Annotated in this window: 52 protein-coding genes, 1 tRNA gene and 3 pseudogenes (1 of these 56 running past the window's edge); 29 read left to right on the top strand and 27 right to left on the bottom strand. The window is 60.1% G+C overall.

Annotated features, from left to right (window positions below):
• The 4 genes in view from MB02_RS11680 to MB02_RS11665 are tightly spaced (at most 50 nt apart) and all read right to left on the bottom strand, a layout consistent with a single transcriptional unit that may run on beyond the window.
• Positions 1-249 carry the beginning of an MFS transporter gene (locus MB02_RS11680; RefSeq protein WP_170304718.1) on the bottom strand. 918 nt of this gene lie to the left of the window's left edge, so the window shows 249 of its 1,167 coding nt (coding positions 1-249); it begins with the start codon at positions 247-249; its stop codon lies off the left edge, out of view.
• Between the two features lie 50 nt (positions 250-299).
• The gene (locus MB02_RS11675) at positions 300-1,760 is read right to left on the bottom strand and encodes a hypothetical protein (protein WP_067537501.1); all 1,461 of its coding nucleotides are present in this window, start codon (positions 1,758-1,760) and stop codon (positions 300-302) included.
• A complete protein-coding gene (locus MB02_RS11670; protein ID WP_156495503.1) occupies positions 1,757-3,541 on the bottom strand; it encodes an AMP-binding protein in 1,785 nt (594 codons plus the stop codon). The genes MB02_RS11675 and MB02_RS11670 overlap by 4 nt, the downstream gene beginning before the upstream one ends.
• Before the next feature lie 15 nt (positions 3,542-3,556).
• The gene (locus tag MB02_RS11665) at positions 3,557-5,914 is read right to left on the bottom strand and encodes a TonB-dependent receptor (RefSeq protein ID WP_067537991.1); all 2,358 of its coding nucleotides are present in this window, start codon (positions 5,912-5,914) and stop codon (positions 3,557-3,559) included.
• A 169-nt stretch (positions 5,915-6,083) separates the two neighbouring features.
• Here MB02_RS11665 and MB02_RS11660 point away from each other — a divergent pair, with 169 nt between their 5' ends.
• Complete coding sequence (locus MB02_RS11660; RefSeq protein WP_067537495.1) at positions 6,084-6,941, top strand: LysR family transcriptional regulator; 858 nt, start codon at positions 6,084-6,086, stop codon at positions 6,939-6,941.
• Between the two features lie 210 nt (positions 6,942-7,151).
• On the opposite strand, the gene MB02_RS11655 is transcribed toward MB02_RS11660, so the two are convergent.
• Positions 7,152-8,015, bottom strand: coding sequence for a LysR family transcriptional regulator (locus tag MB02_RS11655; protein WP_067537493.1), 864 nt, complete (start codon positions 8,013-8,015; stop codon positions 7,152-7,154).
• Between the two features lie 209 nt (positions 8,016-8,224).
• On the opposite strand from MB02_RS11655, the gene MB02_RS11650 reads away from it, so the two are divergent.
• The 5 genes from MB02_RS11650 to MB02_RS11630 all read left to right on the top strand — a co-directional run bounded on the left by MB02_RS11650 (position 8,225) and on the right by MB02_RS11630 (position 15,888).
• The gene (locus MB02_RS11650) at positions 8,225-9,397 is read left to right on the top strand and encodes a sulfotransferase family protein (protein WP_082826144.1); all 1,173 of its coding nucleotides are present in this window, start codon (positions 8,225-8,227) and stop codon (positions 9,395-9,397) included.
• Entirely contained in the window at positions 9,394-10,584 is a 1,191-nt protein-coding gene (locus MB02_RS11645) for a DUF1214 domain-containing protein (RefSeq protein WP_067537490.1), read from the top strand. Before MB02_RS11650 ends, MB02_RS11645 begins: the two co-directional genes overlap by 4 nt.
• Before the next feature lie 125 nt (positions 10,585-10,709).
• Positions 10,710-12,884 (top strand): TonB-dependent receptor, encoded by a 2,175-nt coding sequence (locus MB02_RS11640; RefSeq protein ID WP_067537488.1) that lies wholly within the window; start codon positions 10,710-10,712, stop codon positions 12,882-12,884.
• Between the two features lie 2 nt (positions 12,885-12,886).
• Positions 12,887-13,465, top strand: coding sequence for a nuclear transport factor 2 family protein (locus tag MB02_RS11635; protein WP_067537485.1), 579 nt, complete (start codon positions 12,887-12,889; stop codon positions 13,463-13,465).
• Between the two features lie 26 nt (positions 13,466-13,491).
• A complete protein-coding gene (locus tag MB02_RS11630; protein ID WP_082826142.1) occupies positions 13,492-15,888 on the top strand; it encodes a membrane-bound PQQ-dependent dehydrogenase, glucose/quinate/shikimate family in 2,397 nt (798 codons plus the stop codon).
• Between the two features lie 82 nt (positions 15,889-15,970).
• Here MB02_RS11630 and MB02_RS11625 read toward each other — a convergent pair whose 3' ends face one another.
• Positions 15,971-16,579 carry a TetR/AcrR family transcriptional regulator gene (locus MB02_RS11625; protein WP_067537481.1) on the bottom strand — a complete coding sequence of 203 codons (609 nt, stop codon included), beginning with the start codon at positions 16,577-16,579 and terminating at the stop codon, positions 15,971-15,973.
• Between the two features lie 117 nt (positions 16,580-16,696).
• On the opposite strand from MB02_RS11625, the gene MB02_RS11620 reads away from it, so the two are divergent.
• The 6 genes and pseudogenes from MB02_RS11620 to MB02_RS11600 all read left to right on the top strand — a co-directional run bounded on the left by MB02_RS11620 (position 16,697) and on the right by MB02_RS11600 (position 24,505).
• Positions 16,697-18,085 (top strand): MFS transporter, encoded by a 1,389-nt coding sequence (locus tag MB02_RS11620; RefSeq protein WP_067537980.1) that lies wholly within the window; start codon positions 16,697-16,699, stop codon positions 18,083-18,085.
• A gap of 54 nt (positions 18,086-18,139) precedes the next feature.
• A pseudogene (locus tag MB02_RS18005) lies at positions 18,140-18,314 on the top strand (integrase); the annotation flags it as partial.
• Between the two features lie 121 nt (positions 18,315-18,435).
• Entirely contained in the window at positions 18,436-18,774 is a 339-nt protein-coding gene (locus MB02_RS11615) for a hypothetical protein (protein WP_067537478.1), read from the top strand.
• Between the two features lie 64 nt (positions 18,775-18,838).
• Positions 18,839-20,092 carry a TolC family protein gene (locus MB02_RS11610; RefSeq protein ID WP_067537476.1) on the top strand — a complete coding sequence of 418 codons (1,254 nt, stop codon included), beginning with the start codon at positions 18,839-18,841 and terminating at the stop codon, positions 20,090-20,092.
• An 11-nt stretch (positions 20,093-20,103) separates the two neighbouring features.
• Entirely contained in the window at positions 20,104-21,246 is a 1,143-nt protein-coding gene (locus MB02_RS11605; protein WP_067537977.1) for an efflux RND transporter periplasmic adaptor subunit, read from the top strand.
• A gap of 58 nt (positions 21,247-21,304) precedes the next feature.
• On the top strand, positions 21,305-24,505 hold the full coding sequence (locus MB02_RS11600; RefSeq protein WP_156495514.1) for an efflux RND transporter permease subunit: 3,201 nt from the start codon (positions 21,305-21,307) through the stop codon (positions 24,503-24,505).
• A 225-nt stretch (positions 24,506-24,730) separates the two neighbouring features.
• On the opposite strand, the gene MB02_RS11595 is transcribed toward MB02_RS11600, so the two are convergent.
• Entirely contained in the window at positions 24,731-25,477 is a 747-nt protein-coding gene (locus tag MB02_RS11595; protein WP_067537470.1) for an SDR family oxidoreductase, read from the bottom strand.
• Between the two features lie 97 nt (positions 25,478-25,574).
• Here MB02_RS11595 and MB02_RS11590 point away from each other — a divergent pair, with 97 nt between their 5' ends.
• On the top strand, positions 25,575-26,492 hold the full coding sequence (locus tag MB02_RS11590; protein ID WP_067537466.1) for an AraC family transcriptional regulator: 918 nt from the start codon (positions 25,575-25,577) through the stop codon (positions 26,490-26,492).
• 43 nt (positions 26,493-26,535) lie between these two features.
• On the opposite strand, the gene MB02_RS11585 is transcribed toward MB02_RS11590, so the two are convergent.
• From MB02_RS11585 to MB02_RS11565, 5 genes are all read right to left on the bottom strand, one after another.
• Entirely contained in the window at positions 26,536-26,979 is a 444-nt protein-coding gene (locus MB02_RS11585; protein ID WP_067537464.1) for a VOC family protein, read from the bottom strand.
• A gap of 12 nt (positions 26,980-26,991) precedes the next feature.
• Positions 26,992-27,759, bottom strand: a complete 768-nt coding sequence (locus MB02_RS11580) for an SDR family NAD(P)-dependent oxidoreductase (protein WP_067537461.1) — start codon at positions 27,757-27,759, stop codon at positions 26,992-26,994.
• A gap of 9 nt (positions 27,760-27,768) precedes the next feature.
• Positions 27,769-30,051, bottom strand: coding sequence for a TonB-dependent receptor (locus MB02_RS11575; RefSeq protein ID WP_170304717.1), 2,283 nt, complete (start codon positions 30,049-30,051; stop codon positions 27,769-27,771).
• A gap of 627 nt (positions 30,052-30,678) precedes the next feature.
• Complete coding sequence (locus tag MB02_RS17460) at positions 30,679-31,860, bottom strand: amidohydrolase family protein (RefSeq protein WP_170304716.1); 1,182 nt, start codon at positions 31,858-31,860, stop codon at positions 30,679-30,681.
• A 22-nt stretch (positions 31,861-31,882) separates the two neighbouring features.
• Positions 31,883-33,562 carry an N-acyl-D-amino-acid deacylase family protein gene (locus MB02_RS11565; RefSeq protein WP_067537455.1) on the bottom strand — a complete coding sequence of 560 codons (1,680 nt, stop codon included), beginning with the start codon at positions 33,560-33,562 and terminating at the stop codon, positions 31,883-31,885.
• 86 nt (positions 33,563-33,648) lie between these two features.
• Here MB02_RS11565 and MB02_RS11560 point away from each other — a divergent pair, with 86 nt between their 5' ends.
• Positions 33,649-34,149 (top strand): MarR family winged helix-turn-helix transcriptional regulator, encoded by a 501-nt coding sequence (locus MB02_RS11560; RefSeq protein WP_170304715.1) that lies wholly within the window; start codon positions 33,649-33,651, stop codon positions 34,147-34,149.
• A 78-nt stretch (positions 34,150-34,227) separates the two neighbouring features.
• A pseudogene (locus MB02_RS18000) lies at positions 34,228-34,383 on the top strand (IS6 family transposase); the annotation flags it as partial.
• A gap of 141 nt (positions 34,384-34,524) precedes the next feature.
• On the opposite strand, the pseudogene MB02_RS17455 reads toward MB02_RS18000, so the two are convergent.
• Positions 34,525-34,698, bottom strand: a pseudogene (locus MB02_RS17455) (Arm DNA-binding domain-containing protein); the annotation flags it as partial.
• 146 nt (positions 34,699-34,844) lie between these two features.
• Positions 34,845-34,934: transfer RNA gene (locus tag MB02_RS11545), tRNA-Ser, on the bottom strand.
• Between the two features lie 160 nt (positions 34,935-35,094).
• On the opposite strand from MB02_RS11545, the gene hspQ reads away from it, so the two are divergent.
• On the top strand, positions 35,095-35,475 hold the full coding sequence (gene hspQ, locus MB02_RS11540; RefSeq protein ID WP_067537445.1) for a heat shock protein HspQ: 381 nt from the start codon (positions 35,095-35,097) through the stop codon (positions 35,473-35,475).
• Positions 35,476-35,525: 50 nt separating this feature from the next.
• Here hspQ and MB02_RS11535 read toward each other — a convergent pair whose 3' ends face one another.
• Positions 35,526-36,404, bottom strand: a complete 879-nt coding sequence (locus MB02_RS11535) for an ABC transporter permease (RefSeq protein WP_067537442.1) — start codon at positions 36,402-36,404, stop codon at positions 35,526-35,528.
• Positions 36,405-36,497: 93 nt separating this feature from the next.
• Here MB02_RS11535 and MB02_RS11530 point away from each other — a divergent pair, with 93 nt between their 5' ends.
• From MB02_RS11530 to MB02_RS11515, 4 genes are all read left to right on the top strand, one after another.
• Positions 36,498-37,199, top strand: a complete 702-nt coding sequence (locus tag MB02_RS11530; RefSeq protein WP_067537440.1) for a GcrA family cell cycle regulator — start codon at positions 36,498-36,500, stop codon at positions 37,197-37,199.
• A gap of 127 nt (positions 37,200-37,326) precedes the next feature.
• Positions 37,327-37,851: a DUF1993 domain-containing protein gene (locus tag MB02_RS11525; protein WP_067537437.1), complete on the top strand. Its 525-nt coding sequence runs from the start codon at positions 37,327-37,329 to the stop codon at positions 37,849-37,851.
• A gap of 147 nt (positions 37,852-37,998) precedes the next feature.
• A complete protein-coding gene (locus MB02_RS11520) occupies positions 37,999-39,237 on the top strand; it encodes a DUF3419 family protein (protein WP_067537434.1) in 1,239 nt (412 codons plus the stop codon).
• 13 nt (positions 39,238-39,250) lie between these two features.
• Positions 39,251-39,910 (top strand): class I SAM-dependent methyltransferase, encoded by a 660-nt coding sequence (locus tag MB02_RS11515; RefSeq protein WP_067537970.1) that lies wholly within the window; start codon positions 39,251-39,253, stop codon positions 39,908-39,910.
• Here the strand turns inward: MB02_RS11515 and MB02_RS11510 are convergent.
• From MB02_RS11510 to rimP, 12 genes are all read right to left on the bottom strand, one after another.
• A complete protein-coding gene (locus MB02_RS11510; RefSeq protein WP_067537431.1) occupies positions 39,874-40,512 on the bottom strand; it encodes a hypothetical protein in 639 nt (212 codons plus the stop codon). The two genes, MB02_RS11515 and MB02_RS11510, sit on opposite strands and share 37 nt — an antisense overlap.
• A gap of 123 nt (positions 40,513-40,635) precedes the next feature.
• Positions 40,636-42,915: a polyribonucleotide nucleotidyltransferase gene (pnp, locus tag MB02_RS11505; RefSeq protein ID WP_067537430.1), complete on the bottom strand. Its 2,280-nt coding sequence runs from the start codon at positions 42,913-42,915 to the stop codon at positions 40,636-40,638.
• Positions 42,916-43,077: 162 nt separating this feature from the next.
• Positions 43,078-43,347, bottom strand: coding sequence for a 30S ribosomal protein S15 (rpsO, locus tag MB02_RS11500; RefSeq protein ID WP_067537428.1), 270 nt, complete (start codon positions 43,345-43,347; stop codon positions 43,078-43,080).
• Between the two features lie 5 nt (positions 43,348-43,352).
• On the bottom strand, positions 43,353-44,357 hold the full coding sequence (gene truB / locus MB02_RS11495; protein WP_067537426.1) for a tRNA pseudouridine(55) synthase TruB: 1,005 nt from the start codon (positions 44,355-44,357) through the stop codon (positions 43,353-43,355).
• A 42-nt stretch (positions 44,358-44,399) separates the two neighbouring features.
• Complete coding sequence (locus MB02_RS11490; protein WP_067537425.1) at positions 44,400-44,822, bottom strand: DUF6491 family protein; 423 nt, start codon at positions 44,820-44,822, stop codon at positions 44,400-44,402.
• 97 nt (positions 44,823-44,919) lie between these two features.
• The gene (locus tag MB02_RS11485) at positions 44,920-45,606 is read right to left on the bottom strand and encodes a site-2 protease family protein (protein WP_067537422.1); all 687 of its coding nucleotides are present in this window, start codon (positions 45,604-45,606) and stop codon (positions 44,920-44,922) included.
• A 43-nt stretch (positions 45,607-45,649) separates the two neighbouring features.
• Positions 45,650-46,066: a 30S ribosome-binding factor RbfA gene (rbfA, locus tag MB02_RS11480; protein ID WP_067537419.1), complete on the bottom strand. Its 417-nt coding sequence runs from the start codon at positions 46,064-46,066 to the stop codon at positions 45,650-45,652.
• Complete coding sequence (locus MB02_RS11475) at positions 46,066-46,473, bottom strand: PaaI family thioesterase (protein ID WP_328585422.1); 408 nt, start codon at positions 46,471-46,473, stop codon at positions 46,066-46,068. Before MB02_RS11475 ends, rbfA begins: the two co-directional genes overlap by 1 nt.
• The gene (gene infB, locus MB02_RS11470) at positions 46,470-49,091 is read right to left on the bottom strand and encodes a translation initiation factor IF-2 (RefSeq protein WP_067537416.1); all 2,622 of its coding nucleotides are present in this window, start codon (positions 49,089-49,091) and stop codon (positions 46,470-46,472) included. Before infB ends, MB02_RS11475 begins: the two co-directional genes overlap by 4 nt.
• A gap of 46 nt (positions 49,092-49,137) precedes the next feature.
• Positions 49,138-49,854, bottom strand: a complete 717-nt coding sequence (locus MB02_RS11465; protein ID WP_067537413.1) for a DUF448 domain-containing protein — start codon at positions 49,852-49,854, stop codon at positions 49,138-49,140.
• Positions 49,835-51,496 carry a transcription termination factor NusA gene (gene nusA, locus MB02_RS11460; protein WP_067537410.1) on the bottom strand — a complete coding sequence of 554 codons (1,662 nt, stop codon included), beginning with the start codon at positions 51,494-51,496 and terminating at the stop codon, positions 49,835-49,837. Before nusA ends, MB02_RS11465 begins: the two co-directional genes overlap by 20 nt.
• Before the next feature lie 6 nt (positions 51,497-51,502).
• On the bottom strand, positions 51,503-52,054 hold the full coding sequence (gene rimP, locus MB02_RS11455; RefSeq protein WP_067537964.1) for a ribosome maturation protein RimP: 552 nt from the start codon (positions 52,052-52,054) through the stop codon (positions 51,503-51,505).
• A gap of 182 nt (positions 52,055-52,236) precedes the next feature.
• On the opposite strand from rimP, the gene MB02_RS11450 reads away from it, so the two are divergent.
• The 9 genes from MB02_RS11450 (at position 52,237) to MB02_RS11410 (ending at position 57,534) form a co-directional block, all read left to right on the top strand.
• Positions 52,237-52,647: a SufE family protein gene (locus tag MB02_RS11450; protein ID WP_067537407.1), complete on the top strand. Its 411-nt coding sequence runs from the start codon at positions 52,237-52,239 to the stop codon at positions 52,645-52,647.
• A 177-nt stretch (positions 52,648-52,824) separates the two neighbouring features.
• Positions 52,825-53,163 carry a hypothetical protein gene (locus tag MB02_RS11445; protein WP_067537404.1) on the top strand — a complete coding sequence of 113 codons (339 nt, stop codon included), beginning with the start codon at positions 52,825-52,827 and terminating at the stop codon, positions 53,161-53,163.
• A 70-nt stretch (positions 53,164-53,233) separates the two neighbouring features.
• A complete protein-coding gene (leuC, locus tag MB02_RS11440; protein ID WP_067537401.1) occupies positions 53,234-54,667 on the top strand; it encodes a 3-isopropylmalate dehydratase large subunit in 1,434 nt (477 codons plus the stop codon).
• Between the two features lie 4 nt (positions 54,668-54,671).
• Entirely contained in the window at positions 54,672-54,851 is a 180-nt protein-coding gene (locus tag MB02_RS11435) for a hypothetical protein (RefSeq protein WP_067537399.1), read from the top strand.
• Entirely contained in the window at positions 54,851-55,453 is a 603-nt protein-coding gene (gene leuD, locus MB02_RS11430; RefSeq protein WP_067537396.1) for a 3-isopropylmalate dehydratase small subunit, read from the top strand. Before MB02_RS11435 ends, leuD begins: the two co-directional genes overlap by 1 nt.
• Before the next feature lie 60 nt (positions 55,454-55,513).
• Positions 55,514-55,837 (top strand): DUF1476 domain-containing protein, encoded by a 324-nt coding sequence (locus MB02_RS11425; protein WP_067537393.1) that lies wholly within the window; start codon positions 55,514-55,516, stop codon positions 55,835-55,837.
• Positions 55,838-55,840: 3 nt separating this feature from the next.
• Complete coding sequence (locus MB02_RS11420; protein ID WP_067537391.1) at positions 55,841-56,074, top strand: BolA/IbaG family iron-sulfur metabolism protein; 234 nt, start codon at positions 55,841-55,843, stop codon at positions 56,072-56,074.
• A 45-nt stretch (positions 56,075-56,119) separates the two neighbouring features.
• A complete protein-coding gene (grxD, locus tag MB02_RS11415) occupies positions 56,120-56,443 on the top strand; it encodes a Grx4 family monothiol glutaredoxin (protein WP_067537388.1) in 324 nt (107 codons plus the stop codon).
• A gap of 308 nt (positions 56,444-56,751) precedes the next feature.
• On the top strand, positions 56,752-57,534 hold the full coding sequence (locus tag MB02_RS11410) for an NUDIX hydrolase (RefSeq protein WP_067537385.1): 783 nt from the start codon (positions 56,752-56,754) through the stop codon (positions 57,532-57,534).
• The last annotated feature ends 137 nt before the right edge of the window (positions 57,535-57,671 follow it).

Genomic DNA, 57,671 nt, shown 5'->3' with positions numbered 1-57,671 from the left:
TGCCCCGGCAAAGGCCGTGAACGACACAATCAGGACAGTGCCGCAGCGGAAGCGCCGTCCTATCACCTCCGACAACGGAGCCGCTAGCATGATCGAGAGACCGACGATCGCGACGATCATCTTGACCAGATAGCTGCCCGTTTCCGCGCCTGGTGTGCCAAGTTCTGCTTCGATATGCGGCAGGACCGGAGTAAGGCCCGTCATCGACAGGCCGGTCAACATGCCTGAAGTCACGATCAGGATATCCACGGAGCGCCTGGGACGGCCGGCAGCGGGGGCCTGGCAAGATCGGCCAACCATCACGGGCGTAACTCGGCCTGCCCGTTGTGGAAATGCACCGATGCGCCCGGCTGTTCGAGCGAAAGCAGCGCATCAAGCGTGGCCCGGTCGTCGAACCGCGCCCAGGCCCGGGCCCCGGCAGCCGTGCGCGCAGCCAGGAACGCCTCCTGAGGACGATTCGCACGGTCATGCATGACCGAAAATGCCTCGATGCAGGCACTCCCTTCCGGTGCGGTATCGATCGGGCAGATTTCCTCCGCCTGTCGTGCAAAAGGCTGGTCGAGCTGACGATAGGCCTGCTCGGGCGGGGCTGCGGAATAGACGGCGGCGCAAAAACGGCTCGCCAGGCCCCCGTTTGCGCTCGTCACTGCCCAGCCACCCGCCGTTTCGCGCAAGCGATCGACCACATTGGCAATCATGTGCAAGGCATAGCTGTTCCACGGCCCGCCCGCGAAGCGCATCCCACCGGTGAGAGTAAGCGCGGCATCGAACGGCAAGCCCAGTGCTTCCGCCTGGATTTCGACGGCGGAGGGGAAGCATGCGTAGAGATCCGCCAGCGGCGCTTCAGCCAGCGGGCACCCCAGGTGTGCCTCGATCGCCCTGCCCGCCCGCGCCAAGGCCGGGGCCCCCGCGAGCGAAGAACGATGCGAAACGAAGCCGTTGGTCGCCTGCGCCGTGACAAGCGGATAGACGCGACGGTCGCGAGGAATCCCGGCCGCGTCCGCCGCCGCATTTGAACAGATCACCAACGCAGCCGCCTGATCGACGAACTGATCGGAATTCATCAGCTTGGTATAGGGGTAGCCGACGAAGCGGCTGCTCTCGCTCGCAGGAAACAGTTCCTCAGCGCCGCGAATTCGCCGATCTACCGCATGGGGATTGGCAGCCGCAGCTTCGGAAAACCGCGACCACAACCGCGCGACATCCCGCATATGCGCCGACAGCGATTGCCCCTTTTCCCATGCGCGCGCCACTTCCAGCAGCGGATAGACCTGTATCGGCATCGTCAATCCGAGGGTGGTTTCCGGTCCGTTCGAGATCCATTCGCCGATGTCGTCCCCGATCATTCGCCATGGCGGCCCGGGCTCGTCGCAAACAGGCGAAGGCGGTTCGGGCATCCTCAGGGCCGAGCCCATCTCCATACCGCCGACGATGGCAACTTCGCAATCCCCCCGAGTGATAGCCGCAGCCACGTCGGCGACCAACACCTGACCCATGTGGCCGCCGAAATCCGCCATCATCGTCCGTGCGCGATCCAGCCCGCGCCGACGGGCGAGAGTGGCGGCGGCGTTACGGTAGGCAACGGTGCCGGTGCGGACGAGCGCCACGAGGTCAGCCCGTTCCAGCAGGGGTGCGCCCCTGCAGTCGGCTACGGCACGGTCAAGCGCGAGATCGAGCAAGTCCATCGGCTCATGCACGCCGGAGAGCCCATGGCCGACCTGGCCGGCCCCGACAATGACAGGCGTTCGCGGATCGATCACGGGCGCGGCTCGAACGGAGGAATGCGGGCGTCGGCCAGCGACTGATCGTTCATGGGAACATAGACTTTCTGCTTGCGGTCGAAGAGATAGAGCGGCCCGTCCGCGGCGGTCGGATCGTAGCCCTGCTTCTTGAGGTCCACGGTACGAACCTTGTAGGTCTGGGTGAGCTTCCCGATCGCCCCGATGCGGATGAAGAGAGGCATGGCCGCCGGGCGAAGCCGTCCTGCCATTTCGCTGCCCAGCCGTTCGATGTCGGGCATGCCGCCATCGGCAGGCTCGACCAGCGCCATGCCCGCGCGTCCTTCCGCGCCCGGCACCTCGACACCATAGACCACGGCATTGCACACACCGGAACAGGCACGGATCGCCTCGGCCACTTCCTGGGTTGAAATGTTCTCGCCGTTCCAACGGTAGCTTTCGCCCATGCGATCCACGAAGAAATGGTTTCCGGCCCGGTCGCGGCGGAACAGATCGCCGGTGCGGTACCAAGTCCGCCCGTCATTTCCCTCCGCCACCAGCCGCCCGGCAGTCGCACGTTCCGAGGAGTAACCTTCGAAAACGTGGTTCGCGTCCACTTGCCCGATCAGTTCGCCGACTTCATCCGCCGCGCAATCACAGAAGTTGCCGTCGGGTCCGGCCAGGATGTCTTCCGTCCCTTCGCGCAGCCGCACGATCCGGTGCGCATTCGATCCGGGCAGCGGGCGCCCGACCGACCCCACGATCCCGTCGAGGTTGATAAGGCTGCATACGCCCTCGGACGAACCATAGCATTCGAAGATATCTGTCACGCCAAACCGGTCGTTGAACACACGCCAGACATCGGCCTGCATCCCAGCCCCGATCATCGCCCTCAGGCCATGGTCGCGGTCATCGGGCGCAGGCCCGAGTGCCGCGACATAGCGGGCGATTTCCCCCAAGTACTGCAAGGCCGTGACATCGTATTCGCGAATGTCCTGCCAGAACCGGCTGGCACTGAACCGGTCCCGCAAGAGGAAGCTGGCGCCGACGGACATGGCCGCCCCCATCGCGCTGAGCGCGGCGATATGGAACATCGGAAGCACGACGTAGATCCGGTCCTCCGCCCCAAGCCCCAGGATCGATGCCTCGCTGACGGCCGAGGCGATATAACGTGCATGGCCGAGGCGCGCAGCCTTGGGCAAGCCGGTCGTGCCCGATGTGAACACGCTGAACAGAGTAGAATCCGGCGCGATTGTGGCCCGTTCACGAGGATCGGGGGGAGTGTCCACGCATCCCTCGATCCACAAGGACAGTGATCGGAATGTGGCCGTATCCCCCTTTGCGCCCACGACCACGGTAGGCAGATCGATACCCTCCGCCGCCATCCGCTCTTGCCCCGCTTCGTTCACGAAGATCATCCTGGGCGGAACAGCAGCGAGCGCATGGACCAGCGCCGCCCCCCGCAAGTCCGGGTCGATCAGAGAAAAGGCGACGCCGATCTTGGCCAGTCCGATCATGATCGCCAGCGAATGGACCGAATTGCCGAGCATGACGGTGACTGTGTCGCCCGCATGCAGCCCTTCCCCATCCGGTCCCCGGGTCTGGCCAGCGTGTGCGATCCGGTTGGCCAGCCGGTCGAGATCGCCATAGGTCCATGTCCCTCCGTTCCAGAGCGCGACGGTGGCTTCGCAATACCGTGCTGCGAGCGCTTCGAACCAATCCGCCAAGTTGAGCGGGCTAGCCTGCATGCGCTCCGCAATCCGGGCCACGAGGTGCGCGCGCCGGCCATCGGTCTCTTCCGCCTGTGAGGATGTCACTGTCATCAAGCCTTGCCCGGATCAGAATTCGGCACGCAGCTCGAAACCATAAGTCCGGCTCTGATCATAGAAGACCGGCTGCTTGGTAACAGTTGGTGCGAACGTGTAGGCATCCTTGTCGAACAGGTTCTGGACATAGAACGAAGCATTCAGGCGCATTTCGCCAACGGCGATGTCGGCCAGCCCCGCACGGGCATCCACCAGCCAGTACGGGCGCTGCTTGGTTCCGGCCTCGGTTATCGGATCGTTTGCCGGCAACAGGGTGAGGTAGGTCGTCGAGCGGTAGCGGGCATCGGCAGAAACGAACGGCCTGCCGGCATCGCCGAGATCGGCGAATTCGTAGCGCCCAGCCAGCCGCGCGGTGAACTTCGGCGAATAGAGCGGCCGCGCACTGCCCGCGACGTCGACCCCGCTGAGTACGTATTGCCGATAGTCGAAATGCTGATAGCCAAGGCTGGCGGAGAGGTTGAGGCCATCGACCGGCGCGGTTTCCAGTTCCAGTTCACCGCCGTAGATCGCCGCCTTTCCGGCATTGGTGAAGATCTGGCGGCCGTTCAGGAACTGCTGGATCTGCAGCCCGCGATAATCCGAATAAAACGCGGCCACATTCAGGCGTACCCGCCTGTCGAACATCTCTGTCTTCACGCCCAGTTCGTAGCTCGTCAGCTTTTCGGGGCCGTAGGGTTCGGCTCCCGCTATGCCGCCGGCAACGTAACCGGTGGAAACCTTGGCATAGCCCTTCGTATCGGGATTGAATTCGTAGGCCGCGATCACCGAATAGTCGAGCCTGCGGAAGGTCTTCCCGTAACGGCCGATGCCAAGCCCGCCACCAGCCGCGGCCCCGCCGATCCGTTCCACATTGGTCATGCGCTTGTCGATCGTATAGCGCAGCCCCAGCGTCAGATCGAACTTCGGCGTCACATGGTAGGTGAACTGACCATAGGCCGCGTAAGCCTTGTTCGTGGCTTCGTTTTCATTGACACCGCTGCCGAACAGGGGGTCCAACACCGTGGGAGTCACAACCCCGTCGGCTACCGGCTGGAAGATGCCGAGAATGTTGGTCTCCTCACCGTGTTCGTAGAAATAGAACAGCCCCATGGTCAGGTCGAAGGCATCCTTGCTGATGAGCGCCTGGAATTCCTGGCTGAACTGGTACTGCTTCGATTCACGCGCCGTCAGCAGGGCGAACAGGGAATCTTCGGGGCCCGGCTGGGCGGCCGGATCGGTGATCCCTGCGACGTTCCCTGCCAGCAGCGCATTCAACTGCGCCAGAGTGAAGCGGTTGCCACCGGTGGCGGCAAGATCGTAGATGCTCAACCCCTGGTTCAATCGGCGATAGGCCGAAATGCTCTTGAGCGTCAGATCGCCCAGATCGACGCCAACGGTGAAGCTGTGCCCTTCCACAGTCAGCGGTTGGACACTGGTCGCGTTGGCAACCGCTTTCAGGCGCTTTCCGGGAGAATAATTGTCCGTCCCGCCGGTCAGGCCCTGGAACGACGCGATGCCGGCGGCGATCGATCCGCCCGCGTCCGAGTAATAACCGGCGGTCTGCGCCGGACGGCCCACGGTGCGGGAATCCGTATAGTCGAAGCGGTAATCCAGCGTCACATTGTCCGCCGGTTCCGCGCGAACCGCGACCTGGACCGCATCGACGTTCTTGGCGCCAAGACGGTCCGCATAGCGTAGCACGCCCGCACCCGGTTCGCGAAGATCGAGATCGATGGTTCGTCCGCCGATCAGGTTGCGAGTATCCCCCGCACTCTCGTCGTGAAGATATGAAATCCGCGCACTGAAAATCCCCAGTGCCGGAAGGTCGACCGAAAGGCGCCCCCGGAAGCTGTCATAGTTGCCCACTGAACCGAGAGCCCTGACACCGAATTCCCCCGAAGGAGCCGGTGTCACAATGCTGATCGCGCCGCCAGTGGCGTTCCTGCCGAACAACGTACCCTGCGGCCCACGCAGCGTTTCCACGCGCTCGATATCCGCAAGGTCGAAGATCGCCCCGACCGAGCGGCCGATATAGACGCCATCGAGATAGATGCCGATCTTCGGATCTACGGCGCTGCTCGAAACGCCCGACTGGATGCCGCGAATGGAAATGGTGGGGATCGAACTGATGCCCTGCGCAGTCACCAGAACATTGGGCGACATCCCCGAAAGATTGCGCACGTCAGTGATACGCGCATTGTCCAGCGCATCGCTGCCAAATGCCGTGATGGCGAGGGGAACGTCTTGCAGGTTCTCCGTCTTGCGTTGCGCGGTGACGACGATTTCTCCCACACCGCCAGCGGCCCCACCCTCTGGCGGCACCGCCTGTGCCCATGCGGGGCTTGCGCACGAAACGAGCAAAAGGGCCAGCAGCCTGCGATGATAGGTCATGAATCCTCCCGGGGGCAGGCGCTCTGCTGGCGCCCATCGCCTGATCTGTGAATGCGCGATTGCGCCTTGGTCGGCACGGTGCCTGGACGGCTCGTGATGCGGCAAAACTTGCCAAGCGGGCCAATCTTCGTCAAATTCATTCAATGTGCAATTTTGATGAGTTTTAAGAATGGCAGATCTGCGCAAGATCGCCCACATGCTGACGTTGGCCGAAGCGGGCAGCTTCGCGGTCGCGGCCCGCAAGCTCGGCCTCACTCAATCGGCCTTGTCACGCAGCATCCAGGTGCTGGAAAGCGAATACGGCTTCCGGATCTTCGAACGCGGACGTGGCCCCGTGATTCCGACCGCAGCCGGCAAGGCCCTCATTCCGGATGCTGCGCGTCTCCATCAGGATGCCATCGCACTGGACCGGCAGGCTGCCGGGATCGGCAAGGGCGAGGTCGGGTCCACCTCGTTCGGGATGGGGCCGCTGGCGGCACTCTCGATCCTGCCCAAACTCCTCAGTCTCATGCTGAAGGAGCGCCCCGGCATCCGCGTGCATCCGGTGGTGGATTCCAGCCCCGAAATGGTTCGGCAGACGCTCGCGGACGAGATTGAATTCTGCTGCGTGGCCGACGTCATGGTACCGGAAAACGATCGCGTGGACAGCCTGCCGATCGCACGTCTGCCGCTGGCTCTGCTCGTGCGTGCAGATCATCCACTGCTCGAGGGCAAGGGGCAACCCGACGACTATCCTCTGGTCGGAAGCTCATCCACGCACACAAGCACACCCTATGAACCGGTCGTGCGATGTGACAACAACAGCGTGCTGAAATCGCTGGTGATGACCAGCGATGCCATGTGGCTTACCGCTACCGCGGCTGCGCAGGCAGAAATCGCAGCAGGTCTGATACGAGTCTTGCCCCATCGCTTCGATTCCCCCGAACAGGAAATCCGTATCGTTCTGGTGCGGCATTACGGACGGACGCTCTCCCCTGCGGCGAACTATCTCGAACAGGCGGTCCGCAGGCTGGCGTCCGAGCTTTGAAGGGAGTGTCGGATCAGGAGCGCACTTCGCATCGACCCGAACGGTCCAAGGTGCGACCAATCATGCTTTCGTTAAGTCGATCTCGGGAATCCGCGCATCCGGCATTTGCGCCTCTATTGCGTGCCATCATGTCGTTTGACAGCGTCCCATGATGTCGACGGAAAGGGGAGTTCCACCGCATCAGCCCAAGAGTTGTCTCGCTACAGAGCTTCAGTGGTCGCAGCGAAAGCTTTTGAGAAGGCGGATGGCTTCCTCCTCGACGGCGAGTGCGGCGGGCGACAACTGCCGCCCGCGAACACGCATAACGGCAATTTCCAAGTCTCGGATGGGATAGTCAATCACGTTCAGAATGCAGAGGCTATTATCGGCCAACTCTTTCGCTATGAACAATGGCGATGTGCACCAGTAGCAGTCGCTGGATGTGATGACGTCCCGCAATATGTGATAATTCTCGCATGCGAAACGGCCGGCGTTCGCTCCGCTCGGTTCATATGTCTGCCCGGCTGCGGGCCAGGCTTTGAGTTCGGAAGCGAGTATGGTCTCGCGCCCCACCAGCGGATGGTCAGCGCGTACGACGATGGCCAATTGCAGGCGAACGAGAGCACGAACGTCGAAATCAATCAGAACATCGGGACGATGTGGGCTCGCGAGCAGCAGGTCCAGTTCGTCTTCGGCCAGCAGTGCCGCGTTCGGTTTGATTACGGTCCGCAGCTTAAGGCTTGGTCGTGTCGTGAGAATGTGCCTTCCGAGAGGAGGCAGGATGAGGCTCGCAACCAGCGCGCCCAGGCCGAGTATCACTTCCCCGGCATCGCCCGCAGAATGCGCGCCGAGGCCTGCTTCCATTTCTCGTGTGGCTGACAGGATTTCGTGTGCCTGGGCCACGACCGTTCGGCCCACGGCCGTGGGCACGGTGCCACTGCGCCCCCGTTCGAACAGCCGCACACCGTAGCGCTCCTCGAAGCTGGAAATGCTCCGGCTCAGCGCGGGTTGTGTGATGTGTAACTCCTTGGCGGCGCGCGAAAAGCTCGCGGTGCGAGCCACGGTCACGATGTGTCGGAAACGGGTCAGATCCATCCATAAAACCAATCTATATATATCAAGCGTAATATGCATTGGACTATATTCGTGGGCAAGAGCATTCTCCCCTGCGAGAATACTGGGGCGTCCATGGATAGGGGAACCTGAACGAACGGGGGGGGCTACCCGAACGTCGTCGTCGACGCCCCCGCGATTTGGGGGACATCACAGAATGGGTAGGGAGCGGGAACTTGCCTGAGCGATACTTGGACGATGGCTATCCATCAGTGGATGCGTTGCTGGCCGGCGCGGTCAGGCGGACGAAACTTTCGGACTTCAGCGGCGATGATTTTGTCGAGGGTCTGGAGGTACTGCTGGACAGCCTTGCGCGCGACGTGCCTTATGAGGCCGCAGACCGAGCGAAGGCGATCGAGCTCATCCGCCGCCGGTTAGACAACCGGCTGAGGATCGAAGCCTGGTTCAAGGCCAATCCAGAGGTGGAGAGCGCACCGATCGAGGCGCCCGTCTCGATCGTCGGCCTGCCGCGTACCGGCACCTCCGCACTCGGCAACGTGATGTCGCGCGATCCGCAGTTCCGCTGCCTCAGGCCCTGGGAGCAGATGCAACCCTGCCCGCCGCCGCGGATCGAGGAGGAAGCGACCGACCCCCGCCGCATCGCCTACACTGCCTTCGTCGACCGCCTGCTGCGCGAGGAGCCCGAGCAGGCGGCGATGCACCTGTGGGATCCTGAAGCGACGATGGAGGATACCGAGGTGCTCGGCCTTCAGTTCCGCGCGCAACAGATGACCATGCCGGTCTTCTCCTATCACGCCTGGTGGCGTGGCCAGGACATGCGCAGGACATTCACCTACCATGCCCGGGTCGCCCGCCTGCTCCAGTCGAGCCGCCCACCCAACCGCTGGCTGTTCAAGGCGCCGCACCACAAGTTCCACCTCGATCACATGCTGGATGCCTATCCCGATATTCGCTTCATCTTCACCCATCGCGATCCGGGGAAATCTGTGCCCTCCTATGCGAGCTTCGTCTCCTCGCTCTACCCGGCCGGCGTGGTCGCCAGCATCGGCAAAGCGAGGATAGGGCGCGAGGTGCACAAACATCTGCTGTCCGGCATGCACGCCGCGATGGCGGCGCGTGCAAAGCTTGGCCCCGAGCGCTTCTTCGACGTGCATCACGCGGAGTTCGTGGCCGATCCGATGGGGGTGCTCGAACGGATCTACGCATGGCTCGGCCTGCCCCTCAGCGACGACACGAGCGCGAAGTTCGAGCGCTGGCACGCAGAGAACGCGTCCGGTGCCCATGGGGCCCACCGCTATGCAGCCGAGGATTACGGCCTCTCCGCCGACGCCATCCGCGCGGATTATGCTGACTATATTCGCGCCTTCGACATTGAGACGCCCAAGGCAAGGATAGGCGCATGACCGACACGCCGCTGACGCTGCCTGAGTGGGACGCGATGCTGGACAGCATCCGTCCAGTCGGCAACCAGCTCATTAACCGCTGGGGCCGCACAGCGCCGTCGGTCGACGATCGCCGTGATCTGTTCCGCCTCGCACTGTCCGGTGTCGCGAACGGCTATCTCTCCCACATCGCACTAGATCCGCGCCACCCGACATGGACGCCGTGCTGGAACATCGCGATGAACATGGGCGGACCGTGCCCCGACTACACCTACCGCACGACGGATGTAGACCCACAGGGCAGCTACCGCATCTCGGGCTTCCGCGGCACCAACCGCTTTGTCGAAGTCGGCCAGCACAGCTACGAGTTGCTCGGCCACGAGGGGCCCAGCTCGGTCGCTCCGCTGCAGCACAGCCTCGATGATCTGACGCTGGGCGAGGCCGGCGCCTATAGCGTGATCCTTAGCCCCGAACGGCCGGCCGGCTACACCGGCGACTGGTGGCGGCTTGCGCCGACCACCGTCCGCCTGCTCCTGCGGCAATGCTCGGTCGACTGGATCGGCGAAGTCGATGCCCGCATTGCAATCGAGCGGCTCGACGACGCGCCGCCGACCACCGCCGCTGAAATCGACCGCCGCATCGGCAATCTCGGCCGCTGGGCCGAGGGGATGGTGCGCTTCGATATCGATCTCGCGCGCTGGTATCGCGAGCATCACGGGATCAACGTGCTCACCCGCTCGAAGAAGATCGAGAGCATCGGCGGTATGCCCAACCAAGTCTATTATGATGGCGCCTACGAGATTGAAGACGACGAGGCGCTGGTGATCGAGACGGCACTGCCACGCACCTGCCTATATTGGTCGCTGCTGGTGGCGGACGACCGGTTCAGCACGATCGACTGGGCCAACCGCCAGTCGAGCCTGAACGAAGCGCAGGCGCGGCTCGACAACGACGGCAAACTCCGCGTGGTGATCTCGAAGCAGGATCCCGGCGTCCAGAACTGGATGGACAAGGCCGACAACCCGTGGGGCATCATACAGATGCGGTGGAAGGTGCCTAGCGACGCGCCCGATCCGGTAGTGACGCGATGCAAGGTCGCGGATGTCCGCCAGTACCTCCCCTCCGGCACCCCCGCCTATTCAGCCGAGGAACGTGCCGAGGCAATCCGCAAGCGCCGCATTGGATACCAGATGCGCACCCATTGGTAGCACGAGACATGATCCGGACGAAATGAACGAAATTTAATAATAATATTGAAATTAATAATTTAATTGTTGGGAATCAATCCGCAATTAAATTCCCTATCACACAAATAATATTTAAGGAGAGGGGAATGCATTATTTTCTGGGTCGCAATCGATATTGCGCACTCTCAGCACTCATGGCCGCCTGTGCGTCGCCGGCTTTCGCGCAAACGGCTGAGAGCGGCGGGTCGGTCGAGGACGTCGGCGTATCCGAGATCGTCGTCACCGCCCAGCGCCGCGAGGAAAGTCAGTTGGCGACGCCGATCTCGGTAGTAGCGCTCTCGCAGGCGCAACTGGCCAACAAGAGCGTCTTCGACATCACCGATCTCCCGCGCGCGGTGCCCAATCTCCAGGTCGGTCCGCACCCCAACAGCGCCAACACGGCGCGCGTCTTCATCCGTGGCATCGGCAACAGCGATGACCAGTTCACGCAGGATCCCAGCGTGGCGATCTACGTCGACGGTGTCTATGTCGCGCGTACGCAAGGCATGGTGAACGAGTTAGCCGAGATCGAGCGGATCGAGGTGCTCAGGGGGCCTCAGGGAACCCTTTACGGTCGCAACGCAACTGGCGGTGCGATCAATTACATTACCCGCGCTCCTGAACTCGGCGCTTTCCATGCCCGCCAGGATCTGCTGGTCGGCAATTATGATCAGTTCCGTTCGCGCACGACGGTCAATGTCCCGCTCGGGGAGACACTCGCGGTGCAGGGAGGCATCCTCTATTCGCGCAAGGACGGCTTCATCCGCAATCCCGGGACCGGATCGGATCGCTTTGGCGACCAGCGGCACGACGCCTATCGCGGCGCGGTACGGTGGCAGCCTACCGCGGATATCGACATCGTCTACACTTATGATCGCTCGCACACGCGTGATACGCCGCCCTATCTCGCCGTGGTCCCGCTATATCCGGCGAAGCCCGACAGGCCGGGGACGGCCGCTGTGGGCGTCACCGGCCTCACGCCCAATCGCACGACGTCACAGGGCCATAGCCTGACGGCCAGCTGGGATATCTTGCCGACGGTGCAGCTCAAGTCGATCACCGCCTATCGGAAACTGTCCAGCGCGTTCCGTCAATTCTATTTTCCCGGAACGCTTGCGCCATCGCCCCTGCTCACTCAGGCTGCAAACCAGCGCCAGCACCAATTTTCGGAAGAGCTGCAAATCATCGGCAGCACAGCCGATGGCAGCCTTGAGTTCGTCCTTGGCGGCTATTATTTCGACGAGGACGGGCGAAGCGCTGAGGAGACCAGTTCAATCTTCGCCGCGACTGAGAACCGCGCCGTCACTATCGGGAACACGGCCTATGCCGCCTACGGTCAGGCGACTTATCGGCCCGGTTTCGCCTCCGGCGTCTATGTGACAGGCGGGCTGCGCTGGTCGAAGGACGAACGCCGCGCAAGCCTCACCCGCGCGCTTGCGGCGACAGGCGGCGGCACGCCGCCCCCACCGACCTTCGCTGCCGGGGACGTCAGCTTCAGCAATGTGAGTCCCACGGTCATCCTTGGCTATTCGCCGAACGACGATCTCAACGTCTATGCCAAATATGCCAAGGGTTATAAGTCGGGAGGCTTCAACATCCGCGCGAGCACCACGACGCGGTTCGCCGACGGTTTCGGCCCCGAAGCCGTCGACAGCTATGAGATCGGGCTGAAGACTGCTCTGTTCGACAGGCGCGTGCGCTTCAACCTCGCCGCGTTTCGATACGACTACAAGGACATCCAGATCAACGTCATCACCGACCCGGCCAATCCGACGATTACCGATACATTCAACGCCGGTGGCGCGCGGATCAAGGGAATCGAGGCGGATGTCACCGCACGGCCGATCCGGTCGATGCTACTCGGGCTGAACTATGCCTATCTCGATGCGAAATATACGCGCATCCTGGACGGCGTCGGCAACGACGTGACCAACCGCTACCAGTTCCAGAATGCACCCAAGCACAGCTTCAGCGCCAATTTGACGCAGAGCTTTCCCGAGACGCCGATCGGTCGCCCCGAAATCTATGTGAACTACAGCTGGCAGAGTAAGCGCTTCGCCAATACCGGAGATGCGGCTCTGGTCTTCAAGAGCCTCGACCTGCTCGATGCGCGGATCAGCCTCACGGATATTCCGCTCGGTGGCGGTCGCTGGACTCTAGCGGCGTTCGGCAAGAACCTTCTCGACGAGGATTATTACGTGCATCATTTCCGTGCAGTTCTGCCCGGCGCAATCTTCGGCGAGCCGAGGACATACGGCCTCCAGCTCACCTTCGAATATTGATCGTGGTACGGCTGGCCATCATTGCAGTGGCATTCGGCCTGCTGCTCGTGTCGGTGGAAAAGCCCGCAGGAGCGGCTCCACCGACACCCGCGACCACATGCGAGGACCGTATCCAGATCTCCGACGCGATCAACGGCCTCGCCAACGCGACCGACCGACGCGACTGGGAGGCGGCCGAGGCGCTGCTCGCCCCGGAGGTCGATCTCGGCTATCGCATGGTCGACAGTCCGGCGGCACCGATCCGCCAACGGCTGACGCCCGCCCAGTTCGTTGAGGCCAGCCGGGCAGTCCTGCCAGGCTATCTCCACACCCAGCATTTGATCGGCAATTTGGTAGTGCAGGTCATCGGTGACCATGCCATGGCGAACAGTCAGGTCTGGATGACTCATTATCTCCCGAATGATCAGGGTGAACCATACTGGAACGTCGCGGCGCTCTACCGGCACGAACTCGAGCGCACGCCCGCCGGGTGGAAGATCGCCGCCATGCATGTCGAGATCCTCTATCAAACGGGCAATACCCACCTGTCCGCGCTTGCCGCCGCGCGGGTCAAGGCGGGCGATGTCATGACGACGCCATGAGCAACGCGCGGCAAAGGTGAAGCGAGATGACGACTCCTGCCCCTAGCGATGGAAAGCCCGCCGGACCGGTCTCGGGACGCGGCGCGGCGCTCCTGTTCGCGGTCGTACTGGCTCTCCTCGCCCTGCCCATTCTGGCAGGCGGTGCCTGGCTCGTGCTGATCGGAGGCCAGCCACATTACCTCCTGCTGGGCACCCTGCTCGCGATAACGGCGGGACTGTTATGGCGCCGCAGCCGTTGGGCCGCGGTGATTTATGCCGGGCTATTGCTGGAGACCTGGCTGTGGGCGCTCGCAGACGCAGGCGCTGATTTCTGGATCCTGCTCTCGCGGCTGGGAATGCTGCTCGTGCTCGGCTGCGGGTTCCTGCTGCCTGCGGTGCGGCGCGGGTTGACCACCGGGCCGAAGCTGCGTAGCGGCGCAACAATCGCTCCTGTTGCCGCCGTGCTGCTCTTGGGCGGGACGGCTCTTGCCGGAATGCTAGCCGATGATGGCATCGCGCCGACACCCGCCGCAAGCTTGCCTGTTCCGGTCGCTGTGGCCGAAGCGGACTGGGCTCATTATGGCGGCGACGAGGGCGGATCGCGTTATTCCGGGCTCGCTCAGATCGATACCACCAATGTCTCTGGGCTCGAGGTCGCCTGGATCTACCACACTGGCGATTATCCTCCGCCTGGGGGGCAGCGGCCGCGCCGACTGGAGGTTACGCCGCTCAAGGTCGGCGACCTGCTCTATATCTGCACCAGCGCGAGCAGAGTGATCGCGCTCGATGCAGAGACCGGGCGCAGGCGCTGGCAATATGATCCGCAGGTCGACTTGTCGGCAGTGGATATGTCGCTCGCTTGCCGTGGGCTCACCTATCATGCGGAAGCGGGCCTGCCAGCTGAGCAAGCCTGCGCCACGCGGATCTTCACCGCGACGGTCGACGCGCGGCTGATTGCGATCGATGCTCACACCGGGCAGCCCTGCCGCGATTTCGGCACAGACGGCGCCGTCGATCTGACCAAAGGGCTTGGTCCGGTGATCGCTGGATACTGGGCGGTCAGTTCGCCCCCGGTGGTCGTCAGCGGAAAGGTGATCGTAGGCGGCCGCGTGAGCGACGGGCAATTCGTCGGCGAGCCGGGTGGGCCAATCCGCGCTTATGATGCGCGAACCGGCGCGTTCGCGTGGGCATTCGATCCGGGAAATCCGACCGACCACGGCTTCCCGCCTCCTGGCAAATATTTCGTGCGGGGAACGCCCAATTCCTGGGCGCCGATGAGCGTCGATCCAAAACTTGGGCTGGTCTTCGTGCCCACGGGCAATGCGACACCGGATTATTGGGGCGGACATCGCACCCCGCTCGACGATCGCTATTCCAGCGCAATAATCGCGCTCGATGCGGAGACCGGCGCAGAACGCTGGACCTTCCAGACCACGCATCACGATCTATGGGATGCCGATGTCGCGTCGCAGCCGACGCTGCTAGACGTGGTACGCGGCGGGCGGACGATCCCCGCGCTGTTGCAACCGACCAAGCGGGGGCAGTTGTTCCTGCTCGACCGCCGCACTGGCGAGCCGGTTGCCGATGTTCGCGAGCGGCCAGTTCCGCAAACATCCGTGGCCGGCGAGCGGCCTGCGCCGACCCAGCCATTCTCGGTGGGCTTGCCTGCGCTCGATGGCCTGCCACTGCGCGAAAGCGACATGTGGGGACTGACGCCATTCGATGCGCTCTGGTGTCGCATCCGTTACCGGCAGGCGCACTGGGAAGGGACGCTCACCTTGCCCTCGGAACAGACCTATATCCAGATGCCGGGTGGACTTGGCGGAATGAACTGGGGTGGTGCGACTGTCGATCCGGCGCGCGGTACGGCCTATGTGCCCTGGGTCAGATTGCCGATGCTGAACCGCCTGGTTCGGCGTGAGGCGGCTGATCATATGGGCCTGAAGCCACTGGGGCCAGGCGGATCCGTGGGCGGTGCGGTAGCGCAGGCCGGGACACCTTACGCTGCAGTCGCAGCGCCGTTCGCCTCCCCGCTGGGTGTGCCGTGCCTGGCGCCGCCTTACGGGCTGATGTCTGCGATAGATATCGGCAGCGGGCAAATGCTGTGGACGCGTCGGCTAGGTCTGGCGAGCGGCAGCCGCATCGCCGGGGTGCCGGTGGCGTTGCCAGTGTCGATGGGCACACCGCTGTCAGGAGGGGTGCTGGCGACGCGTGGCGGGCTGCTGTTCGTCGGTGCAACCGGTGATACCCGGTTTCGCGCTATCGACGCCCGCAGCGGGCGGACGCTGTGGTCCGCGCCGCTCCCGGCTGCGGGTAACGCCACGCCGATGACCTATCTCGCGCCGCGCTCTCATCGTCAGATCGTGGTGGTCGCCGCTGGTGGCCATCCCATGCTGCAGACCCGGCCGGGCGACGCTATCGTGGCCTTCGCGCTGCGGCGATAGCGATTGCTCTTGGGGTCGCCATCCACCAAAGTACGAGTTGGCCATGCCGCCTGTCGATCTCGTGCATAATTCGAGCCCATGCCTATGGGCAGCCCGGCTCCTTTAAAAGCCGTGCTATATGGTTTCGGAGGATCGCTCTGGCTGCAGCAGGCTCGTATAGTCTCACCATGATGCCGTTCGACAGCCCGTTGACAAGCGCAAGCAATTCTCTGGCGGCCGATCGACTGTCGAATGCTTTCCGCCTCGACTTGCCCATAAGGCGCTTCTCTAGCATCGCCGTCACCTCGTCCTCGAGACGGCAGGGCCCGTCCCGGACCGCAGCCGCAAACGATGCCGGATCACGTTCCGCCTCGAGCGCGAAAGCTGTCCAGAGTCGGTGAAAGGCGCGGCTTTCTTCGCTGTCCGGCAATGCCTCGTTGCAGAGTGTTGCAAGCGTCTCGGCGAGTGAGCCACACGATCCCGATGCCTCCATCCGGTGAGCCCAGCGCTCCCGGCTCTGGTGTTCCAGCCGTTCCAGTGCGGACGCGACAAGGCCGGACCGGTTGCCGAAATAATACTGCACCAGCCGAAGCGAAACGCCCGCTTCGCCTGCGACTCTCCGCATGGTGGTCGAGGCCAGTCCGTCGCCAAGCGCCACGCGAATGAAGGCATCGACGATCTGCGAGTGGCGGTCGTCAAGCTCTTCAGACACAAACGCATCTCCTTGAAGTTCGATCGACTTTGATACATCTGTATCAAGATGAGCTTACAACGCCAAGGGAACAGTTCGGACGTCGAGGAATGCGGGGATGGCCATGCGGAGTCCGCCATGGGCTGGCGGGACTGCGTAGCGGAAGGACGCCTCTTCGATTTCATTCTGGTTCTATTCGGCGTCTGGCTGACGGCTACGGACAGCCTCATCACCGCGACCATCCTGCCCGATGTCGGTGCAGACCTTGGCGGCTATGCCTATTTCGGCTGGGCTATCGCGGGCTTCATGCTGGGCGTCGTCGTCGCCAGCGCAAGCGCCGGCCGGATCTCCGAACATTATGGACTTCGCATCGCCATGGTCGCGGCCGGTCTGGTCTTCGCGTTCGGCTGCGCGATGGCGGCACTCGCACCGGACATCTCGATCTTCCTAGTCGGCCGACTGGTGCAGGGGATCGGTGGCGGCTGGATATCCGGCCTTGCCATGGTGGTCATCGGCATTGTCTTTCCCCGCCGGCACATTGCCCGCGTCTTCGCCGCGACGGCGGCGGTATGGGGTATCGCGACGATCCTTGGCCCACTGATCGGCGGCCTCTTCGCCGACTGGGGCGAGTGGCGCATGGTATTCTGGCTCTATACCGCGCAGGCTGCAATCTTTGCCTTGGCCGCCCTTCGTCTGCCGGCGAAGATAGACCCAGACGCCGACCTGTCGGGCGGATTTCCCTGGCGTCAGATGGTGTTGCTCGCAATCGCTGTCGGTCTCATCGGTGTCGCCGGCCTGCTCGATGAGGTCACGATCAGTATCAGCCTGACTTTCATCGGTCTCGCCGGCATTGCTGGTCTCGTCCGCTACGATCGCACACAGACCACCACGCTTCTGCCGCGATCGGGTGGCGATCTACGGACTGTGACCGGCGCGGGCTATACGGCGCTCTTCGCGCTGACCGCTGCCTCTGCGGGGTTGAATGCCTACGGCCCGGCCATCCTCCAGCAATTGCAGGGGCTCTCCGCGCTTACGGCTGGATACGCCGTCGCCACGATGGCGGTGACCTGGACGCTCTCGGCCTTCTACGTCGCGGGGGTGACGGAACGGGCCGAGCCATTGTGGATTCGCTCCGGAGCCGGGCTGATCCTCCTTGGGGCCCTCGGTCTGGCACTCACTATGCCGAACGGAACACTTCTCAGCATCGTGTTCGCGACGGGGGTTCTTGGTCTCGGCTTCGGCCTTTCGTCGAGCTTGATGAACCGGCGCGTCATGGGCGCGCTGCCGGAAGCGGAAACCGCGATCGGCAGTTCCGCCCTCATCGCGGTTCGGCAGACTGGCGGCGCTGTCGGCGCCGCCATCGCCGCGACTGCGGCTAACCTCTCCGGCTTCAATGAGGGCATCTCCGATCCGATTGCCCGCACAGCTGGCTTTTGGGTGTTCGCGGCCTCTGCCGTTCCGGCGCTAATCGGCTTTCTCGCTGCGTGGCAGATGACGCGATCAGCTGCGCGAGACGAGGGAGGATGACATCGGCAGCTCGAGGAGTTGAAGCGTACCTTTCAAGTCTAGCAACGCCCCCGGAACGCAAGAGGAAATGTGGGTCTTAAACGCCCTCTCAAGCCGCGAGACAGTGGCGCAATTCGCTTTTATCTCGACGAACACAAGCGCCTGCGGGGTCGCAGCTCTTTTCGATCTGGCAATCGACAGCAAGTTGCATGGCTGTGATTTCGCCAAGATCAAGATTGGTAACATCATGTAGTGGAAGAGAACTGGAATGATACGATATTACATATTATTCAGAAAGAATTCTGATACGACAATATTCCGATCTCACTTTTTATTGTCATTGCCGTCATTCCGCTGCTAGCGCACGCCGCATGTTCCGGCTTCATGCCCGCACCGTCTTTTTGCAGCTTCTTACGCTGTGCACCGCTCTCGGTGTCCTCTGGACGCCGATTGCCGAAGCGGCCGAATGCTCTGACGAACCTGAAGCCGCTTCACTCATCGAGCAACATGGGCAACCGGAAGAAGACGATAACGCCCCGGAGAAGCCCGGAACCTGCGTTCACGGTCACTGCCATCATGCTTCGCAGGCGATTAAGGCTTCCGCAGACTCTGTTCGACATATGACCGCTGCGACGCTGCTCACCAGTATCGTGGAACCGCCGCTCGACGGCTCTGCAACTCAGCTAGCAACGCCCCCTCCTCGCGCCTGACGTTCGCCCCGCGTCGGATCGCTTTTCGACGCCGAACTGAACGTCAGCAGAGGAATACCCATCCATGTTCGCCATATCGTGGCGAGCGGCCCCCTTCTGGGGACTGATACTCGCCCTGTCCACGGGACCTGCCAGTGCGCAGGACCCGCGTGTCGTCACGCTCGACGACGCCCTTGAACTTAGCGGGGTCGCCGAACAGGCCGATACCCCCGTCACCAACCCCCGCCTTGTGGGCCCCCGCGCAGAAACCGATGCCGCGGCCGCCCTTGTCGATCAGGCTCGCCTCAGACTCAATCCCGAGGTGTCCTTCGAAGTCGAGAACATAGCCGGTAGCGGGGCGTTTTCCGGTCTCCAGTCGACCGAATATACGCTCTCTCTAGGTCAGCGCCTTGAACTCGGCGGCAAACGTTCCGCGCGGGTCGGTGCGGCTGAGGCTCAGGCCCAACTGGCCTCTCTCAGGGCGAACCTGACAACGGTGGAGCTGGGCCAATTGGTGCGCAAGCGATACTTGACGGCTGCTGCTGCGGCCGCTCGAGTGGAGCTTGCACAGGACGTTGTTGCACGGGGAGAAGAACTGGCGCGCATTGCCGGTGTCCTCGTCGAGGTGGGGCGTGAGCCGCCTCTGCGCGCACTACGTGCCGATGCGGCTCTGGCCGAGGCGCGCGCGCGTCTGGTTGAGGCCGAGGCCGAAAGCCTGTCGGCTCGCACTGCACTCGCTTCGCTATGGGCCGCCGGTGAAGCACCGCTGGTTCCCGCCGAGTTCCCGAACATCGTCCCGCCCCCGTCATTGATGTCCCAGGCCACGGACAGCCTGGCCTATCGGGTCGCACGCGCCGAGAGCGCAGCGGCAGCAGCGGAGATCGAGCGGCAGCGAAGCCTCCGTATACCGGATCCGACGATCTCCGCAGGGATGCGGCGCTTCGAGGAAAGTGGCGACAACGCGTTCCTCGTCGGAGTATCGATTCCCCTCCCCTTCCGCGACCGTAATCAGGGCAACATCGCGGCTGCGAAAGCCCGATTGCGTGCGGCGAACGCGCGCGAAGCCGTCGCGCTCGCGGACTACGAGCAATCCGTTGCCACAGCCCGCGCGAGATATCTCGGGGCCGAGGCCCGGGTCGAGACACTGTCGCAGACATCGCTCCCACAGGCGGAGGAAGCACAGCGCCTCGTTCGCATCGGATATCGTAACGGGCGCTTTCCCCTGATCGAGGTTCTCGCCGCCGCAGAGGCACGCGATGCAATCCGCGAGGCGCTCATCGTCGCCCGCGAGGAACGCGGCCGGGCAGCTGCCGAGCTCATCGGGCTGGCTGGACAATGAAGGATACACAAATGACACGTTGGAAGCTGGCGGCCTTCGTCGGTATCGTGATTGCGATCAGCGCTCTGGCGATGATCTTCTGGCCGACCTCCAAGGTCGACGACCATGCGCAGCAGGAAGAGGCCAAGCCCCCCGAGGGGCAGGTCACATTGAGCGAAGACCAGATCAGCGAGGCAGGGATACAGCTGGCCACTGTGCGGGCTGGGGCCGCTGTCGAGCTCATCTTCCCGGCAACGGTGGCGGCGAGCCCCACCGCCTCTGCCCGTATCGACGCCCGCGCTTCAGGTGTCGTCCGCTCCGTGGGCAAAGTGCTGGGTGATCATGTGTCGCGCGGCGAGATCCTCGCCCGCATCGAGAGTGCCGATGCCGCCGCTCTCGCATCGCAAGTCGGTGCGGCGCGTGCCCGTGTGACCGAGCTGTCCGCCGCCTATGATCGCGAACAGCGCTTGTTCGAAGAGAATGTCACGGCCCGCCAGGACCTGGAAAGTGCTCAGGCGAATCTCAGCGTAGCGCGCTCGGAATTGCAGCGGGCGCAGGCCGCAGTCGCGGCAGCCGGCGTAAGCGGTGACGGTCGATCGCTGGCTGTAACCTCTCCCTTGGCGGGCAAGATCACCGCTGCACCGATCGTGCTCGGGGCCTTCGTGGATGCCGGCGAGGAACTCTACCGCGTCGTCGATCCGAACGGGCTTCAGATCGAAGTGGCGCTGCCTTCCGCCGAAGCCTCACGCATCCAACCGGGCGACGAGGCTGTGCTGGTCATCGGCGATGGCCGCGAGATCGCGGCCCGGGTGCGTTCGGTCACTCCCTCACTCGATCCGGAGAGCCGCAGCGCCACGGCGGTTCTGTCGCTCTCCCGTGGAGTTCCGGGCCTCCAGCCGGGTGCCTTCCTCCAAGCACGGATCAGGCCTTCGGGTGAGGTGGACCGCAGCCGTATCGCGGTGCCCGAAGACGCCATTCAGGTGCTTGAAGGGCGAGACGTCGTGTTCGTCCGCACCAGGGATGGTTTCCAGGCTCGCGAAGTCGAGGTCGGCAACCGGTCCGCAGGCATGGTGACGATCCTCTCCGGCCTCGAGGAAAGGTGGCGCATTGCCGTGGGCAACGCTTTCCTGCTCAAGGCCGAATTAGAGAAGGAGGGCGCGACCCATGGGCACTGAGGCTGGACCCGCGCCCCACACGGAAACCCACCCCGATACGGGGGGGCATCACCACGGTCTGATCGGGGCGATCCTCGATATCGCAGTGCGGTTCCGCTGGGCGGTCATCGTCCTGACGGCCTTCGCAGCGATCTACGGCGCCATGAATCTCCTGCGCCTGCCGATCGACGCAGTGCCGGACATCACCAACACGCAGGTGCAGATCAACACCAGTGCTCCGGCGCTGTCGCCCTCGCAGGTCGAGACGCAGGTTACCTTTCCCATCGAGACCGGTCTGGCCGGGATCGAGGGACTGGAGATGACCCGTTCGATCTCGCGCAACGGCTTCAGCCAGGTCACCGCTATCTTCGAGGAAGGCACCGACATATACTTCGCGCGCCAGCAGGTGAACGAGCGGCTTGCACCGATCGGCGCATCGCTGCCGGAAGGAGCAGAGCCCACTATGGGGCCGATCTCGACCGGTCTCGGCGAAGTGCTGATGTATACGATCGAATACGAGTATCCGGGAGGTCGCGGCGCACCGACCGGTGGTCGGACCGGCTGGCAGTCGGACGGGAGCTTCATCACAGAGCGCGGGGATCGCCTCGATAGCGCGGTCGCAAAGGCGGCTTACTTGCGCACGATCCAGGACTGGGCCGTGGCCCCGCTGATGCGCTCGATCGACGGCGTGGCAGGCGTCGATTCTATCGGTGGCTACGAGAAGCAGTTTCTTGTGCAGCCCGACCCGAGCCGGTTGACAGGCTACGGGCTTTCGTTCGATTCCCTGCTCAAGGCGCTGGAAGCGGCAAACCTCGCTGCGGGCGCCAACTTCGTCGATCGCGCTGGCGAGGCACTCCTCGTCCGTGTGGATGCACGCCTTGGCGGCACGCAGGACATTGAGCAGGCGGTCGTTGCGACCCGCAAGGGTGTTCCGATCCGTATTAGCGACGTCGCCACGGTGCGCATCGGCGGCGATCTGCGGACCGGCGCGGCGTCTCTCAATGGCGAAGAGGCAGTCGTCGGCACCGTCCTGATGCGCAGCGGCGAGAACAGCCGCACGGTGGCCGCAGCGTCGGCGGAGCGGTTGAACGAAGTGCGTGCGTCGCTCCCGGCCGGCGTGGTCGCCGAAATCGTCTACAACCGGTCGTCCCTCGTTGATGCGACGATTGCCACAGTGGAGAAGAACCTCGTCGAGGGTGCACTGCTGGTGATCGTCGTCCTGTTCCTGCTGCTGGGGAACATTCGCGCAGCACTCATCGCCGCACTGGTCATCCCGGTATCCATGCTGATCGCGGCCGTGGGCATGAACCGACTGGGCGTCTCGGGCAATCTGATGAGCTTGGGGGCACTGGACTTCGGCCTCATTGTCGATGGCGCAGTCATAATCGTCGAGAACAGCGTCGCGCGGCTCGCTGCAAGACAGCACCGCGAGGGCAGACTGCTGAGCCTCGGCGAGCGGTTGACCGAGACGCGGCTGGCCGCACAGGAAATGATCAAGCCGACCGTCTATGGTCAGGCGATCATCCTGCTCGTCTATGCTCCGCTTCTCACCTTCACCGGTGTCGAGGGCAAGACGTTCTCGCCGATGGCCATCACGGTCATGCTGGCGCTCGCCTCGGCCTTCGTGCTGTCGCTGACCTTTGTTCCGGCAATGATTGCGGTGCTCCTCAATCGCAAGCTGACCGAGAAAGAGGTCAAGCCTGTCCGGATCGTGAAGGAACGCTATGGCCCGGCCGTGCGCCGCGCTATCGCGCGGCCCTGGCCGGTAATCGGGGCGGGTGTCGGCATTTTCGTCGTTGCCGCCCTGGTCTTCAGCTTCCTCGGAAGCGAGTTCACGCCGCAGCTGGACGAACGGGATATCGCGATTCAGTCGCTGCGGATACCCTCGACCTCGCTCGAGCGCTCGCTTGCCATGCAAAGACAGGTGGAAGACCGGCTCAAGACTTTCCCACAGGTGGAACTGGTGTTCTCACGCACCGGCACTGCGGAGGTGGCAAGCGATCCTATGCCGCCGAACGCGTCCGATGCCTATGTGATCCTGAAACCGCGCGAGGAATGGCCAGATCCCGATCTGTCGAAGGACGAACTCGTCGCGCAGATGGAGAACTCGCTGAGCGGTCTGGTCGGGAACCTATACGAGTTCAGCCAACCCATCGAACTGCGTTTCAACGAGCTTATCGCGGGTGTTCGCGGCGACGTAGCGGTCAAGCTCTACGGTGACGACCTCTCGGTCCTGACCCGGTCCGCCGGAGAAGTTGCTCAAGTGTTGAGAGGGATAGAAGGTGCTGCGGACGTCAAGGTCCAGCAGGTTACGGGTTTTCCCACGCTCGACATCGCCTTCGATCGTCCGACGATCGCTCGCTATGGCCTGACCGTGGAGGATGTGGCGCAATCCGTGGCTATTGCTCTGGGTGGTCGCCCTGCGGGCCTGGTATTCGAAGGTGACCGCCGTTTCGATGTCGTCGTGCGGCTTGATGATGTGACCCGTAACGATTTCGATCAGCTCGGCGCCCTTCCGGTCGTTCTCGATGGCGGAGTAACGGTTCCGCTCCGCACGTTGGCGGATTTCCAGGTCGTCGATGGTCTAGCCGAGGTTCGGCGCGAACAGGGGCGGCGGCTGGTGATCGTGTCGGCGAACGTGCGCGAGCGCGATCTCGGTTCCTTCGTTGAGGAAGCCCGCGCGGACGTTGCCGATAGCGTCGAGTTGCCCCCTACCTCCTTCATCGAGTGGGGCGGGCAATATGAGAACCTCCAGGCCGCGCAGGCGAGGCTCGCCCTTGTCGTCCCGGTCTGTTTTGCTCTGGTGTTGCTGCTCCTGTTCATGGCGCTCGGCGGTTGGGTTCCCGCTCTCGCGGTATTCAGCGCAATCCCGATGGCGCTGGCAGGCGGCGTCTTCGCTCTCGCCATGAGAGGCATGCCGTTCTCTGTTTCGGCGGCGGTCGGCTTCATCGCGTTGTCTGGCGTCGCGGTTCTGAACGGCCTGGTGATGATGACCGCGATACGCCAGCGTCTGGACCAAGGCTCACTCCTCTGTGAGGCGATTTCCGACGGTGCGCTGGCCCGACTGCGACCGGTTCTGATGACGGCCTTGGTAGCCTCGCTCGGCTTTGTTCCTATGGCGATCGCGACAGGCACCGGCGCCGAGGTCCAGCGTCCGCTGGCAACGGTGGTCATCGGCGGCTTGATCAGCTCGACCGCGCTCACACTATTCGTCCTGCCGGCGATCGCGCGGCTCGTGCTGCAACGGAGCGATCAGGCTCCTTCACATGGACAAGCATGATGATATCGAGACGAAACATAGCAGAGACAGCAAACGTGTTCTTCAGGCTTGCATTGAGGGCAATTTGCGATCTTCTGCCGGAGAATAGGACAATCTGCTCCCAACCTAGTTGGGGCATGAATGGAGGGCTGGCCCCCATCTGAGCGAGTGGGTAACCGCTATGGCAGCGTGTCAGCCAGCGGCGTTGAGCCCATGCCAGCCACGGGAAGGTCGGCATGGGCCCCGTCAGTGCGTCTGGGCGAGCGCGACGGCATCCGGTCCTGCGGGGAAACGAAGTTGGTCGTCGGCACCACAAACGGCGTCCCAGATGGCTTCGGCAACGTCGATTTCTCTGGTGGTCAGCACAGGCTTGGCGAAGCTCTCCAGGATCGGGCGAGCGAAGTCGGCATAGGCACCCGGCAGCAGCTGCTCCACCGGTACGAGGGCGTTGGCGCCGAACCGAGTGGTCGGCCCATAACCCGGCTCGACAAGCTTCACGCGAACGTCGAAATAAGCGAGCTCATGCGCGAGCGAAGCCGAAAAGCCCTCAATGGCGTGCTTGGTACCAGCATAGAGTGCGGCGAGCGGGAAGTCGCCAAGCGTTACGCTCGACGTCACATTGACGATGGTGCCTGAGCGACGCTTGCGCATCTGGGGGATAACGGCCTTGGTCATCGCCATGACGCCGATCGTGTTGGTTTCGACAAGCTGTCGGATCAACGACATCGGCATCGCCTCAAAGGCGCCGATCCCGCCCACGCCGGCATTGTTCACCAGAACATCAATCGGGCCGGCCGCTTCGATTGCCGCGGCGATGCTGTTCTCGATCGTTACATCCAGCGGTAGCAGGCGCAGTCGGTCGGATGCCTCGAACAGGGAGGGATCGGGTCGGCGCATCGTCGCGATGACGCACCAGCCGCGCGAAAGGAAAAGGTCTGCCGTCGCCTTGCCATAGCCCGACGACGTGCCGGTAATCATGATCATCTTGGTCATCTTCGGTCTCCATACATCCATGCGATCGAGAGCAAATAGACAGGCGACGTGATATGATCCATAATCAATAGTCCACTATTTATTATGGATCGTCCAGATGGATCCTTTGAGCGACATCATCAGCCTTTTAAAACCGACCGCCGCCGTCTCGAAGCCGATCAGTGGCCGCGGGCGCTGGTGCGTGTGCTATCGGGCCTATGATGCGCCCGGTTTCGCGATCGTGCTGGCAGGCGAGGCATGGATCAGGTTCGAGGGTCGTGCACCGCTCCGTCTCACGGAGGGTGACTTTCTTCTGCTGCCCGCGACCCCTGCATTCGCGCTCTACAGCGATCCGGCTGCAGAATGCCGCCCCGTCGAGCCTGGCAACGAGGCCATCCGACATGGCGATCCGGAGGGCGAACCGGACTATCTCTCGCTCGGTGGCAGTTTCCACTTCGAGCGGATCAATGCGCCGCTGCTGCTCGGGCTGCTACCCGATCTGATTCATATCCCCGCTTCACAAGGGCGCGCGACCCGGTTCGGCCGTCTTGTCAAGCTCCTCTCCGAGGAATGCCTGTCCGACTATCCCGGCAAGGAACTGGTCATCCAGCGCCTGCTGGAAGCATTGCTGGTCGAGGCGTTGCGATGGCATGGCGGCGAGGCCGTGCCTGCAGGATTGCTGAACGGCCTGCGCGATCCCTCGCTTGCCCGGGCCCTGCACGCAATCCATGCTGATGTTCGGGCGGGCTGGACAGTGGCAGAGCTCGCGAAGATCGCCGGCATGTCGAGATCGGCTTTTGCCGCGCGCTTTGCAAAGACGCTCGGTTGCGCTCCGATCGAATATCTGGCGCGCTGGCGGATGGCGCTCGCCAAGGATGCGCTCGTAAGCGGCGCTAAATCGCTGGAGCGTATCGCCGACCAGATCGGTTATGAATCAGCGAGCGCCTTCAGCACTGCATTCCGTAAGCGATTGGGCTGCGCACCCGGACGGTTTGCGCGGGATTGCGCTGTCCAGTCCAATGCGCGGCCAGCCTAGCGTGAGGCTTTCTGGCATGAGAAAGCGAACGTGGGGTTACAGCCTAGTACCAAGGCCAACTGACATCTGCCGGATGCTTCATCAGTTCAATTCGCGTACCGTCCGGATCGGCGAGAAATATGATGTGCACTCCATTTTCAGGGGTGGAACGGGTACCTTCAATGATCGTACCGCCATGCCTCACCGCACGTTGCGCCGCTGCATCTATATCTTCTACTGAAAATGAAAGATGGGTGAGGCCAAGTTGGTTGCGGCTTATCGATGGTTTCCCAAAAGCTGCTGGCTGCGTGAAATGCAGCAGTTCGATTCTGAGTTCGCCGCTGTGCAGAAAATGCGACGTTAGATGCACATCGCCCGTCATTTCGGAGATGGCGTAATCAATGGCGAAACTGGGGCCGTCTGCAAAACCCAGTCCCTCACGATAAAAATGCAAAGCGCGTTCCATATCTGAGACGCAGATGCCTACATGGGATTGCTCAAAATGCATGGCCACTTTTCCTTATGTGACAGGCGCACGCTTACCCGCGATGGAACCTCCATCGACTTGCAGCGCATGACCGTTGATGTAGCTTGCCTCATCACTGATCAGGAACAGGATACCCTGCGCCATCTCGATCGGATCTGCAGCACGACCGAGGGGTGAGAGATTTTCAAATGCTGCGCGCGCCGCTCCAGTGAGTCCTGCAGCCATGCCAGTACGCATAGGTCCGGGGCATACGGCATTTACTCGAATACCGAGCGGGGCCAATTCAATTGCCGCGACCCGCGTTAGCGTTACGACTGCAGACTTCGCAGCGGCATAGACACTCATGTTTTCCGTCGGCATAAATGCGCCTGCTGACGCTGTGTTGACGATGGTACCGCAACCTTGATTGCGCATTACCCGTGCCGCGGCACGGGTTCCGAAGAACACACCATCGAAGTTGACGCCCATGACTTGGCGGAATGTCGGGTCATCGATCTCAACCAGCGGGCTCTGAGGGCAGATGCCGGCATTGTTGATCATAATATGCAGCATGCCATGCGTGGCACTTGTTTCCGCAACCAATGCGTCTACATCAGCGGAATAGGCGACGTTAGTCCGCCGAAATGTACCGCCGACCATGTCGGCCACGCCTCTACCACCTTCTTCATCCAGATCGGCGATGGTAACTTTAGCGCCCTCATCGGCGAGGAGAGACGCCGTGGCGCGACCTAATCCGGAGGCACCGCCTGTCACGATCGCTATTCGGCCCTCAAGCCTTCCCGCCTTACTTTTCTTGCCCATACCGTGCCCCTAGAAATCCACCTTGAAATCAACGCCAAATCGCCGCGGATTGCCATAAACATTGCCAGCAAATCCGAGCGCGCCGAAATCCACGCCCTGGATTCGGTATTCTGTGTTGGTGAGATTTTCGCCCCACAGAGAGACTTCTCCTCTCAGGCTTCCGAAAGGAATGTTACCCATCACTATACTCGCCCCCAGCAGTCCGTATGCGCCGTCAGCAATCTCGTCATTGAAGGGGTTAAGGTTGGAAAGGTTGTTGGTGTGAAACCAGCGGCGGCTTCGCCAAGAATAATCCACGCGGACGGATGTTCGGATATCGTTCGCGAAGGGTTGGAATGCGTACTGCGCTGCGGCGTGGGCGGTCCATGCCGGAACATAGGGTAGATGGCTGATGTCGGCAAAATTGGTGAGATCACCGCTAATCGGATCGGGAAAATAAATTTCATCGAAGCGCGCTTGGACATACCCTGTACTACCTTCGATACGCAGGCCTTTTACGGGTACCAGAACAGTTTCCAGTTCGAAGCCTTTCAGCGTCGCATTTGCGTTGCGAGTGAAACCGGTGCCACCGCCACCAGCGGAACCAGTATATTGCGTGACTTGGAGGTTGGAATAATCGGTATAAAAGGCTGCAAAGTTTGTGCGCAGCATTCCGTCAAGCCAGTCGCTCTTCAAACCAAACTCGTAGCTCGTAACTTTTTCGGGTTTGAATACGAAGTCAACGCCAGCTCCAGCACGCGCATTGAAGCCACCGGAGCGATAGCCAGTGCCGATCCGCCCGAACAGAAGCGTTTCAGGCAGCAGTTTGTAGGCTAGCGAGAGGTTGTATGAGAAATTATTATATTTGCGCCGTGCCGAGCGCACAGTTGCACGCGTTTGGTCAATGGATTTTTCATCCTTTGTGTACCGTGCTCCTAAAGTCAGTTCCAGTTTATCACCAGCAAACGCTGGACGATAAGTCCCCTGGCCGAAAACCGCGTAGGAATCAGCACTGACTGCATAGTTAGTTGCACCTGTCAGATTTAATCCTGTATTCTTATCGGGTGGCAACAAATAAGTATATGATGTGGGAGCAATTTCTTCTGCTTTTTCGTTAAAGTAGAATCCACCTAATACGAATTCGAATTGATCAAAAGTTCCAAGAAGCTGAATCTCCTCAGAGAACTGGTGTTGCGTACGCACAGTGCCAATGTCGGACTGAAAGGGATAAATTTCAGCAATGCCAGTAGTCGTAGGCCCTAATATGCCGGAGGGCGCGTAAGGGTTTGGCTGGTCCGCCTTATAGTGACGATAGGCCGTAATTGATTTTAGCGTCAGCGTGTCGCTTATGTCAGCCGCAGCAATCAAGGCATGCCCATAGCTTGTTACAGCCTGTCTTCCCATCCGACGAAACGGCAATGTGTCGCGCCTTTCCGGGTCGATGATCAGCTCTGCCCCATTGAACCCTGACGACTGCGCGTAGTAATCACGGAAAGCAGCGGTAGCATAGCCAATCTGAAACGCGCCGGTTGCTGCGTGCAAGTTGGCATAATCGAAGCTGTAGTCGATTTTAAGTGAGCCCCACTCCCCGTGCACTTTCGCAAAGATTGCGTCACTGTTACTTGCACCGGGATCTTCCTTCCCAGGAGCCAAAGGGTTATTAATAATGCCATGGCTTTCTTTATGTTGGTAGGCGACGAGTGCGCTAAGTCCTGTGGTGCCTATTTCGCCCGTATCCAGGCGGAACTGACCGTATCGCTCATGGAAAGAGGCTAACCCACCTTTCAATTGGAGTGCAAAATCAGCATCCGGCTTTGGTGTGGTTATGGAAATTGCCCCGCCAGTGGTATTGCGACCAAACAGCGTGCCCTGAGGTCCGCGTAACACTTCGACGCGAGCGGGTGCGATGACCCCCAGATTGGCGATGACGTTCCGGCCAAGATAGACTCCATCGACGTAAGTACCTACCGGCGAATCAACGCTCAGCAAAAGTTCCGTCGTACCCACACCTCGGATGAAAGTAACCGAACCGCCTGCTACAGATGGCATAGGCGTGCTGGCAAGATTTGGGACGATATTCTGTAGCTTGTCGGGCTGTTGGATCCCCAGCCTCTCTAACGTTTCGCCGTTAATTGCTGTGAGCGCCACAGGGACAGTCTGGACACGTTCCTCCCGTCGCCGTGCAGTTACGACAATATCTTCTATACGAGTTTCCGATGCCACATTTGGCAGTTGATCAACGCCTTGAGCACGCACCGGCGCGCCAGTGATGATTGTGCCAGCAAATGCTACGCAAGTGACAGCTGTACGCATTGTCTCTCCTCCAACACGCCGCCCTATGTGATGAAAGACGGTCATTCAGAGGCACAATAGTTTGTTTATACAATATATGTAGTATGCTATGATTTTTTCCGGATATCCGCAATTGATGGGATTCGAGGCGCCAATCCGGAAGAGAAACTCGTCGGATAGGACATCAATGCGCTGACTTAGCAGCTTGGCCGCATTAGCTGTTTGGATCGCGCGCGTTGGGAGTTGCCGCTTTAGGCAACATCGAGGCTTCAAATGCAGATTGATAGGCCTGCCGCTGCGACGCCCTTGGTCCGATAACACCAAAGGCCGAGCCCTCGCAGTTACGAAGACCTGCTCCATCAAGGAGAGGTTTAGGAACTGTGCGCACCATCATTTAGCGCGCGGCAACATATTGCGGCCATAGGTTGGCATCTCGAATACATCCTTGGGGCTCAGCCAAGGCACCGATGCTTTAAGTGAAGCGGAAGCTCTCCTGCTCACCTTCTCCTATTCCAGCATTCACCATGTCGAATACGCAGAACAGATGGCCACTCATTCAAAAAATATATACCGGAATCACTGAAATAATATATTAACAAAAAGGAGAGCAAAAATAATATTTTGCCCTCCTCAAATTTCTATATAAATTTAAAAATTATAAATTCTTCTTACATTTTTATTTACTATCTTTTCGATCTCTATTTCGGACATTCCGCGTGTTATATTATCCAATATTTCCAAAGAACGAGGAAAAGTTGATTCAGTGTGAGGGTAGTCGCTTCCCCACAGCAATCCGTCGATTCCATATACGTCGCGTAGACGCAATCCATACGGATCTTCCTGAAAGGATATGAAAATATTGGATTTAAAGAAATCGCTTGGTAATTTATTTGGATCCTCAAATTTACGCCACTCCGGCCCCCTGGGGGGCCTATCCGTATAGGCATAATCCAATCTATGGAGATATACTGGAATCCAGGAAAGCTCGAACTCAATAGCTCCCACTTTTAAATTTTGGAATCTCTCAAAAACTCCGGAATATATAAAATCAGCAAGAGTTATTCTTACTCTATAATCTGAATTTACAAAACTTGATGGTGGTACGTGCTTTACATCAAGGCGAAATGCCGCATCCCCAATTCGCGGGTCGGCTCGGTCCGTGCCGATATGAAGTGATAGAGGGAAATCAAGATCCTGCGCGACGGCCCACAATTGATCATACTCTGGCAACCGATAGCTTCCCCATGCGGGAGGAGCGACACTGATCATAGCTCCGACAAGCCCCAGTTTTCGACATCGCTTCAGCTCGTTTACAGCTTCATCGATATCATCGACATTAAGCATGCCGATTCCTTTGAGGCGATCCGGATGAGTAGCGCAGAAATCGGCTATCCAATCATTGTATCGCCTCATCGCGAGAGTAGCCACTTCGCTGTTTGGGACAGCATAAAGTATGAGGCCCTGACTGGGATATATTACCGACGCCCATATGCCGTCTTGCTCGTTTTCTTTTATGTAGAGATCTGGATCACTCGCGCCGGCCGCAACTTGGTCAAATGTTCCGGAGGTTCGCAACTCATGAGAGTCGACTTCAAAGCGCTTCCCAACATTAATTCCGAGAAAAGACATAGTCTTTTTCCCGTCAATGTACCACCAATCGCCATCTTCTTCCGTTATCACGTGAGGTCGGCGGTCGCCAAGTTCGCTTTCCAGTGAGTCCCATAGGTTGGGAGGCTCCACGATATGAGAATCCGACGAGATCAGCCTGGTACGAGACAAAATTGGCGAAATGCCGCCTGAACCCTGCAAATTGTTGGACAATTTCGCCATTTTATCCTCCTGAGAATTAGTATTATTCACCACTGGTGCTCTTGAGTAGCTGCCCGGGCCCGGCTTGGACTGCATCTCTTTGAATCACGCCGTCTCGTCGTATCGGGACACCGTTTACCAGGACGTGCTCAATCCCAGTCGGTCGGTCTGCAATCAGCCGCTCAGCACCAGCCGGAAGATCGTGAACTCTAGAAATCGGGCCAACGTCCAGGCGATCGAGATCGAATACCGTGATGTCCGCCGGACTTCCCGGACGGAGATAACCACGATCGAGCCTCATAACGTCGGCGAGTTCGCCCGTGATTTTTCGGATTGCATGCTCCAGCGGCATAATGGCGCGATCTCGGATCCAGCGCGAAAGAAAATCTGTCGTCAACACACTGTCGCAAATTTGGGCGGCGTGCGCGCCTGCATCTGATAAGCCAATGATGCAGTTCACTCCGCGTAGCAGTTCCGTAACATCGTGATCGCAATCGTTTGCAAAAGTTACGCTGAAGCGAGTTTGGAGGTTATCAGCCAAAGCGATATCGATCATGACATCGAAGGGATCCGCCCCACGTTCGGACGAAAGATCCGCAATGCTGCTTCCAATTAGGTTCGGCTGCCTCGGTGTTTCCGCAACATGCATGAGCTCCCAGCGCGGAGGTAAATCGATCTTCTCCAGGCAGCGATGTAGATCAGCTCGCCATTGTGGATCGGCATAGATTGCCGCCCTATCTTCGGGAGGAGCGGCGAGGATAGTACTGAATGCTTCTATTTGGGAAAATGAGTACGGGGTCGCGAGAGAAATGAGCTGAATAATTGGCCGACAAGTAACTTGTCCGATTAGTGGCAAGCCTTCTTCGTATGCCTGCCGCAGCACCTGAAGTTTATCACGGTAATCAGCGCGACCGGATCCGGCCGGATAGGCAAGAATCGCCGACCAATTCACCGTAGCGCCGGTCCGACGAACAAAATCCAATAGCCATGCATAATCTTCGCCCGGCGCAATATGGGAAATACCACGGCCAACCTCTACCGGTATGGCTAACAGCGCCTCAGTCTCTTCTTGTGATGCCACTACAGAGGGCACAGGCTTTCCTCGATGACCAAGGATAAATCCCGCCCTATCTGTGGAAAATCCTAATGCTCCCTCTCTTAGCGAGCGCTCCACCACTGCTTTCATGGCATCCAGTTCTCGGGGAGTTGCCTCCCGCTCATAACTGGCGTCACCCATGACGTAGGCTCGAACCGCGGTATGGCCCACATAACCGCCAAAATTGATAGCAAGACCTGCCTGCTCCAGCGCCGCCAAGTATTCCCCGTAAGTTTCGAAATCCCAGGTGATTCCCTGCTCCATAGCCTGAGAGTCTATGTCCTCGACCTTTTCGAATGTGCCGATTAAGAGATCACGTCCTCCCTCTTTCACTGGCGCAATGCTAAAGCCGCAATTGCCCGCGATTACGGATGTCACACCGTGCCAGGATGATGGCGTTAGCTCACGATCCCACAGGACCTGAGGATCATAGTGCGTGTGAACATCAATGAAGCCCGGAGCGACAATCAGCCCTTCAGCATGCAAAGTATCATGGCCTTTCAAACCTTGGCCAATCTCTGCGATTTTGTCGCCGACAATCCCAACATCGGCATAAATCGGGGCGCTTCCGCTTCCGTCCACAACGAGGCCACCGGCGATTACCCGATCGTATTTCACTTCAGCCATCCTGTTCCAATTTCATGTCCGGCAATTATATTACCCGAACGATAAACGTGTACAGAGAAATATATGTATTATGCAAGGATTCTGAGGTGACGGAAAAGGGTGGAGAAAAATCTCTTGCGGCAGAAAAGGCCGATGATGCTTCCGCGCGTTTTGCGAGAGCTGTTATCGATCTCCGAAGGAATCCCCGAAATCGCGCGTTGCAGCGATACGTTTATCTGGTCGGTGAATATGAACTGACGCCAGTCCAGGTCGATATTCTGGAAGCCGTCATTGCTAATCCGGGTCAGAAAATGACCGAGCTGGCACAAGTGCTGGGCGTAAATGCTTCAACCGCAAGTCGCACCACTTTACCTTTGGTCGAACTCGGCCTCATCGAACGTAGAAATGAAAAGAAAGATCGTCGCGTCGTAACTATGTCCCCAACCCCGTCTGGACTAAAGCAGGCAAAGAAAATAAATGAATCTAGAAACGTTTTAATGAAAAATGTATTAATTCACTTCACAGAAGATGAATTAATACATTTCGCAGATCTTATGGAAAAGTATATCTCATTTATTAACATAGAAGGTGAGAAGATAGAAAATTAAAAATATTCTGTTGGGAATCTGTCAGCCTAACGACAACTTGTCTCCACTTGCGGCATTCCGCCACTTAGCGAGACAAGCATGAAACCCATTGCGTTCAGGCGCCACCGGTTCCCGCCAGGCGTGATCCGGCTCGGCATCTAGCTCTATTTTCGCTTCACGCTGAGCTTGCGGGACGTCGAAGATCTCCTCGCCGAGCGAGGGATCGACGTCACTCACGAGACGGCGCGCTGCTGGGCCTGCCATTCGCCGCCCTTGGCTTCCTCATCCAGCCATGAAGTCACTTGCGCGACGATATCGCCGCCATGCACTTCAACCGTGCCGAGCTGATAAAAATGGAAATGATAGCCCGTGGTGGTGATGGGAAGTGGCGCACCTTTCAGGGTACGGCCCGAAAGAGAGCAGCTTTTCCTTACCCACGAAACGATACTTCATGCGCCAGAGCTTACTGCCCCCAGGGCGGACCAGCAGGAACAGACCACCAGAGTCACCGAGCTTATAATCCCGTTCGGCGGGCTGTGCTTTGCGTGCCTTGGTATCACTCAGGGCCATCAATACCCCCAAACCCTTAACCTGCACCCCCAGGACCACCCCCAAAGGCGGGGGTTTGGATGGCACAAGATGGCACTCCACGCCCACCCCATTAGGACAGAATGGCTCAAATCTTCGGTGTTTTGGCACGCTCTGGCAAGGGTTTATGGCGGAGAGGGTGGGATTCGAACCCACGTTACGGTTGCCCGTAAACCGCATTTCGAGTGCGGCGCATTCGACCTCTCTGCCACCTCTCCGCAAAGTCAGGTGCATCGGGCCCATGGGCCGCAGGTCTGCTGGAAGGCGCGCCGTTAGCCGATGACTGGCAGCTTGCCAAGCCCTTCTCGCAAGCAAAATGGGGATGGATCGTCCTGCATCCTTGTTTCGCAAACGCAACAAATTATATTGTTACATGTAATGGATCGTTCGACATTCTTTTCTCATCAGGCAGGGCGGGTGGTAGACGCCCCTTTGCAGACCCGCGCGCGCTTTGCCATCGGCGACGTTGTTCGCCATCGCCAGTTCGGATTTCGTGGCGTAATATTCGACATCGACCCTGTCTTCGCCAACAGCGAAGAATGGTACGAAGCCATCCCCCACGAAATTCGCCCACGGCGGGATCAACCGTTTTACCACCTACTGGCAGAAAATGAGGATTCGTCTTACGTCGCCTATGTCAGCCAGCAGAACCTGCTAGGGGACAGCGAAGGCGGTCCGGTGGATCACCCATCCGTCCCCCAGATTTTTGAGGATTTTGCAGAAGGACGTTATCGTCTGCGGCGCAGTTTGAGCCACTGAAATGATGCCTGGGCTTTGGCAGGTGCAGCGCATTCACTGCGCGCGCGCCTTCAACTCTTGAGCTTCCAGCCCGTCCTCAACAGCCAGTAGCTAAGCACGCCCAATGCAAGGTTGAACAGACCGAGCCCAAAAGCGGCCCATATCACTGCCGACGCGCCTTCCCCGATATCGCTGTCTCCCAGGAAGCCATAGCGAAAACCTGAAATCACATAGAAAAACGGGTTTGCAAAACTGACGAAGCGGAAGCCGGGCGCGAGATTGTGAATGGTATAAAAAGTACCAGACAACAACGAGAGCGGTGCAACCACGAAATTGGTCACAGCAGCAGCGTGGTCGAACTTTTCCGCCCACAGCGAAGTCAGCAAGCCGAGGAACGATAACATCACCGCCCCCATCAGCCCAAACCAGACGACCGCCCATGCATGAGCGACGCTGATATGTACGCCGGGCCAGAGCCAGATCGCCGCCGCCACAGCGCCACCAACCGCTATCGCGCGAGTCGTGGCAGCCGCAACGATTCCCGCCATCAGTTCACCTTCGCTCAGAGGAGGCATCAGATAGTCGATAATCGTGCCCTGTATCTTGCCGACGAGCAGTGAAAAACTCGAATTGGCAAACGCGTTCTGCATCATTCCCATGGCGATAAGCCCAGGAGCGATGAAGGTTGCAAACGGTACACCCAAAACGATTCGCCCCTGCCGACCCAGGGCAACGGTAAAAATCACCAAAAACAGCAGGGTCGTGACGGCCGGAGCCCAAATTGTCTGGGTCTGGACCTTGAGAAATCGGCGAACCTCCTTAATATATAAGGTCCACAGCCCGCCTCGGTTGATGCCTTGAATCAGCGGTTCGCCCTGCGGGGGAAACCGGCGTTGAACATGGGCAGTGTCTTCTGCGGCGATACTTGTTTCTCGGGCTTGATTGGCCATGCCCGGGCGACTATCGGCAGCCGGTCCGGCTGGCAAGAAACATCTTTTCCCGTGTTGTGGGATTTTGGCCGGAATTGAGGAATTGGAGCGATTATGAGCTGGACCGAGGAACGGATCGCAACGCTGACCAAAATGTGGGAAGGCGGAGCGACTGCGAGCCAGATCGCCGAAGAGCTCGGCGGGGTGAGCCGCAACGCGGTCATCGGCAAGGCCCATCGCCTTGGGCTCAAGGCTCGCCCTTCCCCCGTGAAGACCAACGATGCACCCAAGAAAGCCAAGGCAGCGGCCCCATCCAAGAAACCGCCCGCGTCATCCGGCAGTGAAACGAAAGCCAAGGCTCCACCACGCGCTGCACCGATTGAAAAGCCGGTTGCGCCAGCGGCAGCTCCCACTCCGGCGCCAGCTGCGTCTGCGGCTCCCATCCCTTCTCAACCCCTGCCAAATTCCGGGACGGGACTGCCCAAGATCGTTTCGGTCGGGCCTGGCGGCTTCCTTCGCCAGGGGCCTGGCGATCAACAGGCACCTATTCCGCCGGCTCCACCACGGCGCCTCGTACCGGCCAAGCCGAGCCCGGAAATTGCCGACAAGACCAGCCTGCTGGATTTGAGCGACAAGGTTTGCCGGTGGCCAATGGGCCATCCAGGTGAGGCGGATTTCCATTTCTGCGGTGAAAAGGTGAATCCCGGCTACCCATATTGCGTCGAACATTGCGGGCGCGCCTATCAGGCACAACTGCCTCGCGGCGCACGGCGCCCACCGCCTCCGCTGCCTTTCGGCGGCCCTCGGGTGCGCTAGGTCTGTCTATTCCGCATGATGGATGAACGATGAGATATGTCAGCGGCGCGGAAGGATGCTTCCGCGCCGCTTTACTTTGCCTGCATTCCCCAGTGCCTTACCGGCACAAACGCCATAGGAGCCACCCATGCCGCTATCTCTTCATGCTGCCCTTGTACCGACCTGGACGCAGATATTGGGGGCATGCCGCACATGGCTCGACAAGGCGGAGGCTCATTGCCAGGCGGAAGGCCTTGACGACGCAGAATTGATCGATGCCCGGTTGATTGACGACATGCTGCCGTTCAAATACCAAGTGAAAAGTTGCGCAGTGCATAGCATGGGCGCGATCGAGGGCGTTAGGCGCGGTACCTTTTCCCCTGATATGAGCGAGCCGCCAGCCAGCTTCGCTGCATTGGGGGAGCGGATTGACGAAGCCCTGGCATTCCTGGCCGACCTAAGCGAGGACGAAGTTGAAGGCTTCATGGGCAAACCGATGAAGTTCACCATCGGCGACAAATATCTGTTGAACTTCACTGCCGAAAACTTCCTGCTCGGCTTTACCCAGCCCAATTTCCATTTCCACGCGGCGACCGCATACGACATTCTTCGCGCACGTGGCGTGCCTCTAGGCAAAGTGGATTTCTTGGGCGCATTGCCGATCGAGGCATAACCGCCCTTCAATATATCTTGCAATCTGGCGGGCAGTGTCTGCAAACTGTCACCAATCCGTCTCCGAAGCGTCACTCCACACGAATAGGGCCGTATTTTACAATGCGGTGCCGCATGGTGCGGATGTCTGCGGAATACGGAATGACGCATGAAGCAGGACATTGCGATTGAAACGAGTGCCCGCGGAGAACTGATCGAGAAGGCAGCCGTTCGCACAAAAGGTTTCACTGGCACAGCCCTGCTCGAACGCGCGTTTGCATTAGCCTTCCGCGGGCTGGTCTATCCGCAGATATGGGAAGACCCCGAAGCGGATATGGCCGGACTGGATATCCGGGAGACGGATCATCTGGTCACTATCGCCAGTGGAGGCTGCAACGCCCTGAGCTACCTTACCGCCGGTCCGGCCCGGATAACGGCACTTGATCTGAACCACGCCCATGTCGCATTGGGACGCCTGAAGCGTACCGCCATGCGGCACTTGCCCGATCACATGCACTTCAGGCGCTTCTTCGTGGAAGCCGATCTGGCGGAAAACAAAGCGGCCTATTTTACGCATGTCGCACAACATCTGGACGCGTCTTCGCGCCGATATTGGGAAACCCGAGACATCCTCGGCCGGAAACGGATCGGCATGTTTACCAGAGGCGCTTATCGTCATGGCTTGCTTGGCACATTTATCGGCTTTGCCCATTTGCTTGCCCGACTGAACGGGGAAAATCCCCGAGACGTATTGCAAGCCCATGGGAAGGACGAACAACGTGCGCACTTTGAACAACGCTTCGTGCCGTTTTTCGACAAACCGCTGATCCGTTGGATGACAAGCCAGCCCGCCTCCCTTTTCGGGCTCGGGATTCCCCCTGCACAATACGACAAGCTGGCAGCTGGGCGCAGTATGGCCGATGTCCTGCGCCAGCGATTGGAAAAACTCACCTGCGACTTTGACTTCCGCGATAACTACTTCGCCTGGCAGGCATTCTCCCGGGGCTATGACAAGGCACCGGAGGGGAGCCTTCCCCCCTATCTTCAGGAAGCGCATTTCAAGCTCGTGCGCAGCCGGCTCGATCGGCTGGACATTCAGCAGGCGAACATGACCGACTGGCTCGCCGGACAAGAGGCGCAGAGCGTGGACAAGTTCGTGCTGCTCGATGCTCAGGACTGGATGACGGACGATCAGCTCAACGCGCTCTGGAGCCAGATTTGCCGAACCGCGCGCGCCGGTGCCCGGGTTCTCTTCCGTACAGCGGACGAACCCTCCCTGCTTCCAGGGCGGCTTGCGGCAAACCTTCTCGAAATGTGGGATTACCGCGCTGCGCAATCGCAGGAACTGACCGTGCTTGATCGGTCCTCTATCTATGGCGGGGTCCACCTCTATGTCCGGCGCGGCTAGGGCGGCGGACGGCATGGCTGGCAAAAGCATCGGCCACGCCGCGCAGATGGACGCCATTTACGCTGTACAACGCCATATCTATGATCTGACGCGCAAATATTACCTGCTGGGCCGCGACCGACTGATTTCGGAGTTGGATGTTCCCGCAGGCGGCCATGTGCTGGAACTCGGCTGTGGCACGGCCCGCAACATCGTACTGGCATCCAAACGATACCCGACTGCCCATTTCTACGGCCTCGACATATCTGCCGAAATGTTGAAGTCCGCCGCGAAGAAAGCTCTGGATCAGGGCTTTGCCACCCGGATATCGCTGGCCTGTGCGGACGCGACCAACTTTGATGCCCCTGCCCTGTTTGGCCGCGAAACTTTTGACCGTGTGTTCTGCTCCTACACTTTGTCCATGATCCCCGGCTGGGAACAAGCGCTGGAACAGGCCTGCCTGCATCTCGCGCCCGGCGGAAAAGTGCATGTGGTGGATTTCGGAGAGCAGGACGCTCTCCCTCACTGGTTCGCCCGGATGTTGCGCGCCTGGCTCGCCCGCTTCCATGTGGAGCCGCGTGCCGCCTTGTTCGATGTGGCGGAGCAACTAGCAATACGGCACGAGTTGGAGTTGGATCGGCAGACGCTCTATCGCGATTACGCGCGCAGTGTGGTGCTGCGCAAAAGTGCATAGACGGCCATGGGGAAACACAGCGCGTAACCCACAATGCCCAGGTTGCGCAGCGGCATCTGGCCTGTGATCGGCCCCAGCAACCCGGCAAGGCTCAAACCCGCGCTCAACCAGAGCAGCAGCGCGACAACCGGCGGTAATCGCATTCCTCGCAGAGCAAGGGCAAGCGCGGCGGGTGCCAGCGGGAAAACGCTATCCCACGCAATAATATCTACAAGATAGGGCAAGGATGGCCATACGAAGGCTCCCTGTGCGCTCCATACACCGGCACCTTCCGTCCTGCCTAGCGTCAACAACACCAGATGCAGACCTGCGGACAGCATCAGGCACAGTGATGCGGCGGCACAGGCCAACCATGCCCAGGCGCGATTCTGACGCAGCACCAGACCCGGCACCGCCGCAAAAAATAGTATCACCGCCGGAGCCAGCAGTACGATCAGTACCTCCATCCCCGCAAACCAGGGGTCTGCGATCGGGGAATCAAGGTCCGGCAACTGCGACAGCCCCATCAACAGCACCAATACGTACAGCGCCTGAACGATCAGAACCGCCCACCCGGCCTTGCGGGCCAGAACATGCGTATCGGCCACGGGGAGAAGTGCCATTTCATCCTCCTGTCGGCAGGACCGGCATCTTACTTCGCGCCCACCGGATCGACGATAGAAAAAGGGGCCGCAAGGTCTCCCCTGCGGCCCCTTCTATCTGTCCGTTACCGGAAAAGCAGGCGCTTAGTCGTCCTTGAGGAAGGCGGGCATATGGTCGGGGTTGCCCCCTTCCTTGCCTTCGCCACCGTCGCGATCGCGGCGCGGACCACGGCCCCGGCCACCACGGTCGCCATCACGACGCGGGCGTCGATCACCTCGGTCACCGCGATCACCGCGCGGTTCGCGCGGCGGGCGGGTATCTTCCAGTTCCTCACCGGTTTCCTGGTCAACCACGCGCATCGACAGGCGGACCTTGCCGCGATTGTCGATCTCGAGGACCTTGACCTTCACCTCCTGGCCTTCAGAGACGACATCGGTCGGCTTTTCGACACGCTCGTTCTTCATTTCGGAAACATGGACGAGGCCGTCCTTGCCGCCCATGAAGTTCACGAACGCCCCGAAGTCGACAATGTTGACAACCTTGCCAGTGTAGATCTTGCCGACTTCCGCTTCCTCGACGATGCCTTCGATCCACTTCTTCGCGGCTTCGATCTGGCTGAGGTCGGAAGACGAAATCTTGATCACACCTTCATCGTCGATGTCCACCTTGGCACCGGTTTCAGCTACGATCTCGCGGATCACCTTACCACCCGTACCAATGACATCGCGGATCTTCGACTTGTCGATCTGCATCGTTTCGATACGCGGAGCGTGAGCCGACAGCTCGGTGCGGGCCGAACCCAGCGCCTTGGTCATTTCACCCAGGATATGGGCACGGCCGCCCTTGGCCTGCTCCAGAGCCTTGGCCATGATTTCCTTGGTGATGCCGGCGATCTTGATGTCCATCTGCAGCGAGGTGATGCCTGCTTCCGTACCGGCTACCTTGAAGTCCATGTCGCCCAGGTGATCTTCGTCACCCAGGATGTCGGACAGCACGGCAAACTCGTCACCTTCCAGGATCAGGCCCATGGCAATGCCGGAAACCGGGCGTTCGATCGGAACGCCGGCATCCATCATCGACAAGCAGCCGCCGCAAACGGTCGCCATGGAGGAAGACCCGTTGGACTCTGTGATGTCACTGAGGACGCGGATCGTATAGGGGAAGTCTTCCTTGCTCGGCAGCACTGGGTGCAGCGCGCGCCAAGCCAGCTTGCCATGGCCGATTTCACGGCGACCAGGGGCACCGAAGCGGCCCACTTCACCGACCGAATAGGGCGGGAAGTTGTAGTGCAGCATGAAGCTGGAATAGGTCAGACCATCGAGGCCGTCGATCATCTGCTCGCTGTCCTTGGTACCCAGCGTCGTAGTGCAGATCGCCTGCGTTTCACCACGGGTGAACAGCGCCGAACCATGGGTGCGGGGCAGGAAGCCGACCATGCTTTCGATCGGGCGAACCTGATCCAGCGTACGGCCGTCGATGCGCTGGCCGTCCTTGAGGATGGCAGTACGGACGATTTCGGCTTCCAGCTTCTTGCCGATCTTGCCGGCAGTCATCTGCGTCTGGCCATCGGCATCGGCGTAATGCGCCTTGACCTTCGCACGGGCTTCATTGAGCGCGTTCGAACGGGCTGACTTGTCGGTCAGCTTGTAGGCGGCGGCGACATCGTCACCGATCAGGCCCTTGATCTCTGCTTTCATGTCGGCGGTGTTGTCCGACAGGTTGAGTTCCCAAGGCTCCTTCGCAGCCTTTTCAGCCAGATCGATGATGGCACCGATGACCTTGCGGCTTTCGTCATGCGCAAACATGACGGCACCCAGCATTTCTTCTTCAGTCAGTTCCTTGGCTTCGGATTCGACCATCATCACCGCTTCCTGGGTAGCGGCAACGACGAGATCGAGACGGCCTTCTTCCAGAGCGACAGATTGCGCCGGGTTCAGCACATATTCGCCATCGACGAAGCCGACACGGCAAGCGCCGATCGGGCCCATGAAAGGCACGCCCGAAATGGTCAGCGCGGCGGAAGCGGCGATCATCGCGACGATATCGGCCTCGGTTTCGCCATCATATGACATGACCTGACAGATCACGTTGATTTCGTTGTAGAAACCTTCGGGGAATAGCGGACGCACTGGGCGGTCGATCAGGCGGCTGGTCAGCGTTTCCTTTTCGGTCGCACCACGCTCACGCTTGAAGAAGCCACCCGGGATCCGGCCGGCGGAAGAGAATTTTTCCTGATAGTGCACGGTGAGCGGGAAGAAGTCCTGCCCGTCCTTGACACTCTTGGCGGCGGTCACGGCGCACAGCACCACGGTTTCGCCATAGGTGGCCAGCACGGCACCGTCAGCCTGACGGGCAATACGGCCTGTTTCCAGAGTGAGGGTCTTTCCGCCCCACTCCAGCGATACGGTTTTCACGTCGAACATAGATTTTCCTTTGACCCACGGGCCCTATTGCCTCGCGGGGTTTGCTGCCGGGTGTACCGTCCCGGTCCGGTGTGAGGCCTTTCATTGCCTCGAGAGCACCCGCCGGATTGCAGGCTTGCCCTATATAAAAAGAGCGGCCCGCAAGGGGCCGCTCCGCAACTCTTATTTACGAAGACCCAGCTTCTGGATCAAGGCGTTGTAACGCTCCACATCCTTCTTCTTGAGATAGGCGAGCAGGCTACGACGCTTGTTGACCATCATCAGCAGGCCACGGCGTGAATGGTTATCCTTGTGGTGGTCCTTGAAGTGTTCGGTCAGATTGCGGATCCGCTGCGTGAGGATGGCAACCTGAACTTCAGGAGAACCGGTATCGCCCGACTGGCGAGCGTTGTCCTGGATGATTTCCTGTTTCTTTTCGGCAGTAACCGACATTCTATTCACTCCGCGACATCGGAAAGGTTAAACCCCCTGACGACCCGGGCTTCACCGCCCGAAAGCTCCATCAACGCCACCGGTACCGAACCGGATTTCGCCCAATAAAGCCCATCGTCCTGGGGCAATCCGGAAATGACCCGGCCCTGTCGGACCGCCTTTGCCGCGTCCGGATCGAGAGTAAGGGCCGGGATGTCGTCCAGCCCTGCCTCCAGCGGCAGAATTACGTCTTCAAGCGCCGCGCCCTTACCCACTTCGTTCAGTTTGTCCAGTGAAATCGCCTGGTCCAGACTGAACGGCCCAGCCTTCAAGCGCCGCAGCATGGTTACATGACCGACCGTGCCCAGAGCGTGCGCGATATCGCGGGCAAGGCTACGAATATAGGTTCCCTTGGAAACATGCGCGACAAGGGTCACGGAATCGGCGAGTTCCAGAGGCGCGGAAGGGTCGAGCGGGTCAGGCCGCCCCGTGCTTTCGGCAAAAGAGGATTGCAGTCTCTCTTCCCCTTCGTGCGAAAAGGCGAAATCCAGCGAATGGATTGTAACCTTGCGCGTTTTGAGTTCCACTTCCTCTCCCGCCCGCGCCAGATCGTATGCGCGTCGCCCGTCAATCTTGAGTGCGGAGAACGCCGGCGGCACCTGTTCGATGCCTCCGGTAAAATGCGGCAGTACGCCTGCGATTGCCGCAAACGGCGGGAAGTGATCGCTCCGGGCTATGGGTTCGCCCTCAGCGTCCAGGGTATCAGTCTCCACACCGAACTGGATAGTGAAGGCATAGATTTTTGAAGCATCGAGCATGCGCCCGCACAACTTGGTCGCTTCGCCGATGGCAATCGGCAGCACACCCTCGGCGAGGGGATCCAGCGTGCCGCCGTGCCCGACTTTTACTTTCTTGCCGTAGCCCGCCTGACGCAGGTTGCGTTTCACGGCAGCAACGGCCTGGGTCGATCCCAGTCCCACCGGTTTATCAAGAATGATCCAGCCGTGCGGATTGGAGGGGTATTGCGTCATCGCGCCGCCATAGCCCTCCTTTCACGCACTGTCAGGAGCAGACTACTCAGCCGCTTTCTCTTCGGCCTTCTGCTTTGCCTTCTTCGTCGGAGGGCCATCGACCTTCTCGAAGCTTGCGAAGGTATAGCGCTGTCCCTTTACGTAGATGGCGCTCCATTTATCGAGCGAACCACCCGGACTGGCATCGATGCCGATGAATTCGACATACGGCAGGTCGAAGGCGGAGGACATCAAGGTCGCACGATACCATTGCTTGCGGCTGTCCTGAAAATAGACTTCTCGCGTGCCTTTGGCTCGCCAATCCCAGACCCCGCCATGATTGGCGAACGGGATCGACGCTTCATCCGAAGCCACTGGCTTCGAAACCGCAGTATCTGCCTGAGACGTATCCTGTGCCATCGCGGAAAAAGGTGTAGCGATCATCGCCAGTGCGGCGAAAGGAAGTATGAAATCAGAGCGCTTCATTGTCGGGCCTTTCCAAATCAGCCCCCCTTCCCGAACGCCATCTGGGTATGACTGCCTCTGGAATCAACCATCCATGCCACCAGATTGGTATTCGCAGTCAGATCCCCGCGACTTTCCCGGCAAGCGCCATGTAATGGTTCGTCATCCACTCGACGGGAGGAACCACAAAGCGTTCAACCACATTGAATGCGGGAAACAACGCGGGCAAGACCAGCAAGATCAGGAAAAGCAGCGGGAAACCGAATGGTCGCAGACGTTCGTAAACACGTGCGGCGTCACGCGGCAATATGCCTTCGACGATATGCGATCCATCGAACGGGGGTATCGGCAGGAGATTGAACAGCGCCAGGAAAATATTGATGAGAATGAAGAAATGGAGACTGGCCGCCGCAAACGCGACAGTGGCCCCTGTCGGATCGACCGTGAACCGCGCCACCAGACCCAGGAGCACGGCAGCAACCGCGGCAAGCACGAGATTGCTGCCTGGCCCGGCCGCCGCCACTGCCATCATGCCATATCTGGGATTTCTGAGCCGCCACTTGTTGACCGGCACAGGTTTGGCCCACCCGAAGACCGGAGCCCCGCTCAAGGCGAGCAGGCCCGGTACAACCACCGTCCCGATCGGATCGACATGACGGATGGGATTAAGCGAAAGCCGCCTCTGCTCGCTCGCCGTGGGATCCCCCAGCAGCCTGGCGACATAACCGTGAGACACCTCGTGAAACACGATGGCGAAAACCAACGCCGGGATCAGCGCCAGCGCGGTAAAAAGCGTTTCGTTCATCGAGAGACAAGATAGGGTCGAAAGCCGGAAAGACCAGACCCGTTCATTCCCCTTCGCGATCCCCGTCGCTCTCGCCGAGATCACGCACTACGCGCGGGTCTGACAGCAACCGCTCGATCCGCCCGGCTTCATCGAAACTTTCATCCGGCCAGAACTGGATTTTAGCCGCATATTTGAGCTTCAACCGCTGGGCGACTTCACGTTGGAAAAAAGCCGTATTGGTTCGCAAGGCTTTCAGAACTTCGGCCTCGTCCGCGCCCAACAGAGGCTTCACATACACTTTCGCCTGCCGCAGATCAGGTGACATGCGCACTTCGGTAACGGATACCGAATGGGCGGAAAGCACATCGTCATGGACCTGTTGGCGGGTCAACAAGCCTGACAGGATGTGGCGCACTTGCTCCCCCACTTTGAGCAAGCGGACCGAACGTGTCTCCGAAGTGGCATTCTGACGCCCCATCATCCCTCTTCCGGCAAGGGAGTTGGGATTGCGGTCGATGTCGCACGAGCAAGCAATGCCCCTGCTTCATCGAACAATTCCCCTTCCAGGAAGATCACGCGACGGCCGCGACGAACAACGCGGCCCAGCCCGATCAAAGGTCCGGCTGGAACCATCTTCAACAGCGTCGTGCTGATTTCGAGGTTCAATGGTGCCTCGGCCCCTTTCGTTGCCATGACATGCGCAAAGCCCATTGCTTCATCGAGGAAGCCCGCAACCAGCCCGCCCTGAACGCCACCCCGAGGGGTTATGAAACAGTCCGGTGCCGAGAAGTGCAGCCTTGCCGTCTCGTTCTCTTCATCGAACGAGATAAACTGCACCCCCAACATCGCAGCGTGAGCACCACGCGGAGCAGTGAGGTCGATCACAGCGTCCGTTCTTCCTCCGTCACCTCAAACACTTCGAGGTTATCGCCTGCCTTGATATCGTTCGTATCGGCCAGCACCACACCGCATTCCAGACCGGCACGAACTTCGTCGATGTCGTCCTTGAAACGGCGCAATGATGCAATGGTTGTTGCCGAAACGATGACGTCGTTGCGGGTAAGGCGAGCGTGCAGCCCCTTGCGAATGGAACCTTCCAGAACGAGCAGCCCCGCAGCCTTGTCCTTCTTCCCGGCAGGGAAGACCTGCTTTACCTCGGCACGGCCGACAACATTTTCGACACGCAGCGGCCCAAGCTCGCCCGCCATTTCCTTAGCGATTTCCTCGGTCAGATGGTAGATGACGTCATAGTACATCATCCGCGTCTTGTTCCGTTCGATCAACTCGCGCGCCTTGGCATTGGGCCGGACGTTAAAGCCGATGATCGGCGCTCCCGATGCCGAAGCCAGAGTGACATCGCTTTCGGTGATAGCGCCGACGCCGGAATGCAGAATGCGGACCTTGATCTCGTCATTCGAGAGATTGTGAAGCGCGGTATTGATCGCTTCCACAGAGCCCTGCACGTCGGCCTTGATAACCAGCGGAAACTCGATGACATTCTGCTTGTCTGCCAGTGCGGAGAACATCGTATCCAGGCTCGCAGGCGCCATGGCCGTGCGTTTTTCGGTCGCCTTTTCCTTACGGTATTCTGACACTTCCCGGGCACGCTGCTCGTTCTCGACCACTGCCAGCGTATCGCCAGCCATGGGCACGCCGCCCAGACCCAGAACTTCGACCGGCATGGACGGTCCGGCTTCCTTCACCTGCCGCCCCTTGTCGTCGATCATCGCGCGCACTCGCCCGCTTTCCGTGCCCACGACGAACACGTCCCCGCGCTTCAGCGTACCACGCGTGACGAGAACCGTAGCCAAAGGTCCCTTGCCCTTGTCCAGCTTGGCCTCGACCACTGTCGCTTCCGCGTCGCGATCGGGATTGGCCTTCAGGTCGAGCAATTCGGCCTGGAGCAGGATCTTGTCCATCAGCTCTTCCAGGCCCGTCCCGACCTTGGCAGAGACTTCCACGTCCTGAACATCGCCGGACATTTCCTCGACGATGACTTCATGCTCGAGCAAGCGCTCCCGAATTTTCTTGGGATTCGCTTCCGGCTTGTCGCACTTGTTTATCGCCACGATCATCGGAACGCCCGCGGCCTTGGTGTGATTGATTGCCTCGATCGTCTGCGGCATGATTCCGTCGTCCGCTGCCACGACCAGCACAACGATATCCGTGACGTTGGCGCCACGGGCACGCATTTCGGTGAAAGCCTCGTGGCCCGGCGTATCGAGCACCGTGATCAGATCGCCACCCTTCGTCTTGATCTGATAGGCGCCGATATGCTGCGTGATGCCGCCTGCTTCGCCGCGCACCACGTCGGTACCCCGCAAGGCATCGAGCAGGCTCGTCTTGCCGTGGTCGACATGCCCCATGATCGTGACAACGGGAGGGCGCGGCTTCAGGGTATCGTCCGCATCGACATCGCCAGAGCTGTCGATATCGACATCGCTGTCGCTCACACGTTCGATCCGATGGCCGAAATCTTCGACCAGCAATTCAGCCGTATCCTGGTCGATCGTCTGATTGACAGTGACCATCATGCCCATGTTGAACAGCGCCTTCACCAGGTCGGCACCCTTTTCAGCCATGCGGTTGGCCAGTTCCTGCACAGTGATCGCTTCAGGCACGATCACATCACGCACCTGCTTTTCACGCTCCTGCCGCTGACCGGAGAATTGCGCACGCCGTTCCTTTTCCCGTGCACGCTTGAGCGCCGCAAGCGAGCGAGCGCGTGCGCCCTCATCCTCGTTAAGCGCACGATTGACCGTCAATTTGCCGCCGCGACGCCGGTCATCGGTCTTTTCGCGGTTATTGGCCTTGCGATCATCCTTCTTGCGTTCGGGCCGTTCCGGCCGTTTCACTTCAGGACGGGCAACCGGTGTGAACTTGCGCGGCGCAGGTGCAGGCGTGCCACTGTCCTTGGCCGGCTCGCTTTCCGCCGCAGGCTGTTCTTCGGCAACCGGTGCGGGCACTTCAGCTTCGGCCTGGGGCTCCGCCTGGACACGTTCGGCAGTATTCGTATCCTGCTCTTCCGCGGACTGTTCGGCAGCTTCAAGCGCAGCGGCGGCAGCCTCTTCCTCAGCCTTGCGATTCTCCTCAATGCGGCGCTTTTCGTCCTCGATCGCCTTCAGCCGCTCTTCCTCTTCGCGACGATTCGCCTCTTCCAGAGCCGCTAGACGGGCTTCTTCGGCCTCGCGCAGCAGGCGGGCCTGCATTTCCTGGCGCCCTTCGCGGGTCTTGGCAGGAGCCACAGGCTTCTTGGCCACAGGCGCCGGCTTGGGAGCAGGCGTCGGCGCAGACGCCGCCTGGGCGGGTGCCGGTTGCGCGGTCTCCTTCGCTTCGGGCGCGGGCGCGGCACCAGGCTTGACGATCTTGCGACGCTTCACTTCCACGACCACCTTGTTCGTGCGGCCATGACTGAAAGTCTGTTTGACCTCGCCCGCTTCGACCGAGCGCTTCAGCCCAAGAGGCTTGCGGCCCAGCGTCGGTTTGTTGTCGGTATCGCTCATAAAGCTCGTCTAACCCTTCGTATTCTCAAATATGCGCCGCCTGCTGTTACGCGGCGGCATTCGTCCATTGGCCGATATCGTCTGCGACCGCCTGAATCGCGCCGGTAAAATGCAGCAAGCGCCGCAAAGGCAAGGCTACCCGCTCAGCCGATGCATTGTCAGCCAGCGCCAGGTGAACGACATTGTCGCGGCCCAATGCCACAGACAAAGCCGCCCGGTCCAGTGGCAAGCGCATTCCGCCTCGACCCGACCCTTCGGCATCCATGCCCACACGCCAAGCCTGATCGAGCTTGCGGGTACCGTCCACAGCCGCGTCAGCGGCATGGCCCAGCCATGCTACGCCCCCCATGCGCGCCTGCTCAGCTATCCTGTCATTGCCCAAGATAAGCTTTCCTGCGCGCATTTCGAGTCCCAGGCGGTCAAGAACCGCCCTGGTGAGGGCCTGTTCCACCATTTCAGGCAGATTGTCCGGTATGGTCAGCCGCGCGCCCTTGAATGCACGAGCCAGCGCGCCCTTGAGCTTGCCGCCAGCAATCGCGTCTTCAAGTTGGGCACGCGTCACGCCGATCCAGGCACCCCGGCCCGGAGCCCGCGCCAATGCATCGGGCAGCACATCTCCATCGGGAGAGATCGCCAGCCGAACCAGAACATCGCGCGGGGCGTTGTCCCCTGTCAGGACGCAGCGCCGCTCGGGCCCGCTTTCACGAGCCTTGCGCGCATCGGCATTGCCGTAACCTAGAGGCTCATTGGGAGGATTCCGCATCGGCGGCCTCCCCGTTCTCCGGTCCGTTTTCAGAACCGGTTTGTGGCCCGCTATCAACCGGTTCTTCATCTTCGAACCAGTGAGCACGAGCGGCCATGATGATTTCGTTGCCCTGTTCTTCCGTCAGGCCATAGCTGCCAAGAACACCGCCTTTGTCTTCCGAACGCTGGCGACGGGCCGGGCCGTTATCCCGACGACGAGGCGCTTCACGCTTCTTGGCAATCAATTCGTCAGTCGCGAGATCGGCGAGATCGTCCAGCGTCTTGATCCCGGCCTTGCCCAGCGTAACCAGCATGGCTTCGGTCAGGTGCGGCATTTCGCTCAACGCATCCTCGACACCGAGGCCGCGGCGCTCTGCACGCGCCGCTTCTTCACGCCGTTCCAGCGCTTCGATGGCGCGGCTCTGCAATTCTTCGGCCAGATCCTCGTCGAAACCTTCGATGCTGGCCAATTCCTCCATCGGAACATAAGCCACTTCTTCCAGTTCCGCGAAGCCTTCGGCAACGAGCAATTGCGACAGCGTTTCGTCGACGTCCAGTTCTTCCTCGAACATCTTGGAACGTTCGGAGAATTCCTTCTGCCGCTTCTCGCTCGCTTCAGCCTCGGTCATGATGTCGATCGCGGCATTGGTCAGCGAAGAAGCCAGACGTACGTTTTGCCCGCGACGGCCGATGGCAAGCGACAGCTGGTCATCAGGCACGACAACTTCGATCCGGCCTTCCTCCTCGTCAATCACCACGCGGCTGACAGTTGCCGGCTGGAGCGCATTGACAACGAAAGTCGCCGTATCCTCGCTCCACGGAATGATGTCGATCTTCTCGCCCTGCAGTTCCTGCACCACGGCCTGAACGCGGCTACCCTTCATACCGACACAGGCACCCACCGGATCAATCGAGCCATCGTGGCTGATCACGCCGATCTTCGCACGCGACCCCGGATCGCGAGCGGCAGCCTTGATCTCGATGATCCCATCGTAGATTTCAGGAACTTCCTGCGCGAACAGCTTCTTCATGAATTCAGGATGCGCACGCGACAGGAATATCTGCGGCCCCCGATTATTGCGCTCCACTTTCAGGATGAGCGCACGCACACGCTCGCCCACGCGAGCCGCTTCACGCGGAATTTGCTGGTCCCGGCGAATCACGCCTTCGGCCCGCCCGAGGTTGACGATCACGTGGCCGAATTCCACCGACTTGATCACGCCGGTAACGACTTCGCCCGCGCGATCCTTGAACTCGTCATACTGGCGTTCACGCTCCGCATCACGGACCTTCTGGAAGATCACCTGCTTCGCGGACTGGGCATCGATGCGGCCAAGATCCACCGGCGGCAATGGATCGACGATGAAATCGCCTACCTTGGCGCCGGACTGGAGCTTTTCAGCCTGCTTGAGATCGACCTGCTTGAAGTAGTCCTCCACTTCCTCGACCACTTCGACAACCCGCCACAGGCGCAAGTCGCCGGTCTGCGGATCGAGCTTCGCCCGAATGTCATTCTCCGCGCCGTAGCGGTTGCGAGCAGACTTCTGGATCGCCTCTTCCATCGCTTCGATGACGATCGCCTTGTCGATCATCTTTTCGCTGGCAACGGAATTCGCAATCGCGAGCAGCTCAGCCTTGTTGGCGGAAATCGCACTGGCCATTGGTCTTCAGCCTTCCTCTTCTTCGAGAATTTCGTCCGCGCCGCTCGTATCGAGCGGGCGGGTCGCGGCGATGAGCCGATCCGTCAGGAGCAGCTTCGCCGAGTGAATCCGTTCGAACGGGATAGATACCCGCCCCTGCTTGCGATCCTCGATCGTGATCGCATCGCCTTCGACGCCGACCAGATCACCACGAAAATCGCGTCGTCCGTCCATTTTTTCGACCAGACTGATCTTGGCCTCGTGCCCGACCCAATCCACAAAATCCTTCAGGCGGGTAAGCGGCCGGTCGATCCCGGGCGAACTGACTTCGAGACGGTACGCCCCGTCGATCAGTACTTCGCCCTGCTCCTCCAACGCGTCGATCGCATCGGAAATCCGGCGGGACAATTCCGCACACTGTTCGATCACCAGTTGCCCGGTGGCCGGATCTTCAGCCATGATCTGGAGAGCTGGTTCATCTCCCGCTTCGGAACCCAGCATCTTTACGCGCACGAGTTCAAACCCGAGAGCTTTCACCTCCGGCTCGACTACTTCCACAATGCGCGCGATATCCGCCATCGACACTCCAAAACCACACCCGGCAATCCATTGCTTCGACAGCAACGCAGTTTCGCGCCCGGCCCCGGCGGGGCCAGCGTCCAACCTTGTCTCGACAATGTCGGGATGGCGCGCAGATAGGCGTATTGAGGCAATTTTGCAAGCGCTTTCGCCTGAAGGAAATAGGCAGTAGAGGCCAACTTATGAGAAGCCTCGACGATATCCGCGAAGAATATGAATTCCTTGAAGGTGATGAGCGCTATCGCCTGTTGATTGAGCTGGGCAGGGAGCTTGAGCCGATGCCCGATGCACTGAAGACAGATGCCACGCTCGTACGAGGCTGTTCAGCCAAAGTGTGGATTTATCCGACCCAGAATGAAGGCAATCTCCACTTCCTTGCCGATTCGAACGCAGCAATCACCAAGGGAATCGTCGCCCTGGTCCTGTCCGTGGTACAGGACCGGCCAGCGAAGGAAGTGGCGGCCATGGACGTCACTGCCGCGCTCCAGCCGTTCGATCTGAAGAATCAGCTCTCCTCCAATCGCACTCAGGGTGTGCCGAACATGATTGCCCTGATCCGCGATACGGCAGTCCGGATCGGAAGCGGCACCTGAAATCCGGGCACCTGGCAGATGCTGGAGAGCGCAAGTTCGAACAAGCGCTCTCCCCCAGATTATACCCCGGCCTGATTGCGACACTTTAGTACAAAACGCGACGCTCAATTGCATCTTGGGGAGCTATTCCAGCTCCATCGACGACCCAAGTCGACCATTTGCAAAGGAGTGAACCTGATGCACAAGTTCTTGATTGCTACCCCGCTGGCCCTCGCAGCAGCAGCCATTCTTGCCACTCCGGCTACCGCAGCAACGGGAATGCACGGCAGGGCAGACATCGGAAGAGACATCGCCCAGCTCGATCGCCAGATCGACCGGGCAGAGCAACGCGATCTCATTTCCTGGCGGGAGGCGACACGGCTTCACAAGCAGGTCGACCGGATCGAGACTCTCCACGCACGTTATGCCCGGGGAGGCTTCACCAACGGCGAGCTGCGCATTCTGAACAGCCGGGTGGATACCGTGAAGCGGCAACTTCACCTCGAACGTTCCGATCGCAATAATCATCGCCGCTGAGTGTTCGGCGACGCCCACGCAGAGCGAATCCCCCTTGTCTTGCGGGGTCGGCGCGCCTAGCTGCCACGCCATGGCTAGCCGACCCCGCACACTCTATGAAAAGATCTGGGATGCCCATGTCGTGGAAGACCGCGACGACGGCACCTCGATCCTCTATATCGACCGTCACCTCGTCCACGAAGTGACCAGCCCGCAGGCGTTCGAGGCATTGCGCCTCAGCGGCCGGAAAGTCCGCCGCCCCGAACTGACGCTTGCGGTGCCCGATCACAACCTGCCGACCACTCCACGGCTCGATTCGGCTGGCCACCGCCTGCCGATTGCCGATCCGGAAAGTGCGCAGCAACTCGCAGCGCTGGAACGCAACGCACCTGAATTCGGCATTCGCTACATCAGTGCGACAGATGCCCAGCAGGGCATTGTCCACGTCGTAGGCCCGGAGCAGGCCTTTTCCCTGCCAGGCGCGACCATCGTCTGTGGTGACAGCCACACCGCCTGCCATGGCGGCATCGGAGCACTGGCGTTCGGCATCGGTACGTCCGAGGTCGAGCATGTCCTGGCGACACAGACTCTGCTGCTGAAACAATCCAAGACGATGGAAATCGTCGTGGATGGCGATCTCACTCCCGGAGTCACGCCCAAGGACCTGATCCTGCACATCATCGGCGTGATCGGAACGGCGGGCGGTACTGGCCATGTGATCGAATATCGCGGCAAGGTGTTCGAAGAGATGAGCATCGAAGGCCGCCTAACGGTCTGCAACATGTCGATCGAAGGCGGTGCGCGCGCTGGTCTTATCGCACCGGACGAAAAGACTTTTGCGTATCTGAAGGGGCGCCCTTACGCCCCCAAGGGTTCCGATTGGGACGAGGCACTGGCCTGGTGGAAAACCCTCCACTCCGACAAAGGCGCGACTTTCGACAAGAGCGTACGGATCAACGCGGCTGACATCCAGCCTACGGTAACATGGGGTACCAGCCCCGAGGATGTCGTGCCGATCGGCGGAGTCGTTCCTGCACCGGAGAGCTTCTCGGATCCGTCCAAGCAGGACGCCGCCCGGGCGAGCCTGGATTATATGGGTCTGGAGCCCGGACAGAAGCTCGCTGAAGTGGAAGTCCAGAACATATTCATCGGCAGCTGCACGAACAGTCGCATCGAAGACCTGAGAGCGGCCGCCGCCGTTCTCAAAGGGCGCAAGAAAGCTAACAACGTCAAATGGGCGATCGTTGTCCCCGGGTCCGGACTGGTGAAACGCCAGGCGGAAGAGGAAGGGCTGGACAAGATCTTCATCGAGGCCGGTCTCGAGTGGCGCGAACCCGGCTGCTCCGCTTGTCTGGGTATGAACCCGGACAAGGTTCCTGCGGGCGAACGCTGCGTATCGACCAGCAATCGCAACTTCGTGGGCCGTCAGGGGCCTGGCAGCCGGACCCATCTCGTCAGCCCTGCCATGGCTGCCGCCGCGGCAGTCACCGGGCACCTCACAGACGTTCGCGAGTTAATGGAATAGCACCATGACCGAAAAGACGGACAAGACCGATAAGAACTGGGCCGGAAAGGCCGCTCTTGCCGGGGCTGCGATCGGCTCCGCCGCGCTTGCAGCAGCGGTTCTTTTTGCGTCACGACGCAAGGAAAAGACCGCCGCGCAGCGTATTGAACCGCCGCACCCTGAAGAAGCACCGGAGACCGATTGATGGAACCCGTCAGCGAAGTATCCGGCCGCGCTATTCCCTTTGGCCGCAAAAATATCGACACCGACATTATCATCCCGGCGCACTGGCTGAAGACCATCAGCCGAGAAGGGCTTGGCCGCGGTGCATTTCAGGCACTGCGGGAAGATCCGGCGAACATTTTCGACCAGGAAGAGTTCAAGGGTGCACCGATCCTGATCGCCGGCGACAATTTCGGCTGCGGATCGAGCCGCGAACATGCTGCATGGGCCTTGCTCGACATGGGCATAAAGGCAGTCATTGCGCCAAGTTTTTCGGATATTTTTTCCGGAAACGCCTTCAAGAACGGTATTCTCACTGTGGTGTTGCCACAGGAACAGGTTGATCGCCTGTTGGAAGTCGCCCGGACCGACCCGATAAACATCGACCTGACCACACAAACCGTCACTACCCCGTTTCAGGATCGTTTCGCGTTCGAGATCGATCCGTTTCGCAAGCACTGCCTGCTCAATGGGCTGGACGAGGTGGGCCTGACTCTTTCGCGCGACGAAGCAATCGCTGGTTATGAAACCATGCAAGCGGCGCAGATGCCCTGGTTCGCCAAGGGCACCGGCCTCGCGGCCTGACTTGCGCCCGTTAAAATACGATGATTAATCTTCAAGCGACTCACTCTTCAAGGGGCTGACATGACCGATTTCAATGACCGCGAACGCGCCGAGGAAGCCAAGTTCGCGATGGACGAGGACACTGCTTTTCGCGTCGCCGCACGCCGCAATCGTCTGCTGGGTCAGTGGGCCGCCGAAAAGATGGGCCTGACTACGGAAGAAACAGACTCTTACGCCAAGTCAGTCGTACAGGCTGACTTTGAGGAAGCAGGCGACGAAGACGTAATCCGCAAGGTTCTGGGCGATCTGACCGGCGCCGGGATCGATGTCGATGAGGCGACCGTGCGTGCCGCCCTGGAAGAAAAGTCGATCGAGGCACGCCGCCAGCTCATGGGGGGTGTCTGATCCATGCCGATGGCAGCAGAAGATATCGCGGCGATGATCAAGGCGGCCCTGCCGGATGCCGAGGTCGAAATGACCGACCTCGCCGGTGACGGGGACCACTATGCCGCCCGAGTGACTTCCGCTGCTTTCGCCGGCAAGAATCGCGTGCAGCAGCATAAGATGGTCTATGAGGCTCTGGGTGGAAACATGGGCGGGACTCTCCACGCCTTGCAACTCACCACCGCCATCCCCAACTGAGGCTGGTAACGCCCATTGCGGCCAGATTTTATTAAGGCACCGACTATGTCCGACACCAATTCCCGCATTGCCGATATCGTCAACGCAAACGACGTTGTGCTTTTCATGAAAGGCACTCCCCTGTTCCCCCAGTGCGGCTTTTCAAGCCGCGCAGTGGCAATTCTCGAACATTGCGGGGTAGAATTCGCGAGCGTCGACGTTTTGCAGGACATGGATATTCGGCAAGGTATCAAGACCTATTCCGAATGGCCCACCATTCCGCAACTGTACGTGAAGGGTGAATTTGTCGGCGGAAGCGACATCATGATGGAAATGTTCGAAGCCGGAGAGCTTCAGCAGTTGCTGGAAGAAAAGCAGATTTCCAACTGACCTGCGTCAACCTCTGACCTGACATTGGCAAAGAGCCCGCGCCCATGCCGGCTGCGGGCTTTTTTCATATCGTAAGAAGGGGGACTTCGGGGAGGCGGGACCTAGGAGACCAGGGGGGTGGCCCCGCCTCATTCGAAGATTTGGGTACAGCATACATTGCATGACCTGTGCCAGTTTTCACAAACCGCACATAACTGCGCATCGTAATGGTCAATGATTCCCTAACTCCCCGCGAAGTGTAAGATCTGCCGACAATGAGGCTATCAAGCCCCTTGGCAAGCGCCGCCGCTGCCCCCATTGACATCGCCATGGAAATTGAAGTCGACCCGCAATCTCTCCCTCCGGCGCAGCCTGCCGCTACCGTAGTCATATTCCGCCGTGGTCAGGAAAGTGACGCGCCGGAATTGCTGATGCTGGTCCGTTCAAAGACCCTGTCCTTTGTCGGTGGTGCCGCTGTCTTCCCCGGCGGCAGAGTCGATCCTGCCGACTTCGAACTCGCCGCCAGCCTCGCGCCGGAGCAGGAAGCAGACGAAATCGCTCACCGCATTGCCGCTATTCGCGAAACCCTGGAGGAAACCGGACTGGCCATTGGCCTGACCCAACCGGTCAATGCTTCCGATGCGACGGCAGCCCGCGCCATGCTGCACGAAGGCGCCTCCCTGGCTGAAGTACTCGGGCAGTTCGACTGGAATCTCGCATTCGATGCCTTGACCCCGTTTGCGCAATGGCTCCCGCGTTTCAAGCATACCCGAATTTTCGATACACGGTTTTACCTTACCGATCTGGGCACTGGTGCGGTGGACATCGCTGTCGACGGCACCGAAAATACGAGAATGTTTTGGGCCAGCGCGCGCGACGCATTGGCCATGGCCGACAGCGGGAAAATCAAGGCGATCTTTCCGACCAGACGCAATCTTGAACGATTGGCCCAGTTCAACGATTTCGCTGCGGCGCGTGCCGATGCCGAACGCCATCCAATACTTCCGGTCACCCCCTGGATCGATGAACGGGATGGGAAGAAAATCGTGCGAATACGCGAAGACTGCGGCTACCCTGTCTGTTGGGGGCACTTGTCAGAAGTCGCAGGGTGAAGCTGCAATTTCCCCCTCGCACGGTATGAAGCCTTCTGGCTGGGAAAGTGAACGCGCCAAAGCGCTCAGCGGCCCCTGTTGTCAAACACCGCCTGAAGAATTTGGCGCACTCTGAGGGAGTGTTTACAAACCAAATC

This window comes from Croceicoccus estronivorus (genome assembly GCF_001625325.1).
Lineage (GTDB): Bacteria > Pseudomonadota > Alphaproteobacteria > Sphingomonadales > Sphingomonadaceae > Caenibius > Caenibius estronivorus.
This window is presented reverse-complemented; position numbering and strand designations above follow the sequence as displayed.

Coding starts and splice junctions, on each gene's coding strand:
- infB (WP_067537416.1), bottom strand. CDS start 49,091: ATGAGCGATACCGACAACAAACCGACGCTGGGCCGCAAGCCTCTTGGG.
- leuC (WP_067537401.1), top strand. CDS start 53,234: ATGGCTAGCCGACCCCGCACACTCTATGAAAAGATCTGGGATGCCCAT.
- MB02_RS11410 (WP_067537385.1), top strand. CDS start 56,752: ATGGAAATTGAAGTCGACCCGCAATCTCTCCCTCCGGCGCAGCCTGCC.
- MB02_RS11655 (WP_067537493.1), bottom strand. CDS start 8,015: ATGGATCTGACCCGTTTCCGACACATCGTGACCGTGGCTCGCACCGCG.
- MB02_RS11645 (WP_067537490.1), top strand. CDS start 9,394: ATGACCGACACGCCGCTGACGCTGCCTGAGTGGGACGCGATGCTGGAC.
- MB02_RS11605 (WP_067537977.1), top strand. CDS start 20,104: ATGACACGTTGGAAGCTGGCGGCCTTCGTCGGTATCGTGATTGCGATC.
- MB02_RS11580 (WP_067537461.1), bottom strand. CDS start 27,759: ATGGGCAAGAAAAGTAAGGCGGGAAGGCTTGAGGGCCGAATAGCGATC.
- pnp (WP_067537430.1), bottom strand. CDS start 42,915: ATGTTCGACGTGAAAACCGTATCGCTGGAGTGGGGCGGAAAGACCCTC.
- MB02_RS11515 (WP_067537970.1), top strand. CDS start 39,251: ATGGCTGGCAAAAGCATCGGCCACGCCGCGCAGATGGACGCCATTTAC.
- MB02_RS11590 (WP_067537466.1), top strand. CDS start 25,575: ATGGATCCTTTGAGCGACATCATCAGCCTTTTAAAACCGACCGCCGCC.
- MB02_RS11525 (WP_067537437.1), top strand. CDS start 37,327: ATGCCGCTATCTCTTCATGCTGCCCTTGTACCGACCTGGACGCAGATA.
- truB (WP_067537426.1), bottom strand. CDS start 44,357: ATGACGCAATACCCCTCCAATCCGCACGGCTGGATCATTCTTGATAAA.
- MB02_RS11450 (WP_067537407.1), top strand. CDS start 52,237: ATGAGAAGCCTCGACGATATCCGCGAAGAATATGAATTCCTTGAAGGT.
- MB02_RS11615 (WP_067537478.1), top strand. CDS start 18,436: ATGTTCCGGCTTCATGCCCGCACCGTCTTTTTGCAGCTTCTTACGCTG.
- MB02_RS11620 (WP_067537980.1), top strand. CDS start 16,697: ATGGGCTGGCGGGACTGCGTAGCGGAAGGACGCCTCTTCGATTTCATT.
- nusA (WP_067537410.1), bottom strand. CDS start 51,496: ATGGCCAGTGCGATTTCCGCCAACAAGGCTGAGCTGCTCGCGATTGCG.
- MB02_RS11490 (WP_067537425.1), bottom strand. CDS start 44,822: ATGAAGCGCTCTGATTTCATACTTCCTTTCGCCGCACTGGCGATGATC.
- MB02_RS11535 (WP_067537442.1), bottom strand. CDS start 36,404: ATGGCCAATCAAGCCCGAGAAACAAGTATCGCCGCAGAAGACACTGCC.
- MB02_RS11610 (WP_067537476.1), top strand. CDS start 18,839: ATGTTCGCCATATCGTGGCGAGCGGCCCCCTTCTGGGGACTGATACTC.
- hspQ (WP_067537445.1), top strand. CDS start 35,095: ATGGATCGTTCGACATTCTTTTCTCATCAGGCAGGGCGGGTGGTAGAC.
- MB02_RS11665 (WP_067537991.1), bottom strand. CDS start 5,914: ATGACCTATCATCGCAGGCTGCTGGCCCTTTTGCTCGTTTCGTGCGCA.
- MB02_RS11445 (WP_067537404.1), top strand. CDS start 52,825: ATGCACAAGTTCTTGATTGCTACCCCGCTGGCCCTCGCAGCAGCAGCC.
- MB02_RS11520 (WP_067537434.1), top strand. CDS start 37,999: ATGAAGCAGGACATTGCGATTGAAACGAGTGCCCGCGGAGAACTGATC.
- MB02_RS11510 (WP_067537431.1), bottom strand. CDS start 40,512: ATGGCACTTCTCCCCGTGGCCGATACGCATGTTCTGGCCCGCAAGGCC.
- rimP (WP_067537964.1), bottom strand. CDS start 52,054: ATGGCGGATATCGCGCGCATTGTGGAAGTAGTCGAGCCGGAGGTGAAA.
- MB02_RS11565 (WP_067537455.1), bottom strand. CDS start 33,562: ATGGCTGAAGTGAAATACGATCGGGTAATCGCCGGTGGCCTCGTTGTG.
- MB02_RS11485 (WP_067537422.1), bottom strand. CDS start 45,606: ATGAACGAAACGCTTTTTACCGCGCTGGCGCTGATCCCGGCGTTGGTT.
- MB02_RS11435 (WP_067537399.1), top strand. CDS start 54,672: ATGACCGAAAAGACGGACAAGACCGATAAGAACTGGGCCGGAAAGGCC.
- MB02_RS11670 (WP_156495503.1), bottom strand. CDS start 3,541: ATGACAGTGACATCCTCACAGGCGGAAGAGACCGATGGCCGGCGCGCG.
- rpsO (WP_067537428.1), bottom strand. CDS start 43,347: ATGTCGGTTACTGCCGAAAAGAAACAGGAAATCATCCAGGACAACGCT.
- MB02_RS11425 (WP_067537393.1), top strand. CDS start 55,514: ATGACCGATTTCAATGACCGCGAACGCGCCGAGGAAGCCAAGTTCGCG.
- rbfA (WP_067537419.1), bottom strand. CDS start 46,066: ATGGGGCGTCAGAATGCCACTTCGGAGACACGTTCGGTCCGCTTGCTC.
- MB02_RS17460 (WP_170304716.1), bottom strand. CDS start 31,860: ATGGCGAAATTGTCCAACAATTTGCAGGGTTCAGGCGGCATTTCGCCA.
- MB02_RS11465 (WP_067537413.1), bottom strand. CDS start 49,854: ATGCGGAATCCTCCCAATGAGCCTCTAGGTTACGGCAATGCCGATGCG.
- MB02_RS11640 (WP_067537488.1), top strand. CDS start 10,710: ATGCATTATTTTCTGGGTCGCAATCGATATTGCGCACTCTCAGCACTC.
- leuD (WP_067537396.1), top strand. CDS start 54,851: ATGGAACCCGTCAGCGAAGTATCCGGCCGCGCTATTCCCTTTGGCCGC.
- MB02_RS11585 (WP_067537464.1), bottom strand. CDS start 26,979: ATGCATTTTGAGCAATCCCATGTAGGCATCTGCGTCTCAGATATGGAA.
- MB02_RS11575 (WP_170304717.1), bottom strand. CDS start 30,051: ATGCGTACAGCTGTCACTTGCGTAGCATTTGCTGGCACAATCATCACT.
- MB02_RS11530 (WP_067537440.1), top strand. CDS start 36,498: ATGAGCTGGACCGAGGAACGGATCGCAACGCTGACCAAAATGTGGGAA.
- grxD (WP_067537388.1), top strand. CDS start 56,120: ATGTCCGACACCAATTCCCGCATTGCCGATATCGTCAACGCAAACGAC.
- MB02_RS11420 (WP_067537391.1), top strand. CDS start 55,841: ATGCCGATGGCAGCAGAAGATATCGCGGCGATGATCAAGGCGGCCCTG.
- MB02_RS11660 (WP_067537495.1), top strand. CDS start 6,084: ATGGCAGATCTGCGCAAGATCGCCCACATGCTGACGTTGGCCGAAGCG.
- MB02_RS11630 (WP_082826142.1), top strand. CDS start 13,492: ATGACGACTCCTGCCCCTAGCGATGGAAAGCCCGCCGGACCGGTCTCG.
- MB02_RS11595 (WP_067537470.1), bottom strand. CDS start 25,477: ATGACCAAGATGATCATGATTACCGGCACGTCGTCGGGCTATGGCAAG.